We start from the raw sequence: 57,671 nt of genomic DNA, 5'->3' as shown, positions 1-57,671 counted from the left end.
TGACAGCAGGCCGTGTAGAGCACCTGCATGTCGATCAGGTGGATTTGCCCGGTGTCCTCGGCGATGGGGATGAAGTCGTCCGGCGCGACCAGCGCGCCGTTGCGCTGCCAGCGCACCAGGCCCTCGAAGCCGGTGATGCAGTCCTCGCCGAGTGACACGATGGGCTGGAAGTGGACGATGAAGTCGCCGCGCTCCACCGCATGGCGCAGGTCGGTCTCGAGGGCCAGACTTTGCAGCGCCTGGGTCTGCATGCCGGGGTCGCAGAACTCGCAGCGGGCCTTGCCCAGTGACTTCGCGCGGTACATCGCCATGTCTGCCTCGCGCATCAGGTCGTCCGGCGTGGCCGGGCGCGCGGGGTCGTCCGCCGTGTTGGTCTCGCGGGCGGGGCAGCTCTGGCCGTAGGGGCGGGTGGCAATGCCGATGCTGACGGTGACGTAGATATCCTGCCCGGCGATGGTGAACGGCTCGTGCAGCACGGCCTGCAGGCGTTCGGCCACGCGCAGGGCGTCCACCGGCTCGTGCAGGCCTTCCAGCAGGATGGTGAATTCGTCGCCGCCCAGGCGCGCGAGGGTGTCGTCCGGGCGGTTGGCCTCGCCCCCCTTGGGCCGCGAGACGGTGTCGTTCTGGCGCAGGGCGTTCAGCAGGCGCCGCTCGACCCGCACCAGCAGTTCGTCGCCGGCCGGGTGCCCGAGGCTGTCGTTGACGACCTTGAAGCGGTCGATATCCACGAACAGCACGGCGAACAGGTTGAAGGGTTCGCGGGTGGCCCGGGCAATGGCATGGGCCAGGCGGTCGTGGAACAGGCGGCGGTTGGGGAGCCCGGTCAGCTGGTCATGGGAGGCGTTGTGGAGCAGGTGTTCTTCGTGGCGGTTGCGTTCGATCACGCGGCCCAGTTGCACGCCGATCTGCCACATCAGCCACAGCAAGTCGGGGTCGGTGGCGGTGGGTTTGGCGGCGAAGAACTCGAGGACGCAGGCGACCTCCTGGCCGACCATGACCGGGAACGCGAATCCGGACCGCAGGCCGCTGGCGGCGGCCTGCGGTGCCCGCGGGAAATTGTCGTCCGCGGCCAGGTCTTCGATCCATGCCGGTTCGCCGTGCGCCAGTACCCGGCCGGGTAGCCCGTGGCCACTGGCAAAGGGCATGTTGTCGGTGTTCTCGCGGAACTCGGTGAATGGCTCGGAGGCGGCGAGGTGCCAGATGCCGGTGGGGTTCAGCTCTCTGTAGTCGCTGTTTTCGTCGTGTCGGGTCAGATAGGCATGCCCCACCGGCCAGTCGAGGTACTGCCCGATGGCCGCGAGGGCCGAGCGCAGAACATGCGCGATGGAGTCCGACTGGTTGGCCGTCGAGGCAATGGTGTTGAGCAGCTCGATCTGTTTCTGCTTGGCGTAGACGTCCTGCAGCCGGGTCTCGGCCAGGGTCTCGGCGCGACGCCTTGCCTGGCGTTCCTGCTCGACCAGGCCTTGCAGACGGGCTTGTTCGCTAACCGCCGCGAAGTCGTTGGCGCGTCGATTCACGCGCACCCCCGGTGCTCGCTGTGACACGCGCGCTGTTTGGCGTCATGCATGGGCCCCTCCCGGCCGTCCTTGTTTTACTGCATTCCCTGCCATGCGGTGACCGCGCAGCGTCTCATTCGAATGACGCCGGTACAGGCCGACTCATTCCGTGTGCATTGTATCGGGGCTGCGCGGCGGTGTGCGTATGGCTCGGCGTCGGGTTAGCCGTCGGGGTGGGTCACCCAGGGTTCGCCCATGGCCTCTTCCCAGTCGGCCTGGGTGGGGTGGTTGCGGTCGTAGCGTGTCCAGGCCTCGAAGATCTCGTCCGGCCAGTGCGACTGCAGCCAGGCGATGATCGCCTCGGCATCCGCCTCCGAGAGTGTGTCCTCGAAGCTGGGCATGGCGCCGCCACGCGCCTCGGCGCCAAAACGGATCATGTCCTTCAGTTGCCAGTACGGGTGGTGCCAGGTATGGGCGCTGCCATCCAGCGGCGGCGGGGGCAGGGTGCCGTCGGGGTTGCGCTGGCGCCAGTCCTCGGCGCCCTCGCGCTGCGCCCCGTGGCAGGCGATGCAGTGCTGCTGGTAGAGGCGCTCACCGCGCTGGAGGACCTCCGGGTCGGTGGTGCGCTCCAGGTGGTCGGGGGTCCCGGACGCGCCGCCGAACCCGTCGCAACCGGTCAGGCTGGCGGATGCGAGGATCAGCGCCGCGCTGCCGATCCAGGGGGTGAGCGATGGGTGTCGCCGCATCAGTCCTGAACGTCCGGCTCGCCCGCATTCCCGGCCGGTTCGTCGTCGCCGCGGAAGGCGTCACGCACCGAGCCCCAGGCCTTGCGCGAGCCGTCGCGCACGCCGCCCCAGGCGTCCTTTGCCCCGTCGCGAATACCGCCCCAGGCGCCGGAGGAGCGCTCGCGCATCTCGCTCGACCATTCGGCCAGGTGGTCACGTTCCTCGACCAGTCCGTCGTAGGCGCGTTCGCGGCGCTCGCGAGTCGCGTCGCTCAGGTCATCCCAGCCCTCGCGGAGGTTGTCGCCCAGGCGGCCGAGTTCGCGGTCCATCGCGTCCAGGGTCTCGCGGGTGCGCGAGCGGGTGGCCTCACCGGCCTCGGTGCTTTCTTCCTGGATCTCCTCGCGGGTCTCGGCCCAGGATTCGCGCAGTTCTTCCATCTCGCTGGCGGTGGTGTCGTCCTCTGCGGCCGACGCATGCTCGTCGGAGTGGAGCGGGCTTGCGGCCAGCAACAGGGCGCAAAGGCTCGTCATCAGGATGTGGCGCAGCTTGAACAGTTTCATGGTGTCTTCCTCCCGGTCCGCGCAGGGCGGCGGACTGATCTGGTCTTTCTGCCATGGTAGGACGTTTGGTGGTCCGGTATGTTCGAGCGCAAGGAAATTTTTGCGAGAGGAACCACGGGATGCGATGGGGATGGCGGGTTGCATGGGGGTGTCTGACGGTACTGCTGGCGGGCTGTGCCACGTCCGCTTCGGCCCCGAAAGCGGGCACTGCGCCGGACGGCTGGGAGCCGGCGCCTACCGCCTTCGAGGCGCAGGTGGTGCCTTCGCAGGCGCCCACGGTGATGCCCGGTGCCGCGGTGATGGCGTGGCTGGCGGCCAGCCCCTGGCATTCTGGACTGGCGGTTGACTACGCCGGGCTGGAGATCGACCAGCCGCGTCCGGAGCGCGCCGAGGTCCGCCTGACCGGGTTGCGCGACGATGCCGTCAGTGCCTACGAATTCCGCCTGGAGCTGGACGAGGTCGAGGCGGGCTGGGTGGTGCAGTCGGTGGAGCGCCGTGCCATATGCCGCCGTGGCCTTGGCGACAGCGGCCTTTGCCTGTAAAGGCTTCGTGGAGGATTCGCCCTTGACCTGGTCCTTCTCGATGCGCTCCGGAGGCTTTGTGGTGAATCCAGAGCAGCCTCTGCTTCAGCGGCGGCGGGCCAGGGTCAGGCCGTCGCCGATGGGGGCCAGCGAGAGGTCGATGCGTTCGTCGGGATGCAGGGCGTCGTTGAAGGCGCGGATCGCGCGGGTGTCGTCGCGCTGGTCGTCCGGGTCGGCGACGGTACCGTGCCACAGGGTGTTGTCGATCAGGATCAGGCCGCCGGGGCGTACCAGGCGCAGGCAGTGTTCGAAATAGTCGGGGTAGCCGGTCTTGTCGGCATCGATGAAGGCCAGATCGAAGCGACCGGTCTCGCCGGCGGCCTCCAGCGCCTGCAGCGTGTTGCGCGCCTCGCCCAGCTCGAGCCGGATGCGTCCGGCGACCCCGGCGCGCTCCCAGTAGCGCCGGGCCGTGGCGGTCCAGTCCGCGCTGTTGTCCAGGGTGACGACCTCGCCGTCCTCTGGCAGGACGAGGGCGATGGCCAGCGCGCTGTAGCCGGTGAAGGTGCCGATCTCCAGATAGCGCTGTGCGCCCATGAGCTTCGCCAGCAGCGCCATGAACTGTCCCTGCTCCGGGGCGATCTGCATGTTCGCCTCCGGCAGGCCGGCCGTTTCGGCGCGCAGCTGCGCCAGTACGTCGGGCTCGCGTAGCGAGTGCTCCAGGAGGTAGCGGTACAGCGGTTCATCGAGTCCGATGGAACGATTGGACATTTACGCGCTCCGCGGCTGTGGGTGAGGGATCAGGCGGTCCAGCCACCGGCGCAGGACCGGTGTGGCCAGGACGATCAGGATGACCAGGGTGCTCCACTCGAGCCAGGCGGGCAGCAACTCGCCGGCGGCGCCCATCTGGGTTGTGATGTCGACCCCGGTACGGGCCAGTCCGGCGTCCAGGGCGAGTCCCAGCGCGATGGTGGTGGCTGCGATTCCGGCCAGGTAGAGCACTAGCGCCGGGGTGCCGAGTTCGCGGCGGAACACGCCCAGCGTCGCCAGGCTGGTGATCGGCGCGGCCAGCAGGAACACCAGCACGGTGCCGGGCGAAACGCCGGCCGCGATCAGGCCCACGGCGATGGGGGTGGCGGCGGTCGCGCACAGGTACATCGGGATGCCGATGACGGCCATCACCAGCATCGCCGGCAGGCCCGAGCCCCAGGCGGCCAGAGTGGCCGGCGGGACCAGGGCGAGCAGGGCGCCGGCGACGAGCAGGCCGATCACCAGCCACAGGCGGATATCGTCGAGGACGTCGTGGAAGGCGTAGTGCAGTTCGCTGCGGAGCCGTGCGGAGAGGCGTTTTGGGGCTTCGGGCGTGGCGCAGTCCGTGTCGTTCGCGCAACATCCGCCGCAGGTGTCGGGTTCGGCCCCGGTCGCCTCCGGGTGGTCCGTCGCGGCGCGCGTGCGCCCCACCAGTAAACCTGTCGTGATGGCCGTGACGATGGCGCCAAGGGCGCGGGCCACGGCCATTACCGGGCCCAGCAGGGCGTAGCTGATGGCAAGCGAGTCCACGCCGACACCCGGCGTTCCGATCAGGAAGGCGGTGGTGGGCCCGCGTCCGGCACCGCCGCGATGCAGGGCCAGGGCGGTGGGGATGGCCCCGCAGGAACAAAGCGGCAACGGGGCCCCGACGACGGCGGCACGCGCCGTGGCCGCCAGGCCGGCGCCGCCGAGCCAGCGCTGCAGGGCGGCCTCCGGGATCAGGGCCTTGACCGCGCCGGCGGCCAGCAGACCCAGCAACAACCAGGGCGCCGCGGTGAGCGCGACGCTTAGTGTTTCGTTGAGGATGTCGGCGATCATGCCTCGATCTTCCGTTGCGCACGGGGCGCCTGCAAGAAGCCCGCCCGCCGGGTGGCGGATCAGCGGGGGCGTTGCGTGTCAGCCGCGCTGGCGCGAGATGCGCAGGACGTCGGACAGCCGCCGCAGGCCGCGCATGATCTGGGCCAGGTGCTGGCGGTCACGTACGGTCAGCAGGAAGGTCATCGCGGTGGAGTGGCCGTCCTGCTCGTTGAACGAGATGTGCTCGATGTTGGAGCCGTGATCCGCGATGACCGCGGCCATGTCGGCCAGCGCCCCGCGGCGGTTGGCGGTGCGGGTGCGTACGGCGGCGGTGAATTGCAGCTGGGGCTCATGCGACCACTCCAGCGCGATGGTGCGGTCGGACCGGTCGCGGCTCTCGTGCAGGACGTTGCGGCAGTTCTCGCGGTGGACCACCAGGCCGCGCCCGGCGCTCAACTGGCCAATGATCGGGTCGCCCGGGATCGGGTGGCAGCAACGGGCGTAATTCAGCACCAGCCCTTCGGTGCCGTTGACCGCGAGCGTGGTCGTAGTGGCGGGCTCTGTGGCGGTCGGGTCGGGGCTTTCCTTGCCGACCATCTGGCGGGCCACCAGCGAGGCCATGCGATTGCCCAGGCCGATATCGATCAACAGCGCGTCCAGGTCTTCCAGCTGCATCGCGTCCAGCATCTGGTCCAGGCGGGCCGGCGAGATGCGGGGCAGGCTGGTATCCATGGATTCCAGCGCCTTTTCCAGCATGCGCTCGCCGAGGGTGCGGGCCTCCTCGGACTGCATGGACTTGAGGCAGTGGCGGATGCCGGTGCGCGCCTTGCCGGTGACCACGAAGGACAGCCAGGCCGGGTTGGGGCGGGCGCCGGGCGAGGTGACGATCTCCACCGTCTGGCCGCTTTGCAGGCGTACCGACAGCGGGGCGAGCTGGCGATCGATCTTGGCGGCCACGCAGCGGTTGCCGACGTCCGAGTGTACGGCGTAGGCGAAGTCGATCGGTGTGGCGTCGCGCGGGAGCACAAGGATGTCGCCCTCGGGGGTGAAGGTGTAGACCTCGTCGGGGAACAGGTCGACCTTGACGTTCTCCAGGAACTCGATGGAGTTGCCAACGCTGTTCTGGATCTCGAGGACATCCTTCAGCCATTCGCGTGCCCGGCTCTGGGCCGTGCGACTGGATTCGCTGCCGGCCTTGTACTGCCAGTGTGCGGCGATCCCGCTCTCGGCCACGCGATCCATCTCGGTGGAGCGGACTTGCACCTCGATCGGGGCGCCCTGCGGGCCGAACAGGATGGTGTGCAGCGACTGGTAGCCGTTGGACTTGGGGATCGCGATGTAGTCCTTGAAGCGTCCCGGCACCGGCTTGTAGAGGTTGTGCACCACGCCGAGGGAGCGGTAGCAGGTGTCCACGTCGTCGACGATGATACGGATGGCAAAGACGTCGAACACGTCTTCGAACGAGTGGTGCTTGTCGCGCATCTTGCGGTAGATGCTGTACAGGCTCTTCTCGCGCCCGGAGATGCGCCCGATGATCCCGGAAGCCTCCATGCGCGAGCAGATCGCCTGTTCGATGTTCTTCATCGGCTCGCGGCGGTTGCCGCCGGCCCGGTGTACTGCGCGTTCCAGTACCGCGGCGCGCCAGGGGTGCTTGGCCGAGAAACCGAGTTCCTCCAGCTCGCGGCGCATGGCATTCATGCCCAGGCGCTGCGCGATCGGGGCATAGATCTCGAGGGTTTCCTTGGCGATGCGGCGGCGCTTGTCCGGGCGCATCACACCGAGGGTGCGCATGTTGTGCAGGCGGTCGGCCAGCTTGATCAGAATCACCCGGATGTCGCGGGTGATCGCCAGCATCATCTTGCGGAAGTTTTCCGCCTGCGCCTCGGCCTTGGACTGGAACTGCAGGTGGGTCAGCTTGGACACGCCGTCCACCAGCTCTGCGACCTCCTCGCCGAACTCGGCGCGGATACGGTCCTTGCTGGTGGCGGTGTCCTCCATCACGTCATGCAGGATGGCGGCGCTGATCGCCTGGTGGTCCATCCGCATCTCGGCCATGGTGCGAGCCACGGCGAGCGGGTGATAGATGTAGGGCTCCCCGGTCTTGCGGGTCTGGCCCTCGTGCGATTCCGCGCCCAGGAGATAGGCGCGATAGACCTCCTCGACCTCTTCCGGCTCGAGGTAGGACTCGAGCTCGGAACATAAATCGCTGATCAGGAATCGGGTCGAGTCGCCCGGTACCGAGGAGGGGGCCCCGGGCGAAGCTGGCTGCCCAGCGGCCATTCAGAAAATCTCCTAGCGCTCGTCGGCTTCCAGCTGTTCCAGATGACGGATGGTGCTGAAGTCCAGCATCTGGTTCTGGGGCCGTTCGTCGTGTTCGTCGAACACCTCGATACCCACCACGCCGGCGGCGATTTCGCGCAGGGCGATCACCGTGGGCTTGTCGTTGTCCTCGGGTACGCGGGCTTCCTTCCCGTGGGCAATGTGGCGGGCCCGGCGGGCAGCCATCAGCACCAGCTGGAAACGGTTTTCGACATTTTCGAGGCAGTCCTCGACGGTGACGCGTGCCATCGGATACTCCGGTCAGTAAATTCTTGAAACTTGCATGTTACGCCGACCCATGCGCGCCCGCCAACAGATTCCCGATCGTGGATGCGGATCGGATCTCCTGTTCCACGGTGCGCAGGCGGTTGGCACGGAAGATACAGGCCAGATCGCGCACGGCCTGGTCGAAGTCGGCATTGACCACGGTGTAGTCGTACTCGCGGAAATGCGTGCAGTCGGATTCGGCATCCCGCAGACGGCGCTGGATCACGTCTTCCTCGTCCTGCCCGCGGCCGCGCAGGCGGCGTTCCAGCTCGTCGCGCGAGGGCGGCAGGATGAAGATGGAATGCGCATCCGGCACGGCGGCGCGCACCTGACGCGCGCCCTGCCAGTCGATCTCCAGGATCACGTCCACGCCGGCGTCCAGGCGTTCGTCGACACTGGCGAGCGCGGTGCCGTAGAAGTTGTCGAACACCTTGGCGTGTTCCAGCAGCTGGCCGTCCTCGATCATCCCGAGGAAGGTCTCGGCGCTGACGAAGTGGTAGTGCTGTCCGTCGACCTCGCTGGCGCGCGGCGTCCGTGTGGTATGCGAAACCGAGACCTCCACCGCCGTCACCGATTCAAGCAGGGCGGCGACCAGGCTGGTCTTGCCGGCACCCGAGGGCGCGGAAACGATATAGAGGGTGCCGCGAACGGCCGGGGTATTGGCGGTCATGGACGTGTCCGCAGGGCCTGAACGTGATCGGGATCTGGCCGCTTCCGGATGGGCCGCTTGAATCGGGCCACAGGCCGGAAGACCAGGGTCAAGAAGAAGGTTGGTCGGAGTGAAAGGATTCGAACCTTCGACCCCTGCCTCCCGAAGGCAGTGCTCTACCAAGCTGAGCTACACTCCGAACCGAGCCCGCTATTATGCCGAGCCTCCCGGGGCGTGTCCATGCCCCGGGCGCTGAAAATCCTATCGGTAACGGTCGACCCGCCATGCGGCGTGGGTCGCGCCGCGTCAGTGGTTGCGCCCGACGGCGAAACGGGCGAGATCGATCAGGGCCTGACGCTGGGGCGAATCGGGCAACGTGGAGATTGCCTCGATCGCGGCGTCGGTTTCGGCCTCGGCGCGAGAGCGGGTGTAGGCCAGGCCGTCGGTTCCGTGTACGGCCTGCAGCACGGCGTCGACCTGATCGCGGCCGCCTTCTTCGATCGCCCGGCGCACGACGGCCTGCTGATCGGGGGAGCCCACGCGCAGCGCATGGATTAGCGGCAGCGTGGGCTTGCCCTCGGCGAGGTCGTCGCCCATGCGCTTGCCGGTCACCTCGTCATCGGAGGAGTAGTCCAGGACGTCGTCGATCAGCTGGAAGGCGGTGCCCAGGTGCATGCCGTAGCGGGCCAGCGCCTGCTCGTCGTGTTCCGGGCGTTCGCCCAGGATGGCGCCCAGCTGGCAGGCGGCCTCGAACAGCTTGGCGGTCTTCGACTGGATCACGTGCATGTAACGCTGCTCGTCGACGTCGGCGTCGTGGCAGTTCATCAGCTGCATTACCTCGCCCTCGGCGATCACGTTGGTCGCGTGGGAGAGGATCTCCATGACCCGCATGGAGCCGACTTCGACCATCATCTCGAACGCGCGCGAGTAGAGGAAGTCACCGACCAGGACGGCGGCCTCGTTGCCGAAGATGTGGTTGGCGGTCTCGTTGCCGCGGCGCAGTTCGGAGGCATCCACCACATCGTCGTGCAGCAGGGTCGCGGTATGGATGAACTCCACCACCGCCGCCAGGGTCACCGGATCCTGGCCCTGCACATGGCAGGCCCGCGCTGACAGGGTGGCCAGCAGCGGTCGCAGGCGCTTGCCGCCCGAATGGATGATGTAGTGTCCGAGCTGGTTGATCAGCACCACCGGCGAGCTAAGGCGCTCGCGGATGCACTGGTCGACGGCCTGCATGTCGTCGGCCGCCAGTTCTCGGATTGCTTCAATGGGCATGGGGGTAGGCAAGCAGGCTCATGTGAGGTGGTCGTGAGGGGCGAAGGCATGCTAGGGAAACGCTGCCTAATGTACAAGTTCGGGCGCGCGTCGGAGCGGTTTGCGGGCAGGGTGGGTCAAGGGCCGTTGTCGCGCGCCCCGGATCGAAAAACGGGGTGTTCGCGTGTGCCCGTCCATGAGCGTTCCCGCGGCCTGGCCGCTTCCCGGCATTGACCCGGGCGAGAAGCGCTGCTAGCATTTCCGCCCTTTCGCGAGACCAGCTCCCAGTCAGCTGGTCCACACAAGGTATCGCAACGGAGTCCCAGGGAAATGTACGCGATCATCGCAACAGGTGGTAAACAGTACCGCGTCGCCGAAGGCGACGTGATTCGCATCGAGAAGCTCGAGGCCGAGGCCGGTTCCGAGGTCGAGTTCGACCAGGTGCTGATGGTCGGTGCGGGTGACGATGTCCGCGTCGGGGCCCCGCTGGTGGACGGTGGCAAGGTCACCGCCAAGGTCGAAGACCATGGCCGCGCCAAGAAGATCCACATCATGAAATTCCGGCGGCGCAAGCACTCCCAGAAGCAGATGGGACACCGCCAGCATTACACCACCGTGCGCATCACCGGCATCGCCGGCTGATCGCCGCAGGCATTCAGGAGAGCTGAACCATGGCACATAAAAAGGCAGGCGGCAGTACCCGCAACGGGCGCGATTCCGAGAGCAAACGCCTGGGCGTGAAGCGCTTTGGCGGTCAGGTCGTGCGCGCCGGCAACATCCTCGTTCGTCAGCGCGGGACGCAGTATCATCCCGGCGAGGGCGTGGGTTGTGGCAAGGATCATACGCTGTTCGCCAAGGTTGACGGCCAGGTCGTCTTCAAGGTGGGCGGTCCGCACAACCGTCGTTTCGTGAGCATCCAGCCGCAGCAGTAAGCCGGCCGGACAGCGAAGCGTTCGCGAAAAGCCCCGTTCGACGGGGCTTTTTTTGTTCTGTACTTCGGGAAGCAAGCAATGAAGTTCATCGACGAGGCCACCATTACCGTAAAGGCCGGCGACGGCGGGAATGGCTGTGTCAGCTTCCGCCGCGAGAAATACATCCCCTTTGGCGGGCCCGACGGGGGTGACGGCGGAGATGGCGGCTCCGTATGGCTGGTGGGCGACGAAGGCCTTAACACCCTGGCTGATTTTCGCTACCAGCGCCGGTTTGATGCCGAGCGTGGCGAGAACGGCAAGGGGCGCAATCGTACGGGATCTTCCGGCGAGGATCTGGAGATCGCAGTGCCGATCGGCACTCAGGTGCGCGATGCCGAGACCGACGAGATCCTGGGTGATGTGACCCACGAGGGTCAGCGTCTGCTGGTCGCTCAGGGTGGTTTCCACGGCCTCGGCAATACCCGGTACAAGTCCTCCACCAACCAGGCGCCCCGTCAGAGCAAGCCGGGCACCCCGGGCGACCTGCGCAAGTTGTCGCTGGAGCTGATGGTGCTGGCCGACGTCGGTTTGCTGGGCCTGCCGAATGCCGGCAAGTCCACGCTGCTGGCGCGGGCCTCGGCCGCGCGCCCGAAGATCGCCGACTACCCGTTCACCACCCTGATCCCGCAACTGGGCGTGGTGCGCATCGGGGTCAACCAGAGCTTCGTGATCGCCGACATCCCCGGGCTGATCGAGGGCGCGGCCGAGGGCGCGGGTCTGGGTACGCGTTTCCTCAAGCATCTGGCCCGCACCCGCTTGCTGCTGCACGTGGTGGACGTGTCCCCGCCGGACCCGGAGGCCGATCCGCTGGTGGACCTGCGCACCGCGATCACCGAACTGGAGCACCACAGCGACAAGCTGGCGGCCCTTCCGCGCTGGATCGTGCTGAACAAGAAGGAGCTGCTGGATTCCGACGAACTCGCGGCGCTGGTCGAGCGCGTGCGTGCGGACCAGGGCGAGGCGCATCCGGTGTTTACCATCTCCGCGGTGACCGGCGAGGGCGTGGACGCCCTGCTGCAGGCGGTGATGCGCCATGTCGAGGAGGCCGCGCAGGCGGCGGCCGAGGCCGATCGGCGGGGTGCGATGGGGACGCCGGAGGACAAGCCGGAGGACCCCGCGTGACAGCGTCTGCCACACGGGCGCTCCCCGCCATTCGCCGGGTCGTCGTCAAGATTGGCAGCGCGCTGATCACCGCCGATGGTGCCGGGCTCGACCGCCCGGCGCTGGAGTCCTGGGCGCACCAGATCGCGGCGCTGCGCCGGCGCGGGCTGGAGGTGATCCTGGTCTCCAGTGGCGCAGTGGCCGAAGGCATGCGCCGACTGGGCATGACCGAGCGCCCGCACCAGTTGCATCACGTGCAGGCCGCCGCCGCGGTCGGGCAGATGGGCCTGGTTCAGGCCTACGAGCGCGAGTTCGCCAGCCACGATCTGCATGCGGCGCAGGTCCTGCTGACCCACGACGACCTCGCCGACCGCTCGCGCTACCTGAATGCCCGCAGCACCATGCTGGCCCTGCTCGAGATGGGCACGATCCCGGTGGTCAACGAGAACGACACCGTGGCCTACGAAGAGATCCGGCTCGGCGACAACGACACCCTGGCCGCGCTGGTGGCCAACCTGGTGGTGGCCGACCTGCTGCTGATCCTGACCGACCAGGATGGCCTGTTCGATCGCGATCCGCGCAAGCATGCGGATGCCCGCTTGATCCAGGAGGGCCGGGCCTCGGATGCCGGGCTTCACCGCTATGTGGCAGCCGATTTCGGTCGCCTGGGCCGGGGTGGCATGGCAACCAAGCTGCTGGCTGCCGAACGCGCGGCACGTTCCGGCACGCATACCGTGATTGCCTCCGGACGCGAGGCGCAGGTGATGGGGCGGGTGCTGAAGGGCGAAGCACTGGGCACCTGGCTAAAGCCGGACCGCGAACCGCTGGCGGCGCGCAAGCGCTGGCTGGCGGACCAGCTGCACTCGCGCGGGCAGTTGCAGCTGGACGCCGGGGCCGCACGCGTGCTGCGCGAATCGGGGAGCAGCCTGCTACCGGTAGGTGTGGTCAGCGTCGAGGGGGATTTTCGCCGCGGCGAGGTCGTGACCTGCGTGGATCCGGACGGGACCGCCGTGGCACGGGGGCTCACGAACTACGCGGCCAGCGAGATTCAGCGTATCCGCGGCCAGCGTGCCGATCGCATCGAGGCCGAGCTCGGCTACCTGCTCGAGCCGGAGCTGATCCATCGGGACAATCTCGTCCTGCTCTCCTGACCGACGCCGGGTGCTGCTGTCCTGCGTGGGTCTGTGGAACCACAGCTGTGGGAGCGTGCTTGCACGCGAAGCCCCTGCCAGAGTCTGACGCGGGCAGGGGCTTCGCGTGCAAGCACGCTCCTACGGGATTTGGGGTGTGCTGACCAGGTATCCGGGTTCCCGGCGGTGGGGGCGGGCACGTTGGTGGGGGTGTGCGTGACGGAGGCCATCCCGGCTCTCCGCCGCGCTGCGGCCGGGATGGCCTTGCAGGTGCTGACCCCAGGCTACCCACTTCCTTCTTACCCCTTCGCGCGCTTCCCGTCTTCCTGTTACACGCGATTGTCTGTGTGCCGTCGGTGGTTAAAGGCCGGGAGACCGCGGCTCAGTTGTCGCCGTGTGTGGCGGTGACTTCCAGGTCCAGGCGCCCGCGTGCCAGACGTGCATGCACGCGTTCGCCGCTGGCGGTCTGATCCGCGGCGCGCAGGACTTCGCCCTCTGTGGTCTGCAGGATCGCGTAGCCGCGTTCCAGTACTGCCTCCGGGCCCAGTGAACGCAGCTGGCGCGCGGTGGCGTCCAGCTGCCGCTGGCGGGCGACGAGGGCCTGGTGGGTGGCCGTTTGCAGTTGGCGTTGCAGGCGGGCGAGGGCCTCGCGCCGCTGCAGGATGTCGTGGTCCGGGCGTACCCGCACCAGGCGCTGGCGCAGGTGATCCAGGCGCATGCGGGCGGATGCCAGGCGGGTGCCGGGCGAGGCGCCGGTCAGACGCAACCGGGCGTGTTGCAACCGCACCCGGGCGCGTTCCTCGAGGCGCGACCACGCGCGCTGCAGGCGTTCGCGCTGGTCGTCCAGGCGTTGGGCATCGCGTTCCAGCATTTGCCGCGGGTGGCGGCGTTCCAGGCGCGTATGCAGGGCGGTCAGGGTCTGCTGGTGGCGCGCCACGCGCTGGCCCAGCAGCCCGCTCAGGCGTTCGCGGGCCCGCGCTAGCTGGTGGCGCAGGGTCGCGGCATCCGGGCTGACAGCCTCCGCCGCGGCGGTGGGCGTGGAGGCGCGCAGATCGGCGACGAAATCGGCGATGGTGGTGTCGGTCTCGTGCCCCACGCCGCTGACCACGGGGATCGGGCAGGCGGCGATGGCGCGCGCGACGCTCTCCTCGTTAAAGGCCTGCAGATCTTCCAGGGAGCCGCCGCCGCGGGCGAGGATGAGCACGTCGACCCGGCCCTCGGCCGCAGCCTGTTCCAGGGCCGCGACAATCTGGCCGGCGGCCTGGGCACCCTGCACCGCGGTGGGGTAAAGCGTGACCGGTAGCAACAGCGGGAAGCGCCGCGCCAGGGTGCGCTCGATGTCGTGGCGCACATCGCCCTGGGTGGAGGTGATCACGCCCAGGCGGTGGGTCCAGGCGGGCAGTGGCTGCTTGCGCTCGGCGTCGAACAGCCCCTCGGCGGCGAGCTTTTCCTTCAGGCGCTGGAAGGCGGCCAGCAGGCGGCCCTCGCCGGCCGGTTGCAGGGCCTCGACGATCAGCTGGAACTGCCCGCGGGCGCCGTAGATCCCGGCACGCCCCTGGATCTGTACGGCGTCGCCGTCGGCAAAGCGGGCGGCCTGGCGGGAGCGCCCGCGGAACAGCACGCAGCTCACCGAGGCGTTCTCGTCCTTCAGCGAAAAGTACTGGTGCCCGGATGCGTATTGACGCAGGTTCGATACCTCGCCCTCCACGCGCACGAGGCCAAGCCCGTCACGCAGCAGGCCGTCGGCACACTGGTTGAGCTCGGTTACGGAAAAGACGGGGGCGTCGCTCATGAGGGGCTCGATGGTTACAGACGGGTGAAGACGCGCTGGAAGACATCGGTGCCGCGCCCGACGGGGTCGACCCGCAGGCGGGCCTCTTCTTCCGCGAGGGCGTGGAACAGGCCGTCCATGGTGTGGTCCAGCACATGCTCGGCCAGGTCCAGGCGGACGTTTGCCAGAAACGGGATGTCGCGCATCCGCGACTCCAGCTCGCGGTGGGTCGTCATGGCCTCCACGGCGTCCAGGCTGTGCTCGATCGCGGGACGCATGGCCTCAGTCAGGCGCGGTCGCATCTGTGTTTCCAGATGGCGGGTGGCGGCGTCCTCGGGCCCCAGCAGGATGCCGCGGGCATCGTCGAGATCGAGCGCGAAGATCGCCCGGATGAAGGGTTCCCGGGCCTGCCATACCGCATCCTCGGCCGCGCGGTTCATGCGCTCCTCCAGGGTGTCCAGCGGCGCGGCCATGCCGAGCCGGCCCAGCGATCGCCGTGTGGTGGCGAGCACCTCGGGCAGGGGGATGCGCACGTCCGGGTTGCCGTAGAAGCCGTTGCGCCGGCTGAGGGTCTCGGAGGCGGCGTGGGTCGCGATGACCAGGGCCTCGTGCACCGCCTCGATCAGCTCGGCGGTCGACAACCCGGCGAATTCCGGTGGCCGGGTGATCAGCGAGCGGAACATGTCCTGACCGAAGCGCCACCAGTCGGCGCGAGCGCTGGACGCAGTGGCCAGGCCGAGGCCGGGGGCCAGCAACAGGGCCAGCGCGGTGCGTCGGGTGATGCGGGCCGTAGGCGCGCGCTCGGGCATGGGTCTCGCCTGGCAGGGGGCTCGGGATGGATTCGCATCCTATCAGGGTGCTGTCCGGGCGTCTGCGCACGGCCCTTGCATGTGTGTCTGTGCTTGTCCCGGAAGGGCCCGAATTCTATACTGAACGGCTATTTATCCGCCCCCGGGATTTTCCCCCTTGCGTCCCGGCGGGCCTGGCCTGGAGTGGTGCATGCGGATACTCGGTGAAGCCCTTACCTTTGATGATGTACTGCTGATCCCGGGGCATTCGAATGTCGTTCCGCGTGATGTCGACCTGAGTACCCGGATTACCCGCGAGATCACGCTGTCCGCCCCGGTGGTGTCGGCCGCGATGGACACGGTCACCGAGGCCAATCTGGCGATCGCGATGGCCCAGGAGGGCGGGCTCGGGATCGTGCACAAGAACATGTCGGCGGAGGCCCAGGCCGCCGAGGTCCGGCAGGTCAAGAAATACGAAAGCGGTGTGATCAGCGAGCCGATCACCATCGGCCCGGATGCAAGCATCGGCGACGTGGTTGCGCTGACCGACGCCAATCACATCTCCGGCGTGCCGATCGTTTCCGGCAACGACCTGATGGGCATCGTGACCTCCCGCGATCTGCGCTTCGAGACCCGCATGAACGCCCCGGTCTCGGAGATCATGACCCCGCGCGAGCGCCTGGTTACCGTGCCCGAGGGGGCTGACCGCGAGCTGGTGCTGGAGCTGCTGCACAAGCACCGGATCGAAAAGGTGCTGGTCGTCAACGACGACTTCCAGCTGCGCGGGATGATCACGGTCAAGGACATCCAGAAGTCCACCGAGCACCCGCATGCCTCCAAGGACGAGCGGGGCCGTCTGCGCGTGGGTGCCGCGGTGGGTGTGGGTGAGGGCACCGATGAGCGCGTGGCCGCGCTGGTCGAGGCCGGGGTGGACGTGCTGGTGGTGGATACCGCGCACGGGCATTCCCAGGGCGTGCTGGATCGCGTCGCCTGGGTAAAGAAGCACTACCCGGACGTGCAGGTGATCGGTGGCAACATCGCCACCGCCGATGCTGCCAAGGCGCTGGTCGCGGCCGGGGCCGACGGCGTGAAGGTCGGAATCGGGCCGGGCTCGATCTGCACCACCCGCATCGTGGCCGGCGTGGGCGTGCCGCAGATCACGGCGATCTCCGATGTGTCCGAGGCGCTGAAGGGCACGGGTGTGCCGATGATCGCCGACGGGGGCGTGCGCTTTTCCGGGGACCTGGCCAAGGCGATCGCCGCGGGCGCCGATTGCGTGATGCTGGGCTCGATGTTCGCAGGGACCGAAGAGGCCCCGGGCGAGGTCGAGTTGTACCAGGGCCGCTCCTACAAGATCTATCGCGGCATGGGCTCTTTGGGCGCGATGCAGCAGGGCTCCTCGGATCGCTACTTCCAGGATCCGAACAGCTCGGCCGACAAGTTCGTGCCCGAGGGGATCGAGGGCCGGGTGCCGTACAAGGGCTCGATCGTCGCCATCATCTACCAGCTGATGGGCGGGCTGCGCTCGTCCATGGGCTATGTCGGCGCACACAACATCGAAGAGATGCGGACCAAGCCGCATTTCGTCCGCGTGACCGCCGCCGGCATGCGCGAGAGCCATGTGCACGACGTGGCGATCACTAAGGAAGCCCCGAACTACCGCATGGACTGACCCGGCCACGATGGCCGGGTATCCCTACCTGACATACTCCCGGCCCGCAGGCCGGGATACCGGATGACCTCATGACCCAGGATCTTCACGCCCACCGCATTCTGGTGCTGGACTTCGGTTCCCAGTACACCCAGCTGATCGCCCGCCGCGTGCGCGAGGCCAGGGTCTACTCCGAGGTGCATGCCTGGGACATGCCGGCGGCCGACATCCGTGCGTTCAATCCCACTGCGATCATCCTCTCCGGCGGCCCCGAGTCGGTGAATGTCGACCAGCCCCCGCGCGCCGAGGACGCGGTGTTCGAGCTGGGGGTTCCGGTACTGGGCATCTGCTACGGCATGCAGACCATGGCCGCGCAGTTGGGTGGTCGGGTCGAGCCGTCGGAGCGTCGCGAGTTTGGCTATGCCCAGGTGCGCGCCCGTGGCCATACGCCGCTGCTGCGTGACATCGAGGATCACACTACGCCGGAGGGCTATGGCCTGCTGGACGTGTGGATGTCGCACGGCGACCACGTGACCGAGCTGCCGCAGGGCTTCCGCTTGATGGCCTCCACCGATTCCGCACCGATCGCCGGCATGGCCGATCCGGATCGCGGCTTCTACGGCGTGCAGTTCCACCCCGAGGTGACCCACACCACCCAGGGCCAGCGCATCATTGAGCGCTTTCTGCACGATATCTGCGGCTGCGCGGCGTTGTGGACGGCCGACAACATCATCGACGACATGGCCGCGCGGGTGCGCGAGCAGGTCGGCGCCGATCACGTGGTGCTGGGCCTGTCCGGCGGGGTGGACTCCTCGGTGGTGGGCGCGCTGCTGCACAAGGCGATCGGCGACCAGCTGACCTGCGTGTTCGTGGATACCGGGCTGCTGCGCGAGGGCGAGGGTGACCAGGTCATGGCGACCTTCGCTCGCCACATGGGTGTGCAGGTGATCCGTGTGGATGCCGAGGAGCGCTTCATGAGCGCCCTGGCGGGCATCCAGGACCCGGAGGCCAAGCGCAAGATCATCGGCGGGTTGTTCATCGACGTGTTCGACGAACAGGCTGCAAAGCTCGACAACGTGCAGTGGCTGGCCCAGGGCACGATCTACCCGGACGTGATCGAGTCGGCCGACTCCAAGACCGGCAAGGCCCATGTGATCAAGTCGCACCACAACGTGGGCGGCCTGCCGGAGAACATGAAGCTGGGGCTGGTCGAGCCGCTGCGCGAGCTGTTCAAGGACGAGGTGCGCAAGATCGGTGTCGAGCTGGGCCTGCCCACCGAGATGGTCTATCGCCATCCGTTCCCCGGGCCGGGCCTGGGCGTGCGCATCCTCGGCGAGGTGAAGAAGGAATACGCCGACCTGCTGCGCCGCGCCGACGCGATCTTCATCGAGGAGCTGCGCAAGGCCGATCTCTATGACAAGACCTCGCAGGCGTTCGCGGTCTTCCTGCCGGTGAAGTCGGTGGGGGTGATGGGCGACGGCCGGCGCTACGACTACGTGGTGGCCCTGCGCGCGGTGGAGACCATCGACTTCATGACCGCGCGCTGGGCGCACCTGCCGTACGAGTTCCTCGACCACGTCTCGCGGCGGATCATCAACGAGATCCCCGGCATCTCCCGCGTCACCTACGACATCTCCGGCAAGCCCCCCGCCACCATCGAGTGGGAGTGACTGGAAAGACCCGCAATGGCGGGTGCTGACCGGCGTCATAGCGGAGGCTTCAGGATCCTGCGTAGCCCCACGGCCGGTAGCACGACTACCGGCCGTGGGGCTACGCCTTGCCTCGGAAGACACGGTGCACTAACGCGAGCGTGTACATTGATCGGCGGTTACCTAGACTGTGCCGAGGTGGACTTCCTGGAATAAACGGATCCCATGTTCAGACGCATCAGAGCGGGTGACTGGATTGTCGTGGTGTTGCTGCTGCTGCCGGTGCTGGTGGCGTGGCCGCGTTGGTGGCCGCGGCCGGGCGCCGGCGCGGCCGAGGTGCTCTCGGCGCTTGGTCACCTGGCCGGCGTGCTGGGTCTGAGCGCGCTGCTGGTCGGTGCAATGCTGAGTGTGCGCCTGCCGGGCCTGGATCGCTGGTTCGGCGGTTTGCCGCGCATCTGGACCCTGCACCGGATGCTGGGTTTCTCGGCCTTCATCCTGATCATGCTGCACGTGGTACTGCTGGCCTTCGGGGCGCTGCCAGTCTCTCCGGAAATGGCGGTACAGGTGCTCTTTCCGCCCCTTGAATACGGGGCGGTGTGGATGGGCTGGGGCGCACTGGTGCTGATGGTGATTTTTCTCGCGCCCACCTTTCAGTTTTTCGGCAGGCCGCATTACCAGCGCTGGAAGCGCCTGCACCTGTTGTCGGTACCCGCGTTCCTGCTCGCGTTCACGCACGCCGTCATGCTCGTGGAGCATGCGCTGCTCTGGTGGGGGCTCGCGGCCCTGGCGGTCGCCGCGGTGTTCTGGCGCAAGGTGCTTTCCCCCCGGCTGGGGCGCCATGACTATACCGTCGAGGCCGTGACCGCCCTTGCGTCCAACGTGGTGGAGATCACCCTCGCTCCGAGGGGCCGGGCCATGTCGTACACCGCGGGACAGTTCATGTACCTCACCCCCTACGACCCGGAACTGGAAGCCGGCCGGGGGGAAGAGCACCCCTACACCATCTCATCGGCGCCGAGCGAGGAGGTTGTCCGGGTGGGCATCAAGGCCCTGGGCGATGCCAGCCGGGCATTGCAGACGGTGAAACCGGGTACCGCCGTGCAGATCGAGGGCCCCTACGGCCAGTTTTTCGAGCGATGCGACCCGCAACGCAAGCAACTCTGGTTCGGCGGTGGCATCGGCATTACGCCCTTCGTGTCCGGTGCCCGGACGCTCCAGCGGCAGCCGGGGTCCGGGCTGGATGTCACCCTGATCTACCTGGCCAACCGGCTGGAGCGCGCCTACTACATGGACGAGCTTCGGGAGATCGCGGAGGGGCATCCGCATTTCGATGCTCGGATCCATTATTTCCAGGATCGCGGCCCCGTGGACGAAGCGTTCATCCGCTCGCATTGCCCGGACCTGGAGGAACGGGAGATCTACATCTGCGGACCGCCCGGCATGGTGCAACACCTGATGGGTCTGCTGAGCCGCGCCGGTGTACCCAAGGGCCGCATTCATACGGAGGCGTTTGATTTCCTATGACCGTGAACAAGATTGCCTACACCGCGTTCGTGGCCTTCTGCACCGTGATCGTCACCCTTTGGGCCGTCAGCGCGCTGGTCGCGGAGACTCGTGAGGCCGACGACGATCAGGGCCTTGTTACGGAGGAGGAACTCGCTGCCCACGACAGTGGCGAGAGCTGCTGGAAGGCCATCGATAGCCAGGTGTACGACGTGACGGAATACATTCCGCGTCATCCCACTTCCGCGGACGTCATGCTGGAGTGGTGCGGCCGTGATGCCACGGAGGCCTGGTACAACAAGACGCCCGGGCGTCCGCACAGCTCCAGGGCCGCCGCCATGCTGGAGCAGTACCGGGTAGGGGAACTTGCCGATGCGCCGGCGCCCCCGGCACGGCCCGAGCCACCGGCGCCCGCACAGGAACCCGCCGCCCATCCGCCGGGCAGGGTGCTACTCGGCCTGTCACCCGGGAGCTACCTGGATGGCCGCTACCGCGGCGTCTTCTCGGACCGAGGCGCCATGCAGGTCAATATCCAGTTCGATCTGCGGGATCATCATTTCCACAACGTCCGGTTCCGGTACCTGAGCTACCGGGGGGTGGATTATCTGGCGCTTGAGGAGGAAGAGGAACTGCATGCCGTGATGCGCCAGCACCGACAGGCCATCGATTACCTCGAGGGCCGGCCCCTGTCGGCCATGTTCGATCTCTACGCGCCGGAGGACGTGGTGGACGACATCGACGCCTTTACCGGCGCGACCCTGCGCGGAAACAAGCTGATCTCGGCCATTCGTGATGCGCTCAACCGGGGCGTCTATCAGTGGCCGTGACATGGCCGCGCGGGTGCGCGAGCAGGGCGGCGATGGCCCTGTGGTGCTGGGCCTGCCCACCGGGAGGGTCCATCGCCACCCGTTCCCCGGGCCGGGCCTGGGCGTGCGCATCCGCGGCGAGGTCAAGAAGGCATACCCCGACCTGCTGCGCTGGGCGGGTGTGGTCTTCATCGAGGAGCTGCGCAAGGCGGATCTCTACGACAAGACCTCGCAGGCCTTCGCGGTCTTCCTGCCGGTGAAGGCGGTGGGCGTGATGGGCGATAGCCGGCGCTACGACTACGTGGTCGCACTGCGTGCGTCGAGACCATCGACTTCATGACCGCGCGCTGGGCCCACCTGCCGTACGACTTCCTCGACCACGTTTCGCGCCGCATCATCAACAAGATCCCCGGCATCTCGCGCGTCACCTACGACACCTCCGGCAAGCCCCCGCCACCATCGAGCGGGCGTAATCGCCCGCTTCCCGGCGCGCGAAGGGGACATTGGTCCGTGTTTCTCCGGGGCGGATTGATGTCGGCTTGTGAGCTGACATCAGGCTGGTACAGCAAACCTACGACAATACCCTCCTGCTCGTGCTGTTTTTGATGCCTCATGCACTGCCCGCAACGTTTTCTGCTACGTTTAAGCTTGAATTTGGGGGGGGTATCGAAAGTTGTTTGCAGGCCCCAGTAATACGGTGACGCTCAAGGGGCTTGCTGGATATGTCCGTAATGACCGACGCCTTAGGCGAACTGCAGCGCCAATTTGTAGAGGCCCTTCCCGCTAGACTGAAGAGCCTTCACAGCCAGTACCAGAAGCTCGACCCGGCTGGCTGGCAGCCTTTCGAGGCGCAGGCTCTGCACCACCAGATCCACAGCCTGACCGGTAGCGCCGGCACTTTTGGCCTGCAATCGGTATCAGCTGCGGCGCGGCAATTGGAGATCCGCCTTAAGGCCATCGTCGAGGCAGGCGCAGCCCCGGACGCCGACGTCTGGGCCACGATCGGCGCTGAGCTCGTGCGCATTGAGGCCCTGGCGCTCAGCCGGCTTCAGGCCGACGCCCCCAGCCTGACACCGCCCGAGACCCCGCCGCGCCCCGATCGTGCACCGTGGGTGTATCTGGTCGAGGACGATGCCGAACAGGCCGCGTATCTGGCCCAGACATTGGGCGAAGACGGCTACCGGATACGGCTGTTCACCTCCCTGGATGACTTCCACGCTACCTTCGTCGAGGACGAGGCCCCCGACGCCATCGTCCTGGACATGAGCTTTCCCGAGGGCGACGACGCCGGGGCCGCGCTGCTGGCCGAACTCCAGGCCGGAGGGGAGGGTTGCCCACCGGTGGTGTTTGTCTCCGTGCGCGACGATCTCAAGGCGCGCCTGGCCGCCTTCCGGGCCGGTGCCAGCCGATACCTACTCAAGCCGGTAGACCCGCGGGCGCTCATCGACCTGCTCGATGCCCTCACGGGGCGCATGCCGTTGCAGCCCTACCGGGTGCTGCTGGTGGACGACGACCCGGTTTTGCTGGAGGCCCAGTCCAGCGTGCTGCGCGCCGCGGGCATGACCGTGCAGGCCCTGGATCAGCCGCTCGACACTCTGGAAATCCTGGACGCCTTCCGCCCCGATGTTGTGGTGCTGGACGTCTATATGCCCGACATTCGTGGTCCCGAGCTGGCTCACCTGGTGCGCGAGCGCGATGACTACCTGACCCTGCCCATCCTGTTCCTGTCCGCCGAGACCGACATGAGCCTGCAACTGGAGGCTCTCCAGCTTGGCGGTGACGACTTCCTGGTCAAGCCGGTGCAGGCCGAACACCTGATTGCCGCGGTCACCGCCAGGGCGAGGCGGTCGCGCCAGAATGTTGCCGTACAGCGCCGGCTGGCGAACACGCTGTACGAGCGGGAGCGCGAACACCTCGCGTTGGATCATCACGCCATCGTCAGCATGGCCGACAGCGCCGGCAACATCACCTATGTCAACGACAAGTTCTGCGAGATCAGTGGCTATAGGCGTGGCGAACTGATCGGCCACAACCACCGCATCCTCAAGTCGGAGGAGCACCCCCCGGTGTTCTTCGAAGCCATGTGGGAGACCATTTCGGCGGGTCACGTCTGGCAGGGCGAGATCTGCAACCGGGCGAAGGATGGCTCGCTGTACTGGGTGGAATCCACCATCACCCCGTTCATGGACAGCGAGGGCCTTCCGTATCAGTACGTCTCGATGCGCACCGAGATCACCCACGTGAAGGCGGCCGAGGCGGAGCAGCGGGCGCAGAATGCCCTACGTGCGGTGATCGGCGAGGCCACCTCCAGTTTGCTGGCGGCCGACGCCGACTCGCTCGATACCGCCCTCGAGCACGTCCTGTCCCTGACCGCCCAGCACTTGGGCGCCGACCGAGCCTACCTGTTACTGCTTTCCGAAGATGGCACCCGCATTGGCAACGGCAGTCAGGAATGGTGCGCTGCGGGTGTCGTCTCGCACCACGCTGTCCTTCTGGGCACCCCCCTGACAGCCCTCTCCTGGTGGTCAACGCATCTCCAGAGAGACCAGCCGGTCATCGTCCCCGATGTGGCCGCGCTGCCGCCCGAGGCGGCGGCAGAGAAGGCGATTCTCCAGTCCCTGGATGTCCGCGCATTTGTGGGTTTCCCCATCCGCCACAGGGGGCAGGCCCTGGGTTCCTTATGCTTCGACCATCAGGTCGGCGTCGATCCGGACTCGACGACGCTGGAGCTGCTGGGCTTGCTGGCCGGCCAAGTGGGCAGCGCGCTGCTCCGGCGCGCGAGTATTACCGAGCGCAAGCTCGCCGAGCAGGCGGCGGAGACCGCCAAGGCACGCCTGAACCGGGGGCAGCAGTTCGCCAACGTCGGCACCTGGGAGTGGAATATCGTCACGGGCGATTTGATCTGGACCGATCGCATCGCCCCCCTGTTTGGCTACCCCGAAGGCGACCTGGAAACTTCTTACGACAATTTCCTCGGCGCTATCCATCCGGAGGATCGCCAGGCGGTGATTGACGCGGTTGACGCCTGCGTGGCCCACGATGCGCCCTACGACATCGAGCATCGTGTGGTATGGCCCGACGGCACCGTGCGCTGGCTACTGGAGCGAGGCGCAGTGGTACGCGACACCGAGGGCCGGGCGTTGCGCATGCTGGGCGTGGTACAGGACATTGATGACCGCAAGTGTGCCGAAACGGCATTGGCCGAGCGGGAGCAGCAACTGCTGGAGGCACAAGGCCTGGCGTCGCTCGGAAACTGGCAGCTCAACCTTATTAGCGGCGAGTTGAGCTGGTCCGATGAGGTCTATCGCATCTTCGGCTATGAGCCCGGCAGCATGGCTCCCAGCCTCGAGGCCTTCCAGGCGGCCGTTCATCCGGATGACCGCCAGTTGGTTCGGGACAGCGAACTGGAAGCCGAAAAAACCGGCCGCCACGATGTCATCCATCGCATCATCAGGCCCGACGGCAGCATCCGCCACGTGCACGAGCTGGCGCAGGCGGAAACCGATGCCGAGGGCAGCCTGGTCCGCCTGTCCGGAACGGTGCAGGATGTGACCGATCGGGTCGAAACTGAACAGCGTTTCTCCTTCGCCGTTGAGGGGGCCGGCGATGGCGTCTGGGACTGGGATGTCAAAACTGGCCGTATGACGTTGTCGGGTCATTACGAACTCATGCTCGGTTACCAGCCTGGCGAACTGGAGCCGAGTATCGAGGTGTGGAAGACCTCGATCCATCCCGACGACCGGGAACGGGCGCAGCAATGGCTCCTCGAGTACCTCGAGGGCCGCCGCGACGCGTTCCATGTGGAAATGCGGTTGCGCTGCAAGGACGGCACCTACAAATGGGTATTGTGCCGGGGCACGGTGGTGCAGCGTGATGCCGGGGATGAACCGGTACGCCTGGTCGGCATCCACAGCGACATCGACGTGCGCAAGGCCGCCGAGGAGACCCTGCAGATATTCAAGCATGTGGTCAATTCCGTGCTGGACGGCGTGCTGGTGATCGACCCGGAGGGTGTGATTCAGCTGGCCAGTCCGGCGGCCGCGGCCATCTTTGGCCACGACCAGCAGGCCATGGTGGGTAACAATGTGTCCATGCTCATGCCGGAACCGGTGCGTTCGAGTCACGATGCCTATCTGCAGCGTTATCTGGCCACCCGTGAAGCTCATACCATCAATCGGCAAGTCGAAGTGACCGGACAAAGGGCCGATGGCGCCGAATTTCCGATGGAGGTGTCGGTCAGCGAACTCGATATCGGGGAGGGCACATACTTCGTCGGCCTGCTTCGCGACATCAGCGCTCGCAAGCAGGCCGAGGAAGAACTGGTCACCGCGCGCGTGGAAGCCGACCGCGCCAATCAGGCCAAGTCCGAGTTCCTTTCGAGCATGAGCCATGAACTCCGGACGCCGATGAACGCGATCCTAGGTTTTGGCCAGTTGCTGGAATACGACGACAGCCTGGGGCAGGAGCCGCGGGAGAATGTCCATGAGATTCTCCGGGCCGGCAAGCATCTGCTGGAACTGATCAACGAGGTGCTGGACCTGGCCAAGGTCGAATCCGGCAAGATCGAGCTTTCGATGGAGCCGGTGGAACTCTGCCCGGTCATTCAGGAATGCCTTTCGTTGGTTGGCACCACGGCTGACAAGCGCGACATCCATCTTCGCCACCGGGGGATCGAGGGTGCGCGGGTGCGGGCCGATCACACCCGGTTGAAGCAAGTGCTGCTCAACCTGCTCTCCAACGCCATCAAGTACAACAGCGAGGGCGGTACCGTTACGCTCGAGGTGCAGCGCGAGGGCGATGCCCGGCTGCACATCCGGGTCACCGACACCGGCAAGGGCATTCCGGAGGACAAGCTGACGGAGCTGTTTCAGCCCTTCAGTCGCCTGGATGCCGAGAACAGCGAGATCGAGGGCACCGGCATCGGCCTGACGATCACCCGCCGCATCGTGGAGGCGATGGGCGGTTCGATGGGGGTGCAGAGCGAGGTGGGGGTAGGCAGCACCTTCTGGCTCGAGCTGTCGCTGGATGAGCCGGTGAGCCAGACCAGTGCCGAGCGCGTCGCATCGGCCCCGGTGGTTGAGGCGGCGGGCCGCGAGCGCCCCGAGGACCAGTGCCGAACGGTGCTGTATATCGAGGACAATCCGGCCAACATCAGGCTGATGGAGCAGATCGTCGGACAACTGCCTCAGGTCCACCTGCTTACTGCCCACACGGCGGCACTGGGCATCGAACTGGCGCTGACGCGCCGACCGGACCTGATCCTGCTGGATATCAATCTGCCGGGCATGGATGGCTATCGGGTGCTGGAGGCGTTCAAGGCCGAGGCCGGCCTGGAACTAACGCCGGTAATCGCCATCACCGCGAACGCCATGCCGCGTGACATCGAGCGCGGCATGGCGGCGGGTTTTGTGGACTACCTGACCAAGCCGCTTGATGTCGACCGGTTTCTGGACACCTTGCAGCGCCACCTTGCGGAACCCATGGCATGACCCCCGGGTGGATCGAGACGTATCTCGGGTTGATCTTCCAGGTCTACGGTCTGGCGTTTTTCGTCCTGGGCGTTGCCGCACTGCTGAGCATGCGCCGGGAGCGTGGCGCCGGGCTGGCGGCACACCTGGGCTGGCTGGCCGCCTTCGGCATGTTGCACGGGCTGCAGGAGTTCATCGACGGAGAACGTCTGCACAACCCCGCCCCCTGGCTGGCGGTGCTGAGTGCCATCCTGATGGTCAGCTCGTTTGCCGCCCTGCTGGAATTCGGTCGGCGCCTGTGGAACGAGCGGCCCGGGGGGCGCCGGCTGGCCGTGCTGCCCCTGTATGCCGTCACAGGCCTGGGTATCGTGGCCGTCATGTGGGCGGCCCCCGCTGCCACTGCCGGGCTGGAACTGGGCGCACGCTACCTGTTCGCGGCGCCGGCGGCCGCACTGACCGGCGTCGGGCTACTCTCCCTGGCGGGTGCCACTGCCCGTGCGCCCGATACCGTTGTGCGCATCCGCTGGCTGCGTATTGCGGCCCTCGCCATGCTCGGCTACGCCGCCCTGAGCCTGTTTCTGTCCCCAGCTTCCGGGCGCCTGCTGGCAGACTGGCTGCCCACCACGGCGGATTTCCTCGCCGCCACCGGATTGCCGGTGCAACTGGCCCGTGCCGCATGTGCGGTGTTGTTGGCGGTGGGTTTCGTGATTCTCAACCGGCAAGGCGGCGCGCTCGCCGCCACGACCCTGCGGCGGGTGACGGACAATCTCGACGGGTTCGTCTACCGCTGCCGCAATGACCGCGACTGGACCGTGACCTTTATGTCCGAGGGAGGGGAGAACCTGACCGGGTATCCGGCGGCCGACTTCCAGCGCGGCGAACGCCACTTCGCCGACCAGATTCATTCCGATGACCAGCAGCGCGTGTGGGACGAGGTCCAGGCCGCGCTGGCAGCGCATGCTGGTTTCCGGTTGCATTACCGCATGCTCGATCGCGCCGGGTGCGTTCGCTGGTGTTACGAAGAGGGTCGCGGCTGTTTCGATACTCAGGGCGAACTGCTGTATCTGGAAGGCCTGGTCCGTAATGACGACGAACGTCACCAGGCCGAGGGCGCTCGGCGCCGCATGCAGGCGCTGGTGGAAGCCTCCCCGCAGGCCGTGGGCTGGGCCGACCCCGAGGGCACGGTGCAGTATTTCAATAGGGCCTTCCGGAAGCTGCTGGCGATGCCGGAGGATGCGGACCCCTCCAGTGGCTACCGGGCTCAGGAGTTTTACGACGACGAGGTTTTGGCGTTTCTCGAGTCCACGGTGCTGCCGGTTGTCGCGACCAGGGGCGAGTGGACCGGCGAACTCCCGTTACGGGCCCTGGACGGGCGCAGCGTGCCGACCCTCAACAGTGTGTTCGCTCTCCCCGGCGAGGCGGGAGAGGCGGAAGTCATTGCGAACGTGATCACCGATCTTACCGAGCTCAAGCGTGCCCAGGCGGCCTTGGCCGAGAGTGAGTCTCGTTACCGTCAACTGTTCGAGCTTTCTACCGACGGCATCGTCTACGCTGATGCTGAGTCTGCGAGCCTCGTCAGTGCGAATTCGAGCTTTGCCGACATGCTGGGGTATTCGCAGACGGATATCGCGCAGCTGGCTGTCGGGGACCTTCATCCGCAGGACGCCCTGCCCTGGGTGCTGGAGCAGTTCAACGAGCTGGCCAGTGGGCGCCAGAAGGTGGTCCGGGACATCCCCGTGCTGCGCCGCGACGGCTCGATGTTTCATGCCGATATTTCGGCCAGTTGGGTCACCTTGTCGGGCAGCTCCCTGCTGGCGGGGATTTTCCGGGATGTGAGCCAGCGCCGGAACGAAGCGCAGCGTATTCAGGATTTGAACGAGGAGTTGGAGGCCCGGGTGCGCGCGCGCACGGCGGAACTCGAGCGCGCCAACGCGGCGAAGAACGAATTCCTCTCGCGCATGAGTCATGAGCTGCGAACTCCCCTCAACGCTATTCTGGGCTTCACGCAGGTGCTGCAGCTTCCGGGTGAATCGCCGCTGAATGCGCAGCAGGCCGATAATGTCCGTGAGATTCATCATGCCGGCGAGCACCTGCTGGGCTTGGTCAACGAGGTGCTGGATCTAGCCCGTATCGAGGCCGGTCAGCTGGAGATCAACTCCGAAGCGGTGGCGCTGATTCCGGTCATCGAGCAAGGCGCGGCCCAGATCGAGATCCGTGCAAGGGAGCGCGGCATTCGGTTGACGCTGCATGCGCATGAGCCTTGCACGGTGTTGGCCGATCCGTTGCGCCTGCGTCAGGTGCTTCTCAATTTGCTCTCCAATGCCGTCAAGTACAATCGCGAAGGGGGCCACATCGAGGTCGAGTGTGCGCCGGCGGCGGATGGGCGGGTACGGGTGAATGTACGCGACACCGGCCACGGTCTGAGCACCGAACAGCAGGTACGGCTGTTCCGGCCCTTCGAGCGGCTGGAGTCGGCCTATGAAGGGATCGAGGGCGCCGGTATTGGCCTGGCGCTGGCGAAACAACTGGTTGAGGGTATGCAGGGGACGATCGGCGTGGACAGCGTGTCCGGCGAAGGCAGTACCTTCTGGTTTGAGTTGCCGCTGTCCAACGAGAACGCGGCGGCAGCCGGCGGCGCACCGGAACCAACGGCCACTGCCATCGCAACCACCCGGGACGAGAAGTGCTCGGTGTTGTATGTCGAGGACAATCCGGCCAACCTGCGCCTGGTGCAGAAGATCCTGGGCAAGCGCACCGATATTGAATTGTTCAGTGCCACCAGCGCCGAGGAGGGGTTGGAGACGGTCGGGCGTATGCATGTGGACCTGATCCTGCTTGACATCAACCTGCCGGGCATGGATGGCTTCGAGGTGCTTCAGCGCCTGCTGGCCGACCCGTCCACCCGGGCCATCCCGGTAATTGCTGTCACCGCCAACGCCATGGCGCCCGACATCGAACGCGGCAAGGCGGCGGGATTCAAGGATTACGTCGTCAAGCCGATCGACGTGTCGGTGCTTTTGGTTGCAATTGATAGGCAGCTTTATTCGCCAAACGGGGCGCCATGAACAACGAACTGCACAAACTCGCCCGTATCGTTATTGTCGACGACGAACCCGCTAACCTGAAATTGCTGGATCGGATGTTGCGTGGCCAGGGTTACGAGGGTCTGGTATTGATCGACGATCCGCGCGAGGTCCTCGCCCATTACCGGGCGGTGCGCCCGGACCTGATCCTGCTGGACATCAACATGCCGCACCTGGACGGCTATCAGGTCATGGAGCAGATTCAGGCGCTGGATGATCCGCTGTTGCCGCCCATTGTCATGCTCACTGCGCAACATGGTCAGGACTTCGTGCTGCGCGCCCTGACCAGTGGGGCACGCGATTACCTCACCAAGCCGTTCGACCGCAACGAACTCCTGATGCGGGTGCGCAACCTGCTGGATGCGCAGCTGGCACATCGACTGGTCCACGACCAGAAGGCCGCACTGGACCGGATGGTGGACCAGCGTACCCGCGAGCTTCGCGACACCCGACTGCAGGTGGTGCAGCGGCTGGGCCGGGCGGCGGAATATCGCGACGAGGAGACCGGTTACCACATCCTGCGCATGAGCCACACCTGCGCCCTGCTGGCCCGGGAGATCGGTTGGGATGATGCGCAGTGCGACCTCATCCTGAACGCGAGCCCGATGCACGACATCGGCAAGATCGGCATCCCCGACGCCGTCCTGCTCAAACCGGGGCGGTTCGAACCCCACGAGTGGGAGATCATGAAGACCCACGCCGCCATCGGCGCCAGTCTGCTGGAGGGCGATGACAGCGATCTCATGCGCATGGCCCGGGAGATTGCCCTGTCCCACCATGAGAAATGGGATGGGAGCGGCTATCCCCATGGGCTTGCCGGCGAGGCCATCCCTCAGACCGGTCGCATTGCCGCGCTGGCCGACGTCTTCGATGCCCTGACCTCGGAGCGCCCGTACAAGGAGGCCTGGACGGTGGAGGCGGCGGCGGAGATGATCCGCGAGAACCGCGGGCGGCACTTTGATCCCGTGCTGGCGGACGCGTTCCTCGATGTCCTGCCGGGGGTCGAGGAAATCCGGCAGCGTTTTGCCGAACCGGAAGACACCCAATGACGCTAGGGGCGATGTCTGTGACCCGATCCGTCGGCGCTGGAGCGCGTCCTACGTCAGGTCGTCAGCGAGATCCCCGGCAACTCGCACATCATCGGCGGTATGCCCAGCAAGTCGCCCGTGACCACCGAGTAGGAATGAGCGTTAGCGAGGCCGTGCCCACTCTCTCAGGGACCGCCCGGGTATCCGCGGCAGTATCGTCGCCGCTCTACCTGTAACCAAGGAGAACCTCGGGTGAAAACGCCTCCCTGTCCCGCCAATGAACCGGAACGGCTTCGCGCCCTGTGGGCAAGAGGGCTGCTGGATACCCCGGACGAGGAGCGGTTCGACCGACTGACCCGTCTGGCAAGGCGGATGTTTGGCGTGTCGGTCGCCCTGGTTTCGCTGGTGGACGAGGACCGGCAATGGTTCAAGTCACGGCAGGGGCTTGAAGCCCCGGAGACGGGGCGCGATATCTCCTTTTGCGGTCACGCGATCCTCGGCGATGACATTTTTGAGATCAGCGATGCGCGCGCGGATCCGCGATTTTCCGATAATCCCCTGGTAACGGATGAGCCGCATATCCGGTTTTATGCCGGTGCGCCGCTGGCCACGGCCGATGGATATCGTATTGGAACGCTTTGCCTGATTGACGGCCAACCGCGGCAGCTGAGCGACGACGAACGGCGAGCCCTGCGGGATCTGGCCGATGTCGCCGAAGCGGAGATCAACTCCAGTGAGCTGCAGTCGCTAAGCAGCGCCCTGAACGATATGCGGCGGCTCGGCGAGGTCATCACCCGCGCCCAGTCGGAGTTCATTCGCGATGCGGACCACGACCGGCGCCGTGCCTTCGACAAACTGCTCACGGATATCCTCGACCTGACCGACAGTGAATACGGGTTCATTGGCGAGGTGCTGAACACCCCGGAAGGGCTGCCCTACGTCAAGACCTACGCCATTACCGATATCGCCTGGAGCGCCGAGACCCGTGCCTTCTACGCGGCCAATGCGCCCCAGGGGATGGAGTTCCATAACCTGGAGACCCTGTTCGGCGCGGCCCTTACCAGCGGCGAGCCAGTGATCGCGAATGACCCTGTCCACGATCCGCGCAGCGGCGGCTTGCCCGAGGGCCACCCGGCGCTCAATGCCTTTCTCGGCATCCCGATCCAATATGGTGGCGAGTGGATCGCCATGCTGGGGATTGCCAACCGCCCGGGCGGCTACGACCAGAAGCTGGTGGATTTCCTGCAGCCGCTGCTGGTGACGCTGGGGCAGTTGACCGATGCGGCGCGCACCCAGCGCCGGTACCGCGCCGATCAGTCGGAGCTGGCGCGCCTGTCGCGCGTGGCGAGCGAGACCACCAACGGCGTGATCATTACCGATGCCGAGGGCCGGGTCGAGTGGATCAACGACGGCTTTACCCGGCTGAGCGGGTACACCCTGGACGAACTGCGCGGACGCAAACCCGGCAAGCTGCTGCAGGGCGAGGGGACGGATCCGCAGGCGGCGGCGAGGATCGGGGCGGCGGTGGCACGGGGCGAGCCGTTTCAGGTCGACATGCTGAACTACAGTCGGGACGGTCGGGCGTACTGGGTCCGCATCCAGGGCAATCCGCTGCGCGATGATCGTGGGGCATTGCAGGGTTTCATGGCCATCGAGTCCGACGTCACGCGTGAAAAGCAGGATGCCGAGCGCATCCGGGAAAGCGAGCAACAGTTTCGCTCGCTGGTCGACAACATTCCCGGCATCACCTATCGCTGCCTGCCAGACGAACACTGGACCATGGTCTACATGAGCGACCAGGTGGACCCGTTGTCGGGCTATCCCGCGAGCGAGTTCATCGATAACGCGGTGCGCAGCTACGCCAGCGTGATCCATCGCGAGGATGCGGCGGCCGCCGAGGAAGCAGTCGACCAGGCGCTGCGCGCCGGGACCGACTGGCTCGTCGAGTATCGCATCCGGCATCGCGATGGCGGCATCCGCTGGGCGCAGGAGCGGGGTTCGGCGGTTCGCGACGGGGATGGTCGGGTGAGCTACCTTGATGGTTTTATTCTGGATGTGACCCGGGACCGGGAGAACCGCGAACAGCGCCAACACCAGTTGGAGGCCTTTGCGGCACTCAACGAAATTGCGTCGATGACGTCGCTGGGGCTCAATGAACAGCTCGAACGGGCATTGCAGCTCGGGACTGACTTCCTGGGGCTGGAACTGGGCATCGTCAGCCGCATTCGCGGCGACGATTACGAGGTGCGCGCCTTTGTCGCACCATCCGCTTCGCTCCTGGAGCGTGGTCAGTGCTTTCCCCTGGGCCGCACTTACTGTGACCTGACCCTGGCGGCCGGCGACCTGGTGGCCATCGATCATATGGCAGCCTCCGAGAACCGTGGGCATCCGTGTTACGGGGCCTTCGGACTGGAGGCCTACATCGGCGTGATGCTGGAAGTGCAGGGCGAACGTTATGGCACCCTGAGTTTTTCCTCGGTGCAGCCGCGTCCGGTTCCGTTAGGCGAAGGCGAACGCATGTTCGTGCGGCTGCTCGCGCGCTGGATCGGTTCGGCCATCGAGCGCGATGAGGCCGCGCGAGCCGTGAAGCTCAGCGAGGCCCGTCTGCGCGGGCTGTTCGAGCTATCGCCGGTCGGCATTGCCCTGAACGATTATGAGACCGGGGCGTTTGTGGACCTCAACGAGGCCCTGTTGCGACCGACCGGTTATACCCGCGAGGAATTCACCGCCCTGAGCTACTGGGATGTCACCCCGAGGGACTATGAACCGGCGGAGCGGCAGCAACTGGAGAGCATGGAGGCGACCGGTCGTTACGGTCCGTTCGAAAAGGAATACATCCGCAAGGATGGCAGCCGCTATTCGGTGGTCCTCAACGGGATGGTGGTCCACGACAACACCGGGCGCAAACTGATCTGGTCGATCATCGAGGATATCTCGGAGCGCAAGCGCATCGAGCGCATGAAAAACGAGTTCATCTCCACGGTCAGCCATGAGTTGCGCACGCCGCTCACCTCGATCTCCGGTTCCCTGGGGCTGGTGGCCGGTGGCGCGACGGGGGCGTTGCCGGAGCGGATGCGGGAGATGCTGGAGATCGCCCACAAGAACAGCCAGCGCCTGGAGTTGCTGATCAACGATCTGCTGGACATGGAAAAGCTGGTGGCTGGCAAGATGCGCTTCGAGATGCGGGAACAGGCGCTACATCCGTTGCTGGAGCAGGGCGTGCGCGACAACCAGGGATATGCCGAGCGTTACCAGGTGCGCCTGGTGCTGGACGCGGAGGACGATGGGGCCCGGGTGGTGGTGGACGCCGACCGTCTGCAGCAGGTACTGGCCAATCTCCTCTCCAATGCGGCCAAGTTCTCGCCGGAGGGCAGCGAGGTGAGGCTGGCGGTGGAGCGGGACGGGGAGCGGGTGCGTGTCTCGGTGAGCGATCACGGCCCGGGGATTCCGGAGGCGTTCCGCGAACGCATCTTCCAGAAGTTTTCCCAGGCCGATGCCTCCGACAGCCGCCAGAAGGGCGGCAGTGGTCTGGGGCTCGCGATTACCCGGGAACTGGTGGAGCGCATGGACGGCGAGGTCGGGTTCGACTCCGTCCCTGACGAGGGGGCGACCTTCTGGTTCGAGCTGGGATGCCACCTTGATGAGGCCCGCGGATGAGGCCTTTGTGGTCAGAGCCGGTGGGCCGTGGGCTTGCGACGTTGGCGCTGGCCCTGCTGGCGGTGGCCGGCAATTACTTCCATCTGCCGCTGCTGTTCGGTCTGGACTTCATCTTCGGTTCGATCGCTGTGATGCTCGCGGTGCTGCTGCTGGGGACGCTGCCCGCGGTGATTGTCGCGATCGCCGGGGGGCTCTACACCCTTGTCCTGTGGGGCGTTCCGTATCCGATGGTGGTGTTTGTGATCGAGGCATTGGTGGTGGGCCTCGTTTACCGGCGCTGGCTGCACAATGTGGTTGTGGCGGACCTGCTGTACTGGCTGGTGATCGGCGTTCCACTGGTATTGCTGTCCTATCGCGGCCTGATCGGGATGGACTGGGAACCCACCACCATGATCGCCCTGAAGCAGGCGGTGAATGCGCTGTTCAACACACTGATCGCCAGCTTGCTGGTGATGCTGTGGCGGTTGTCGGGTCGCGGCGCGCAGGCCTCCCGGCTGGGCAGGCCGTCGCTCGCGAGTCTGTTGTTCCACGCGATGCTGCCGGTCACCCTGCTGGCGGGCCTGGTCCCTATCCTGCACGAGGGCTATCAGCAGCGCGACGGGCACGAGGCCTTCATGGTCGAGCGCCTGCAGGAACGCGCCGAGAATCTGTCCGAGCGGCTCGCAACCGATTACCGCGAGGGACGGGTCCGCTATGACTACCATCTGGGGCGGGTGCAGACGCGCGAGGACCTGGGGCTTGCGATTGTGTCCCCGGAAGGTCGGGTGCTGGCCAGTCGGGGCGACGTCCGCAGCGTGCTGGAGGCGTCGGACGGCCAGGTGGAGCCCCGGGATCGGGAGCTTTCGATCTGGTTGCCGGGCGGTTCGATGTCGGCCGTGGGTCGCTGGGGACAGGGTTCCTACTTCGTTGACGCGCCGGTGGGCCCAGTGCCGGATGTCGCGCAGGTGTATGCGGAGATGCCGGCGGCGCCGGTGGTCCGGGCGCTGGAGCAGCAGCGCGTCGAGCTGTTTGCTCTGCTGACGATAATCGTGGCCCTGGCCATCCTGTTCTCGGCCGCCTTGAGTTATGCCATCAGCCGTCCATTGCACAAGCTGGATGCGGTCAGTGCAGGACTGAGTTCGGACATTGCCGCGGGGCGTTCGCCGGTACTGCCGGAAAGTCGGATTCTCGAATACGACGGCCTGGCCGAAACCCTGCGGGAGATGTCGCGGCAGTTGGTGGCCAGTTTCCGCCAGCAGGCGCAGGCGCGAAGCGAACTCGAGTCCGAGGTGCAAGCGCGTACCGCACAGCTTGCGCAGACCGCCGATCAGTTGCAGGCGGTTCTGGCGGCCGCGTCGGAATTCGCCATTGTGGTGACCGACCGCGATGGTCTGATCACCCTGTTCAACCCGGGTGCAGAGAAGATGACGGGATATGCCGCCGACGACCTGGTCGGCAAGCAATCACCCGCCCTGTTCCATCTCTCCGAGGAGATTGCAACACGCTCGGCCGAACTGAGCGCCGCCTATGGACGGCCTGTCGAGGGCTTCCGGGCCTTTACCGAGGTAGCGGATCGCGACGGTGCGGAAACGAGGGAATGGACTTTTGTGTGCAAGGACGGTGTGCGCATCCCCGTCTCCCTGACGGTGACACCCAAGACCGACCAAAAGGGAAATATCACCGGCTACCTGGGTATCGCCGAGGATATCACCGAGCGCAAGGCCGCTGAACAAGCCCTGCGCGAGAGCGAACAGCGCTTCCGGGATACCGCCCAGCAGCTGACACTGGCTGCCGAGGCGGCACAACTGGGCGTATGGGATCTGGATCTGGCCAATGGTCGGCTTGACTGGGATGCAGGGATGTTCCGGATCTACGGTTTGGGAGAACAGGATTTCGGACATGCGGTGGAAGAATGGACCTGCAACCTGTTGCCGGAATCCCAGGAGCAGGCTACGGCGGACTTCGAGCATGGACTGGCCCACCCTGAAACCCCCTATGAGTCCGAATTCCGCATTCGTCGGGGTGATGGCGAGATCCGCCATATACGCGCCATAGCCCAGGCCATATCCGGCCCGGGAGGGCGCGCAGAACGGGTGATCGGCATCAATGAAGACATCACCGAGCGCAAGGCGGCCGAAACGGCGGTAGTGGAACACGCCCAGCACACACAGGCCATTCTCGACAACATGGTGGACGGCATCATCACCATTGATGTGCACGGGATCATGCAGTCATTCAACCCCGCCGCGAAGCGCATCTTCGGTTATGCGGCCGACGAAGTGCTGGGCCGCAACGTCCGCATGCTCATGCCCAGTCCTCACCGCGAGGCCCATGACAGTTACCTGCGCAACTACCAGAGAACCGGAGTGGCACGCATCATCGGCATTGGTCGCGAGGTGGAGGGCCAGCGCAAGGATGGCAGTCTGTTCCCCATGGAACTGGCGGTGTCGGAGATTACCCAGCATGGTCACCCCCTTTACGTGGGGCTGGTGCGCGACATCACCGAGCGCAAGCGGGTGGAACGCATGAAGAACGAATTTGTCTCCACCGTCAGCCACGAACTCCGGACGCCCCTCACGTCGATCTCGGGGGCCCTTGGCATGGTGGCCAGTGGGACCCTCGGCGAATTGCCGGGAAAGGCGGGGGAAATGGTTGCGATTGCCCAGCGCAACAGTGAGCGTCTGACGCTGTTGATCAACGATCTGCTGGATATGGAGAAGATCGCGGCGGGCAAGCTGCACTTCGAGATGCGGCCGCAACCGCTGAAGCCCCTGCTCGAGCAGGCACTGGAGAGCCATCAGAGCTATGGCGAGCAACACCGGGTGGAACTGGTGCTCGAAGCCGCCGCGCCCGGAATCGTGGTGCGGGCCGACGGCCGGCGCCTGATGCAGGTGATGGGCAATCTGCTGTCGAACGCCGTGAAGTTCTCGGTCCCCGGCGGCTCGGTTCGGGTCTCAGCGCAGGCCCTGTCCGCGCCGGACGCCTGCGTCCGGGTGAGCGTCGCGGATGATGGTCCAGGGGTTCCCGAAGACTTTCGCGAGCGCATCTTCGAGAAATTCGCACAGGCCGATGCCTCTGACACGCGGCAGAAGGGTGGCACGGGTCTGGGCCTGGCGATCACCCGGGAACTGGTGGAACATATGGGTGGGCGCATAGGGTTCGACTCGGTAGAAGGCGCGGGGGCCACCTTCTGGTTCGAATTGCCCCTTGCCCTGGACTCGGGGTCCTTTGCATTAACCGCAGGACGGTAGCTGCGCGCGGGCCGAGACGCGCACAGCACTGGAGCCATCCAACCCGAAGGAGCCGAACGTGGCCGAGCTGCAACGCATTCTCTATGTCGAAGACGAACCGGATATTCAGGCGGTCGCCGAACTGGCCCTGGAGACGGTCGGCGGCTTTACCGTCAAGATCTGCGCCTCGGGCGAGGAGGCGGTGCGCGATGCGGAGGCCTTCGCGCCCGACCTGATCCTGCTGGATGTGATGATGCCGGGTATGGACGGACCGTCGACCCTGGAGGCGCTGCGCGGGATTCCGGCGCTGGCCGAAGTGCCGGTGGCCTTCATGACGGCCAAGGTTCAGCCCTCCGAGATCGAGCACTACAAGTCGCTGGGGGCCCGTGACGTGATTGCCAAGCCTTTCGATCCCATGGCGCTCTCGGATCAGGTACGGCGTATCTGGCAGGGGGCCGCATGACGCCGACCGATGCCGAGCAGGCCCTGACCACACGGCTGGAAGAACTGCGATCCCGGTATCTGGAGCGGCTCCCGGACGAGTTCGCCGAATTGAGCGCGCTCCAGGGCAGACTGTCCGGACAGGAACAGGATCGCGACGTGCTCGATGAGCTGCAGCAGCGTCTGCACAAGCTGGCCGGATCCGGCGGCAGTTTTGGGTGCGCGTCGCTGGGTATCGCGGCGCGCTCTCTGGAGCAGCGGATCGGAGCCTGGCTGGAGGCGAAGGAGTTGTCGCTGGATGCGCCGGCGCGCCGGTCTCTGATGGACGAGATCGAGGCTCTCTCTCGTATTGTGCCCGAACGCCCGGAGCGCCCGGCTTTCCGGGTGGCTCCGGAAGCCCGGACAACCTCGGACAATACGCTCGAAGTCTGGTTGGTAGAGGACAACGCGGAGCTGTGCCGGCAACTGCAGCAACAGCTCGAGTCCTTCAACTACGAGGTTCGCGTGTTCCGGAGCATCGATGAGCTCAAGGGGGCGCTGGAATCCCGGCAGCCGGACTTGTTGCTCGTTGACGTAATGCTGGAACAGGGGCGCGAAAACGCGACCGAGCGACTGATGGACTCCCCGCAGGTCCAGGCGCTGGAGTGCCCGCTGATCTTCCTCTCCGCGAATGACGACTTCCCGTCGCGCGTGCGGGCGGTTCAATTGGGGGCGGAAGGCTATTTCCTGAAGCCGCTGGATGTGCCCCGCTTGGTGAACCGGATCACGCAGATCTTCGAGGAGCGCCGTGCACCGCCGCAGCGTGTGCTGATCGTGGACGACGATGCCGATCTTGCCGAGCACATGCGGCTGGTACTGACCGCGGCCGGGATGGAGGCCAGAGTACTGGCGTCGCCGAATGACGTCATGGACACGATCGCTACGTTCCGGCCGGAACTGGTCCTGATGGATCTGTACATGCCCGAATACGCGGGCACCGACCTGGCGGGGGTGATCCGCCAGCACGAGGCCTACACGCATCTGCCGATTGTCTATTTGTCCGCGGAAACCGATAGCGAGCGCCAGATCGACGCCATGGGTCGAGGTGCGGACGACTTTCTGACCAAGCCGATCTCCGACCTGCAACTGGTGGCGGCCGCGCGCTCGCGGATCGTGCGGGCCCGCCAGCTGGAGGACCGAATCAACAAGGACAGCCTGACCGGGTTGCTCAAGCACGCCAGTATCAAGGAGGCCGCCAACCGGGAGGCGCTGCGCGCCCGCCGGATCGGTCGGCCGGTCACGCTGGCGATGCTCGATATCGACCACTTCAAGGTGGTTAACGACACATACGGGCACGCCGTGGGGGACGTGGTGATCAGCTCGATCGCAACCTTGCTGCGTCAGCGCCTGCGTCAGTCCGATATCATCGGCCGCTACGGTGGGGAGGAGTTCGTCGCGGTGCTGCCGGAATGCGAAGCGGAACATGCCCAGCGCGTGCTGGAGGATATCCGCCGGAACTTTGCGTCACTGAATTTCGGCCGCAAGGGCGAGCGCTTCGGTTGCACCATCTCCATCGGCATGGTGTGTTCGGCCGACTACCCCGACCAGGCCGGCCCCGAACTGCTGGTCGCCGCCGACGAGGCGCTCTACAAGGCCAAGCGCGGTGGTCGCAATCAGGTCCAGCAGGCGTTCCCGGGGTCCGCACCCGACGTCACGGATTGTTGAAGGCGGCGGGCCGGGCTGCCGGTATGTCCCGAGGTCTCTACGACGTGACGAGCAGGTAGGTCGCGGCTCCGGTCACGCCGAGCACGATCGCCACCGTGACCAGGCCGACCCCGAGCAGGGCACGGCTTGCGCCAGGGGTGGCATCTCCCGGGTTGGAAGCGGTGGAGCTCGCAGCTACGCCGTGGGCGGTATCGCGGCCCTGGCGCAGCAGGTCCAGCATCGCGTCGATGCGGTCGTTGTCGAAGGCGAAGGGGTCGAACTGGCGCTGGCCGAAACGTTGCAGCAGCTGCCGGACGTCCACGGCCGCTGGAACGTATTTCATCGACCATTCCCCGAAGCCGGGGTCGTCCAGTGACTGTTCGCGCAGCACACGGACCTCCTCGTGGCGTTCGTCGCGGCGGATGCGGTCGAGGGTTTCCCGTACCGCATCCGGCTCGCCCTCCAGGCACTGGAAGAAGTGGCCATCCCCGTAATACAGCGCGCCGACGATGCCTTTGCGCGGGTTGTTCTGGCGCGACTGCATCAGGATGCGACCGACCTCGGGTTCGATGCCCTGATTGGACGTGTTTTCGCGAAACGTGGCGCGCGAGGCGTAGACGAGCTGGAGAATGGCGGGCATCGGGCGTCCTTCCTCGGGAGGTAAGGAGAAGACCGCCCTCACCGCGCGGGGTTCATTCAATCATCTGGTTGACGTGTTCCAGACCGATCGCGTCGTCTTCCCAGTTCAGGCGGGTGGTGCCGGGCTTGGCGGCCAGGCGGCGGATGGCCGCGACCGAACTGCGGTCGATATGGGCCAGTCGATGTCGGGTGGCGCTGTGGCTCTCGATGTTGGCGGCCTGCAGGATGTCGCTGTAGTTGACCGGTTCGCCTTCCTCGGGCTCGCGCTTGAGGTTCTCGTGGTCGGCCACCGCACGGATGATCTCCGGCTCGAAGTTCCAGTTCTTCAGCATGGCGCGGCCAATGGCCACGTGCGCGGCGTCGGCCGCGGCCTGCAGGGCGCGCGGGTCCTCGTAGATCTCCGGGGTCTTTTCCGCGCGGCGCAGGATCGGGATCATGCCGATGTCGTGGACGAGGCCGGCGAGCAGGGCGGTGTCGGGGTCCAGGTGCGGGTGGCGGCGGGCCAGCAGGTAGCTGATGATCGCCACCTCCAGGCTGTGGTTCCACAGCTCCTCCATACGCACGCGGATCATCTCGTTCCCGCTCTGGAAGACCTCCTTCATGGACAGCGCAATGATCGTCTGGCGGGCGCGTTCCATACCCAGGCGCGTGACCGCGGAGCGGATGGTCGCGCAACGGGTCAAACCACGGTAGGCCGGGCTGTTGGCATGGCGCACCAGGCGCGAGGCCAGGGCCGTGTCGCGCGAGATCAGGTTGACCAGATCCGCGATGGAGCTGGATTCGTCCTGGGTGATGAACAGGGCCTGCACCGAGACATCGGGCAGGGTCGGGATCTCGATCTGGTGACGTTCGAGATCCTCGCGCAGGCGTTCCAGAAACTTTTCGACTTCCGCTCGGGTGGCCAAGGGCAATCCATGTCCGGCTGGGAAATGACGCGCCGATTATGCCATACCGCGCCCTCGCGGACGGGGGATCCGCGCCGGTTGACGGGCCGCTGGCCCCTGCCGATGATGAAGGGAGCCGACAGGAGGTCGTGATGCGCCGATTCGTGCTGGATACCAGTGTCTTCACCAACCCGCATGTGGCCGGGCAGTTCGGCGAGGATGCCGAAGACATCCTGCGGACCTTCCTCACCCTGGCGCGCCATTGCCCCGCCGAGTTCTACATGCCGTTGTCGGTGTACGAGGAGTTTCGTGGCATGCGCGACCTCGAGGCCATGGCGGCCGATTTCGAGACCGTGGTCTGGGTGCGTTCGCCGCGGCGCTTCGCGCTGATGCTGCCGAGCGACATCCTCTACGAATTCATCGACGAGGTGCGTACGCGGATTGATCGCGGCCTGCGCATTGCCGAGGAGCATACCCGCCAGGCGGGGGCGGCCGAATCGCTCAAGCCGGAGCTGATCACCCAGCTGCGCGAGCGTTTCCGCGAGGCGATGCGCAAGGGGCTGGTGGATTCGCGCGAAGACGTCGATGCCGTGCTGCTGGCGATGGAGCTGGACGCCGAGCTGGCCAGTGCCGACGAGGGCATGCGCAAGCTGGGCAACCGTATGGGCATCAAGCTGGTCACCGCCGACTACCTGCGTCGGGTGATGGAGAACCTGGCCGAGTCCGGCGGCCACTCGCGCGAGCTCTGAGCGCTTCCCGGGTTCAGTCGTACTGCCGGTCACCGGCCAGGGCCGAGGCCAGGGTGCCGGTGATCCGGTCGAACAGGCGCTCGAACTCCAGCAGCCAGTAGCCGTTCGCCTCCTGGCGCGGCGTGTCCGGCAGGAAGCGCACATGGCGCCCGCCGGTGGCCTGCATGTGATCGATGAAGCGCTGGGCCCCGGCACGCTCGCGGAACCGACAGCGGTAGGTGTGGCCGACGCGTCCCTCGCGGCGGCTCTTGTCCACCGCGGACGCGAGCCCGGACAGCAGGGCCGCGCCCAACTCTCGTTCCACGGCGACGCGATCCTTGGGCGGATGTTCGGCGAGGAAGATGGCCAGGCGGGTCAGACGGTTGGTGAAGTACTCCGGCGGCAGGTCCAGTAGCTGCTCGGAACACACGCGGATGTCGTTGATGCAGGAACCCCCGGCCACGTACTTGGCGCGGTGCTCGCCATCCGCGGTCTTCAGTACCAGGCCCTCGGCACCCTCGGCATCCAGCTGCCGGATCAGGCGGCCCAGGGCCTCGGTGTCTGCGGGGGTGAACCGCCCGTGCAGCGGGGCCGGTGGCAGGTCATGCCGCTCCATCAGTGCAAACTTTTCGTCCTGCGGCACAAAGCCCGGCTGGCCGAGCCGCATCAGGTCGAACACGAACAAGCCGACGTCGTCCGCAACACGCGGGGTGGAGCCCTCCAGATAGGGCGTGTCCGGTCCGGCGATCTCGGCACACAGCACCAGATCGCGTTCCGCCTCGAACACCGCGAGGTCCACGAAATCCGGCGCCCGGTCGGTACTGAATGCACAGACAAACCCGCCCCGGCTGAAGGTGACGACCCGGTCTTCCCAGCGCAGGATGCGCACGTTGAAGCCGTCGATCTTCTCCTCCGCCCAGAACGGCTGATCGAACTGGCGCGGCAGCCCGGCCTCCAGCGACTGGATGCGCCCGATGGCCGGGTAGCCGGGGACCACCGAGCCATCCGGAAGCACCACGGAACCGCGCGGGTAGTGATTCACCGGCTCCAGCAGCCGGGCGTATTCCAGCCCGTCGAACGTCAGGGCCTCGGCCCGGTGGTTCGCGATGGCGTCCTGCAGGGTTTCGCCGTCGATCATGCGTTCTCCGGTTCCAGCGTCTTGCGCAGCCCCTGGATCTGGTCCTCCAGGGCCTCGGTGTGGCGGCGGGCCTTGTCGGCCTGGGTGACCAGGCGTCGCGCCATACTGATGATGCGGAGTTGGCGTTCCATCTCGGTCATGCTCAGCGAGCCGAAGGTGCCTTCGCGCAGCAGGGCTGCCTTCAGTTCCGCATAGGCCGTCTCCACCGTGCTTACGGCCTCGGTGGCCGCCAGGTCTCTGCCGTTCTCGCTTTCCAGGTTGGCGAGATCCAGGGCGCGGATCGCTTGCTCCTGCCAGGCGCGGCGCTGTTCGCTGACGATCGGGCGTTCCTCGCCGGTCGAGTGGCGGCGAAGCTCGGCGATCTGGTCGGCCAGCACCGCAGTCTCGCGATGATAGCGGGCGATACGTACCGCCTCGGCGATGCCGTGCCCGACCGCCTCGGGCATCGGGTGGTTGGCCGTGCGGGCGGCGAAATCGCTGATGGCAGTGGTCAGCTGTTCCACGGCGGCGCGCCGTGCGTCCAGGGTGCCCGCGGCCGGCGGGTCCGGGCGTAGGGCCTCGCGCGCCATGGAGTGGCTGATGTCGGCCAGGCGCTCGGTTTCCTGTAACAACGACTGCAGCGCCAGATCGGGGACGCCCCCGCTGTGCTTGTCGAGAAAGCGCGGCTGGGCGATGTCTTCCTCCCGGGTGCGGAAGCGCGTCTGTAGAAAGCGGATCATCGGTGGGGCGACCGGGATCATCAGCGCCACGCCCAGCAGGTTAAAGGCGGTGTGGAACAGGGCCAGCAGTACCGCGGGGGCGGGGGCCTCGCCGGTGCTGCCCCAGATCCAGGCGATCGCGGCCAGGAACCACGGCAGGATCAGCAGCGCGACAATCGCGGTCAGGCCGTTGAAGATCACGTGCGCGGCGGCCACGCGTTTGGCGTTCGGGGTGGCACCGATGACGACCAGCAGGGCCTTGACCGTGGTGCCGAGGTTGGCGCCGATCACTGCGGCGGCCGCGGCCTCCAGCGGTACCGCGCCGCTCATCGCGGCGGTCAGGGCCATCGCCATCGATGCCGACGAGCTCTGCATCAGCACGGTCAGCAGCGCACCGATGCCGACCATGATCAGGAGCCCGACAAAGCCCGGTCGCGCCAGGGCGCCGAGGTCGAAGGTCGCGCTCAGGCCCTCGAAGGCCTCGCGCAGCACGTCGATCCCGAAGAACAGCAGGCCGAAACCGGCCAGGGCCAGACCCAGGTAGCGCGGGCGTGCGGCCTTCATGAACAGGTAGAGCAGGGCGCCGATGCCGATGGCCGGCAGGGCGAAGGCCTCGATCCGGATATTGAAGCCAATCAGGGCGACCAGCCAGCCGGTCATGGTGGTGCCGACGTTGGAGCCGAAGATCACCCAGACCGACTGGCCGAGGGTCAAAAGCCCCGCGTTGGCGAAGCCGATGGTGGCGACGGTGACCGCGCTGGAGGACTGGACCAGCGCGGTCACGCCCATGCCGGAGGCGAGCGCGCGCGGGCGAGTCCGCGTCCAGACGCCAAGAATATGCTGCAGGGCCTTGCCGCCGGCGGTCTTCAGGCCGTCGGTCAGCAGCGTCATGCCGAGCAGGAACAGCCCGAGACCGCCGAGGAAGCCGGCGATCAGGGCGTAGGTGCTGACGGCTTCGGCCTCCGGCATGCGAGCGGATTACAGCGTGATGGTCTCGCCAAAGGCCGGCACATGGGCCTCGGCGCCCAGCTCGTCGCGCAGGCCGGCGGCCAGCGCCTCGCGTGCCTCCGGCTCACCGTGAACCAGGTGGAACACCGGCTGATCGCGAAAGCCACGTGCCCAGTCCAGTAGCTGAGTGCGCCCGGCATGGGCGGAGAAGCCGCCCAGAGTGTGGACCTTCGCGTTGACCGCGACCTCGTCGCCCAGCAGCTTGACCCGCTCGGCGCCATCGACCAGCCGCCGTCCCAGCGTCCCCGAGGCCTGGAAGCCGACGATGACCAGGTGCGCATCGCGCCGCCACAGGTTGTACTTCATGTGGTGGCGGATGCGCCCGCCGTTGCACATGCCGGCCCCGGCGATGATGATCGCGCCGCCAGTGATGCGGTTGATCGCCATGGATTCCTCGACCGTGCGACAGACCTGCAGCCCGGGCAGGTAGCCACCCGGGTCGCCGTTCGCGGCCTTGTGCAGGCGCTCCATATCCTCGCTCTTCAGCGACTTGTGCAGCCGCGCGTAGAGTTCGGTCACCTTGATCGCCATCGGGCTGTCGAGGAATACCTTCTGCTGCGGCAGACGCCCGGCGTGGTGCAGCATGCCCAGGTGGTAGAGGATCTCCTGGGTGCGCCCGACCGCGAAGGCCGGGATCATCACGTTGCCACCGCTGGCGTCGGCCTGCTCGAGAATCTGCGCGAATTCCTCGATGGTCTCGTCCATCGGCCGGTGATCGCGATCGCCGTAGGTGCTTTCCAGCAGCACGTGATCTGCGTGTTCCATCCGCGCGGGTTCGTGCATCAGCACGGCGTCGGGGTTGCCGAGGTCGCCGGAGAAGACCAGGTGCCGGTCGCGCCCGCCGGACGGCACGATCAGGTCGACGATCGCGGAGCCGAGGATGTGCCCGGCATCCCGGAAGGTCAGCCGGATGTCGCCGGCAATGGTTTGCGTGTCACCGTAGGGCACGGCCTTGCAGAGTCCCAGAGTGGTCGCGACGTCGTCGATGTCGTAGACCGGCTCGACCAGGGGCTTGTCCGCGCGCCGGCGCCACTTGTTCTCCCACTCGATGTCCTTGCTCATCACGAAGGCGGCGTCCTCGAGCATGATCTCGAGCAGCTCCTCGGTCCCCGGTGTGCAGTAGATCGGGCCGCGGTAGCCGTCGCGAACCAGCTTGGGCAGGAGCCCCGAGTGATCCAGGTGGCCGTGGGACAGGACGACGGCGTCGAGTTGCCCGGCGAGTTCCGCGAGCGATTCGCGGTTGGCCTCGTCGGCGTCATTGCCGCCCTGATGCAGGCCGCATTCCAGCAGGATGCGGGCGTCGTCGGTCTCGAGGAGATAGCGCGATCCGGTGACCTCGCCGGTCGCGCCCTTGAATGTGAGCTGTGCCATGTCTCGAAGTGTACGCACGGAGCGGGCTCTGTGTGCAACCGTGCGGGGGTGGTTCGTTGACCGGGATCAATTCCGGTTGCGATCCGGTCTCGCGGCGGTTGACCCGCTGGCGGCGGCGGGGGAGGCTGAGGATCTGTGGATACAGGAGACGAGGGGATGCGGCTGATCAGTCCTGCCTTCCGTGACGGCGAAGTGATGCCGATCGAGGTGTCGGCCCGCGATGCCAACGAGCTGCCACCACTGGAGATTCATGAGGTTCCGGATGGCGCACAGAGCCTCGCGCTGATCCTTGAGGACCTGGATTCGCCGCTGGGCGAGGTGACGCACTGGCTGGTCTGGAACCTGCCGCCAGACACGCATCGGGTGGACTCGCTGCATCTGCCGAGTCAGGGGCGCGTGGGCCTGGATGCCTTCGGCAAGGCCGGGTATCTGGGCCCGATCCCGCCGGAGGGCTGCCACCACTATCGTTTCCGCCTGCTCGCCCTGGATGAGGCGCTGGATCTGGCGCCGGGTGCGACGCGCACGCAGTTCGACGTCGCGGCCGAGGGGCATGTGCTGGCCAAGGCCGATCTGACCGGCGGGCTTTGTGCGGGCACCCCGGACTCCGACGCGTCGAACTGATGCCCATCCCCGGACTGAAGCCAGGCCGTTCATCATGAGCCAGTATCGCCCGGAAGCCTTTTTCTCCACGGTCAATCCCACCGTGTTTACCGCCTCCGCGATCATGGTGGTGGTGTTTGTTGCCTTCGGGGTGGCCTTGCCGTCCACCGCCAGCATGGTGTTCGACGGCATCCACGGATTCATTACCGAATACCTCGGCTGGGGCTACCTGCTGGTGGTCACGTTCTTCCTCGGGTTCCTGGTCTGGCTGGGGTTCAGCCGCTACGGCGCGATCCGGCTGGGGCAGCCGGACGACCGGCCGGAATTCGGGTTTGCCGCCTGGTTCGCGATGCTGTTCTCGGCCGGCATGGGAATTGGCCTCGTGTTCTGGAGCGTGGCCGAGCCGGTCCTGCACTATCAAAACCCGCCGATCGGTGATGGCGAGACCGCTGAGGCCGCGCGCCAGGCGATGGTCTACACCTTCTTCCACTGGGGGCTGCATGCCTGGGCGGTGTACGTGGTACTGGGGCTGTCGGTGGCGTACTTCAGCTTTCGCCACCGCCTGCCGCTGACCATCCGCTCGATCTTCTACCCGCTACTGGGGGACCGCATCTACGGCCCGATCGGGCACGTGATCGACATCCTCGCGGTGTTCGGCACACTGTTCGGGCTGGCCACCTCGCTGGGTTTCGGGGCGATGCAGCTCAACACCGGGCTCAACGTGCTCGTCGACATGCCGGTCTCGCACTGGTACCAGGTCGGCATCATCACCGCGATCACGGCGGTGGCCGTGCTGTCGGTGCTCTCCGGACTGGATCGCGGGCTCAAGTGGGTCAGTGTGTTCAACCTGGTGCTGGCGATCAGCTTCATGCTGTTCGTGCTGTTCGCCGGCCCGACGCTGTTCATCCTGCGCTTCCTGCTCGACTCCACCGGCGGCTACTTCCAGCAGCTGATCGAGCTGAGCCTGCATACCGACGCGATCGGCGGCTCCGAGTGGCAGAAGGACTGGACCATGTTCTACTGGGCCTGGTGGATCGCCTGGTCGCCGTTCGTGGGCATCTTTATCGCGCGCATCTCGCGCGGGCGTACCATCCGCGAGTTCATCGTCGGCGTGCTCGCGCTGCCCACACTGTTCGTGTTCGCCTGGATGGCGATCTTCGGCGGCACCGCGCTGCACATGGAGCTATTCGACGAGGGCGCGGGCATCGCCGCTGCGGTCGCCGAGGACACCACCGTGGCCCTCTACGCGACCCTGGCCCAGCTGCCGTGGACGACCTTCGCCTCCGGGATCGCCACGCTGCTGATCGCGACCTACTTCATCACCTCCTCGGCTTCGGGCACCTACGTGGTGGATGCGCTGATCTCGCGCGGGTCGAAGCACTCGCCGAAGCGCCAGCGCGTGATCTGGGGCATCACCGAGGGGGCGGTGGCCGCCACGCTGCTGATCGTCGGCGGCGAACGCGCGCTGGACAGCCTGCAGACCGGCTCGCTGACCGCCGGGCTGCCGGTCGCGATCATCCTGGTCTTCTGCTGCTTCAGCCTGATGCGCGCCCTGCGCCGCGAATACCGCGTCGAGGGCGTGGAGCCGCCCTGGCGCTGAAGGCTACGCGTGGCCGTCCGGGAGCGTGCGCAGCAGGTGTTCGATCTGCTCCGGCTTGATCCCGGCGATGTCCTTGATGGGCAGAGTGACGGCAAAGCCGTTGCCCAACTGGCTCAAGTCCAGTTCCGTGTCCAGCTGCTCCAGCATGCGTCGGGCCAGTCCGGCCTCCAGGACCATCAGTAACACCTTGCGGCCGGACGAGTCTTTCAGGTCCATCACCGGGTTGCGCCGCAGCTGGGCGATGCCCTGACCGTCCAGCAGGGTCAGTCCGGCGGCTCCGACACGCTGAACAATCTCGATGGCGCGATCGGCCTGACTGCGAGGGACTACGGCGACGAGCAGAACGAATTGCATGGCGAAGTCTCCGGCGTTCGGAACGTGTCAGGGCGTATGCGTCAGGTGGCCGACGAATTCCATGCCCTGCAGCGCGGCGGTATCCAGGGTAAAGGCAAGTCCGTTGTAGGGCTGAAACAAGTCCATCTCCAGGTTCAGACGGCGGGCGATGCGTTCGGCCTGCTCGGTCTCCAGTTGCCATACACAGACCGATTCGTTGCCCTGGTAGGTCACACCGAGGAAGGTCATGTGCTCGGGGAAGCCGAGGCCCGAGCCGTGCAACACCGTGCCGTCCGCGCCGCCTTCTTCGTTGGCGATGGCCAGGGCCTGTTCTTCGCGGTCCTGGTCGATGATGGCCACCAGAAAGGTCTCCGCCATGAGGCGTCTCTCCCTGCTGCGGTTCGCGTCAATTACCGAGGTAGCGGCGCAGCACCCGCTGCCACTCGTCGGATTCCAGAATCTCGAGGATAGCCACGTTCATCGGGGCGCGCAGCGGCGAGCCCTGGGGCAGGGCCAGGGCATAGTCCTGGCGCAGGAACTCGACGGGTAGCACCTCCAGTTGACCGGCGAAGTGTTCGCGCACCTGGTAACGAAGCAGCGGGGCGTCATAGACCATCGCGTCGGCGTGCCCGTTGGCGACCGCGTCGAGGGCGGACCTCAGGTCCGCGTGGTCGCGGTAGGCGAAGCCCTGGTCGTCCAGCCAGGCGGCGGCACTGGAGCCGCCGATGGTGGCGATGCGCTGGCCCTCCAGGTCGGAGACATTCTGGATGCCGGTATCCAGTGAGCTGACGGTCAAGGTGGTGGCGATTGCGGCGGTGAAGGTGGACACCAGGATCAGGGCGGCGAACATCCAGACCAGCGCGATCGCGCGGCCGGGCAGGGTGCGCGGGGCCTTGTCGCCGTAGCCGACCGTGGTCATGGTGACGGCGGCCCACCAGAAGGCCGAGCCCAGCCCCTGTGCGGAGCTGCCGCCGAACTCGTCGGCGTTGCGGTGACGCTCGAACAGCCACAGCAGTGCGCCGACCAGCAGGAGCAGGCCGGCGAGCGCCAGTATGATCATCAGGAATGGCACCGAGATGAATGCCCGCAGGGCGCCGGCGACCGGGTTGCCCTGCTGGGGCACGGCAATGGACAGCCCGGTGCTGTAGTACGGATGGGTGAAGTCGACGCGCTCGGCGCGCTCGGCGGTCGCGGTGAGGGCCGCGACCGAGACATCGATGCGGTCGTCCCCCAGGCCTGTGATCAATTCCTCGAGGCTGACCTCCCGGTACCCGTAGTCCAGTTCCAGGCGTTCCGCTACCCGTTCCCAAAGCTCGATCGCGATGCCGGTCGGGGCCGCGTCACCCGCCTCCGGGGCGATCACGAACGGCGACACAAAGCGGGTGCCCACGCGCAGGCTGGAATCGAGGTCGGCGGCGCTGGCCCCCGTCTCCTGGGCCTGGGCGGCGGGGATCGCCAGCAAGGCGGCGAGCAACCAAAGGGACGTGGCGAGCAGTGCGGAGGGCGCGATCAGGGAGCGGGGCATGCGAGCTTCCGGTGGGGGCTTGGTCGTACCATAACCGGTACGCTGTCACCGTGGCAGTCCGCGTTGCCGCGTCAGGAGAGAGCTCATGCGGGACCCGTTTGCCAAACGGATCGAGGCGCCATCCCGGTCGAACCCGGGCGACGCAGCGGATATCGGGTTCATGCTGGACTGGGCGAGTGCCGAGGCCCGTCACCGCGAATGTCTGTTTCTGCCGAGGCTGTTGCCGGAACGGGACCACTGGCCGGGTGATCTGGGCACAGCCCTGCACGCGCTGGGAGTGGGGGCGGTACACGAGGCCTCGCGGGCGACAGCCGCGGCCCTGGTCCCGCCGTCCGAGGTGGATCGGGTGCGGGAGCTCCCGGCGTCGGCGTTCAATCGCGGGCTGCGCAGGCATCGCCGGGTGGAGCCCCGTGCGGGTCGTTTTTACCCGAGGGCGTTCATTGCCGGCCATGCGGGCGTCGAGGCCGGGGATCGCGAGCTGTTTCGGGTCGGGACGCTGGAGGAGGACCGCCTGGTGGCGGATCTGAACCATCCACTGGCGGACCATGAGCTGCGGTTGCAGGCGCGGGTCATGGCCCGCCACGCCCGCGGGCGTGATGACGACCACTCGGTGGATGTGGCCCGGCTGCTGACGGCCCGCGGGCCGGGCATGCAGGCGCGCTGGCGCGGACGGCCGACCGACTTCTGGACCGACGGCGCGCTGGAACGCGAGGATCCGGACCCCGATGCGGTGTTCTATGCCGAACCCCGGCGGGTGCATCACCTGGACGCCACCGCGCGCGCCGAGATTGCCGCGCTGTATGGCGCCTGCATCCCGGCCGGTGCGCGGGTGCTCGACCTGATGAGCAGCTGGGAGTCGCACCTGGACCGGGTGGAGACGCCGGAAGCGGTGATCGGGCTGGGCATGAACGCGCAGGAGCTGGCGGACAACCCCTGCCTGGCGTCCGCGCATGTGCAGGACCTCAATGTGCAGCCCGAGTTGCCGTATGCGGCGGGGAGCTTCGACGCCGTGGCCTGTACCGCGTCGGTCGAGTATCTGACGCAGCCGGAGGCGGTGTTCCAGGCAGTACGCGAGGTGCTGAGGCCGGGCGGGGTGTTCGTGGTGACGTTCTCCAACCGCTGCTTCCCGACCAAGGCGGTTGCGGTCTGGGAACGCCTGTACGACTTCGAGCGCATGGGGCTGGTGCTGGACCTGTTCCTGCGCGCCGGTTTCGCGGGTGTCGCGACCTTTTCCCTGCGCGGCCTGCCGCGGCCGGCGGATGATCCCTATGCCGGCCGGCTGAAGCATGCGGACCCAGTGTTTGCGGTATGGGGTTATCGATGGGACTGAGGGGTGGGCCTTTGCCGACACGGGCGGGGGCTTCGTGGGCAGGCCCGCTCCTGTAATGGCAGGGCTCGCCGAGCCCAGGCAGCCTGCCGGAAAGCGATCGGACCGGACTCGGTTCTCAGGCTGGGCAGGTCTGGCCCCCCGAAGAACGTTTTAACCGGTAAACTGCGCGATGATCCCGGGAAACGCCGATTCATCGGCGTTTCCCGGCGGCACAAGGAGGTGCCGCCGCAATCGACCACCGCAGGGGGTTGATTGTGAAGCAAGCTGCAAACCGCGTTTGCAGTGCAGCGTGCGCTGAGAAAGCCAGGATGGCTTTATTCAGCGCTTCCTTGAAAAGTTGCCCGCGCCGCGGGCCGGACCAGTGGGGAGCGCATGGCCGCAAGCAAGGCCAAATCCGGGGGCAAGGGTGCCAAGGGCAGCAAGACGGCAGAGCCGGCCGCACCGCCGAGCTTGAGTGGGCAACTCCTGCGTGGGCTGCGCGAGGGTGCGCTGCTGATCTTTGGCATGCTGGCGCTTTATCTGCTGGTGGCGCTGGCGAGCTATCACCCGGGCGATGCCGCCTGGTCGACCACCGGCGATGGCGAGGGTCTGCGCAATCTGGGCGGCACCACAGGCGCCTGGTTCGCTGATATCGCTTTTCATCTGCTCGGCTATCTGGCCTACCTGATCCCGCTGGCCGTGGGCGGTATTGGCTGGTGGCTGTTCCGGCATCGCCGCGAGGCGCAGATCGCCAGCCCCATGGAGCTCACCGTGCGCGGGCTGGCGTTGATCGTGGCGCTGATCGCCGGCTCGGCCCTGGCCGCGCTGCACCTGTTGCCGGGCGGGATGCCGGTCCATGCCGGCGGCATCCTCGGCGACCTGTTCGGCGGCTGGGCGGTCGCCGGGCTGAGCCTGGTGGGCGGGACACTGGTCCTGCTGGCGCTGTTCCTGGCCGGGGTGACCCTGTTTACCGGGCTGTCCTGGTTTCTGCTGATGGATCGTCTCGGACAGCTGGCCGTGCGTGGCTGGGAGCGTGCCCGCGTGGCGATCGACTCGGCCCGTGACCGCCGTATCGGCGCCCGCGAACGGGCCGAACGCGAGACCCGGGTGGAGAAGGAGCGCAAGCGCACCGAGAAACGCATGCCCTCGCGGGTGGAACCACGCATCGAGACACCCCCGCCCAGCCCGCGGGTGCAGAAGGAGAAGCAGGTCCCGCTGTTCACCGAGGGTACAGGCGCCGATCCACACCCGCCGCTGGCCCTGCTGGACGAGCCGCCGCCGCCGCCCGACGGATTCTCCGAGGAGTCGTTGCAGGCGCTCTCCCGCCTGGTGGAACTGAAGCTGAAGGACTTCGGTGTGGAGGTCGAGGTGGTCGCGGTGCAGCCGGGGCCGGTGATCACCCGCTTCGAATTGCAGCCGGCGGCCGGGGTGAAGGCCTCGCGCATCTCCGGGCTGTCCACCGATCTCGCGCGTTCGCTGTCGGTGATGGCCGTACGCATCGTCGAGGTGATCCCGGGCAAGTCCACGGTGGGGCTGGAGATCCCGAACGAGAACCGCGAGATCGTGGCCCTCTCGGAGATCCTGCGTTCGGATCTGTTCGACTCGAACAAGTCGCCGCTGACCATGGCGCTGGGCAAGGACATCGGCGGCGGCCCGGTGATCGCGGATCTGGCAAAGATGCCGCATCTGCTGGTCGCCGGGACGACCGGTTCCGGGAAATCGGTGGGCGTCAACGCCATGCTGCTGTCGCTACTGTACAAGTCCACGCCGGAAGACGTCCGCCTGATCCTGATCGATCCGAAGATGCTGGAGCTGTCGGTCTACGAGGGGATCCCGCATCTGCTGTGTTCGGTTGTCACCGACATGAAGGATGCCTCCAACGCCCTGCGCTGGGCGGTGGCGGAGATGGAGCGGCGCTACAAGCTGATGTCGGCGATGGGCGTGCGCAACATCGGCGGCTTCAACAAGAAGGTGCGTGATGCCCAGGCCGGCGGCGAGCCGCTGAAGGATCCGTTGTTCAAGCCGGAGGAGGCGATCACCGAGACCGAGGCGCCGGAACTGGAGCCGTTGCCGTTCGTTGTGGTTGTGGTCGACGAATTCGCCGACATGATCATGGTCGTGGGCAAGAAGGTCGAGGAGCTGATCGCCCGCCTGGCGCAGAAGGCCCGCGCCGCCGGCATCCACCTGATCCTGGCCACCCAGCGTCCGTCGGTGGACGTGATTACCGGGTTGATCAAGGCGAACATCCCCACCCGTATCGCCTTCCAGGTCTCCTCGCGCGTGGACTCGCGCACCATCCTCGATCAGATGGGTGCCGAGCACCTGCTGGGTCACGGCGACATGCTCTACCTGCCGCCGGGCAAGGCGATGCCCGAGCGCGTGCACGGTGCGTTCGTCAGCGACAACGAGGTGCATCAGGTGGTCGAGTACCTCAAGTCCACCGGCGAGCCGGACTACAACGACGCAATCCTCGACGAGCCCGAGGCCGGTGCGGCCAGCATCCCAGGGCTGGAGTCGCCCGAGGGGAACGGCAACGAATCGGACCCGCTCTACGATCAGGCCGTGCAGGTGGTCATCGAGTCACGCAAGGCCTCGATCTCGTTCGTCCAGCGCCGGCTCAAGATCGGCTACAACCGCGCCGCGCGCATGGTCGAAGACATGGAGGCCGCCGGCCTGGTCAGCCAGGTACAGTCGAACGGCAATCGCGAGGTCCTGGTTCCCGGCCCGAACGACTGAGCGCCCCGAACCCGAGGGCCTGGTTGGTGTCCATGTCCCTGATCGCGTGACGCGGTTCGTCATCCCTGTGCAGCACATTCACGCCGGGTTAAGCCTCGCGGCGCATCATGAATCGCATACTCATCCATCCTGGAGACTGCATGAACGCTCGTCCCCTTACGTGTCCGGGCGCCCTCTGGCGGGCCCTGTCCCTTGGCCTGGTACTGGCCTTGACCGCCGTTCCGGCCCTGGCCGCCGACCGCGGTATGGAGGATGCCCGCGCGGCGCTGGATCGCTTTGTCGATGGCCTTGAAAGCTTCTCCGCCGAATTTACCCAGACCGTGCGCGACGACACCGGCTACGTGCTGCAGGAGTCCGATGGCCGCATGCAGCTGGGGCTGCCCAATCGCCTGCACTGGGAGGTGACCGAGCCGTTCCCGCAGACCATCGTCTCCGATGGCGAGGACCTGTGGATGTACGACCCGGACCTGTCGCAGGCCACGGTGCGCCCGCTGGGGGATGCCTTCGACGCCACGCCGATCGCCGCGATCACCCAGCCGGAGCGCCTGGACGAGCACTTCCGCATGTCACTGCGCCCGGTGCCGGGCGGCGATGCCCTGCGCCTGGTGCTGGTGCCGCGCAACGAACAGGCCGACTTCACCAGTCTGGACCTGGACCTGACCGCGGATGGCGACCTGACCCGCATGGCCTTCCGCGACATCTTCGGCCAGGAGACCGTGATCCTCTTCCACGAAACCGAACGCAATGGCGAACTCGACCCGGGCGTGTTCACCTTCGACCCGCCGGCCGGGACCGACATCTATCGGCCTTGAGCGAGGTCCGCTCGCGGGTTATCTGCCACAAAGCGCACAGAGGCCACGGAGAAAACAAAGGCTTTCAGGGAGTGTAGGATGCGTTGAGCAAAGCGAAACGCATCGGTCGGAAGGCGGCGATATTCCGGGTGATCGATGTTGATGCCTTTCGCTTTGCTCAACGCATCCTACACATGGGCTGCGACACCCTCCCTTGGGTTTTCTCCGTGTCCTCTGTGTCCTCTGTGGTGCCATTCGCCCTTCTTCGTACCTTCGTGCACTTCGTGGTGAACAAGGCTCTTCGGCTCGAGGGGTTACAATCCCTCCATGAGTGATTCCCCCGAAGGCGATCTGTTCGGCCCCGATCCGGACGTGGCCTCGCCCGAACCCGAACCGGCCCCGGTCGCCCCGGATCCCTCGGCGCCGCTGGCCGAGCGCATGCGTCCGGCGCGGCTCGACGAGATGGTCGGCCAGGACCACCTGGTCGGCGCCGATGCCGCGCTGCGCCAGGCGATCGAGCAGGGCCAGACCCCGTCGATGATCCTCTGGGGCCCGCCCGGCTGCGGCAAGACGACGCTCGCGCGGCTGGTGGCGGCGGCCGGAGCCCAGCGCCTGGTCACGCTGTCCGCCGTGCTGGCGGGGGTCAAGGACGTCCGTGCGGTCGTCGAAGCCGCGAAAACCCGCCGCCGCAAAGGTGTCGGGACGCTGCTGTTCATTGACGAGATCCACCGCTTCAACAAGGGCCAGCAGGACGCCCTGCTGCCGCACATTGAGGACGGTACGCTGACCTTCGTCGGCGCGACCACCGAGAATCCTTCGTTCGCACTCAACAGCGCGCTGCTGTCGCGCGCGCGGGTCTATCGCATGGAGGCGGTCGTGGCGGAGGCCATCGAGGCCCTGATCGACCGGGCCCTCAATGACCCCGAGCGCGGTCTGGGCGGGCGCGGCCTGACGCTGGACCCGGAGGAGCGTCAGCGTCTTGCGCGCGCCGCGGACGGCGATGCCCGGCGTGCCCTGAACTGGCTGGAGACCGCCTCGGACCTGGCGCGCGATGGCGCCATCACCGGCGACGCGCTGCGCGCGGTGATGGGGGCGCAGTCACTGGCCTTCGACCGTCAGGGCGATGCCTTCTACGACCAGATCTCCGCCCTGCACAAGTCCGTGCGTGGGTCCGATCCGAACGCCGCGGTGTACTGGCTCACCCGCATGCTGGATGCCGGCTGTGACCCGGACTACCTCGGTCGTCGCCTGCTGCGCATGGCCTACGAGGACATTGGCCTGGCCGCGGTTGGCCTCGGTGCGCGGGTGCTGGCGGCCTGGCAGACCATGGAACGTCTGGGCCGGCCGGAAGGCGATCTGGCGCTGGTACAGGCAGTGATCGAACTGGCCTCCGCACCCAAGAGCAACAGCGCCTATGCCGCGCTGAACGGCGCGCGGGCCGCGATCCGCGACAGCGGCAGCGCGGGCGTGCCCCTGCACCTGCGCAATGCCCCGACCGAGCTGATGCGTGCCGAGGGCTTCGGTGCCGGGTATCGCTACGACCACGACGAACCGGACGGGTTTGCGCGCGGACAGGTCTATCTGCCCGAAGGGCTGGAAGAAGCGCGCTTCTATAGTCCGCGCCGGGATGGTACCGAGCGCGCGCTGGCGGAGCGTCTGCAGCGTCTGCGCGGCAGCGGCGGTGAAGACCCCGGGGACGGGGGCTGACGGGGTGACATGAGGATTCGACATCACAAGAGCTGGCTGACGGTCGCGGCGATCCTGTTCGGGGTCTCGCTGGCGTGGATCCTGTTGACCACCGAGTGGCCCAGCCTCGGCGTTCCGCTGGGCGAGCTGGAGGTCTGGCTGCTCAGCTGGGGCCCTGGGGCCTACCTGGTATTCGTGCTGGCGTTTGTCGTGCTGGCCCTGTTCCCGCTGCCGAGCACCTTCTGGATCCTGCTGGGCGGGGCCTTGTTCGGTCCCTTCACCGGTGGCGCCCTGAGTCTGCTGGCGGCCACCGTGGCGGCGGTCATCGCCTTCATGCTGGCCCGTACCTGGCTGCAGCCCTGGCTGGTTCCGCGCATGGGGCCGCGCAGTACCCGGCTGCGCGAGGATGTGGAGGCCGAGGGTTGGCGCGTGGTGGCCCTGACCCGGCTGGTACCGGTGTTTCCGTTTGCGCCCACCAACTATGCCCTGGGGCTGGTGCGCCTGCCGCTGCCCGTGTTTGCACTGACGACGGTGGTGGCGCTGATCCCGGGCCTGTTCGCCTATGCCTGGCTGGGGCATGCCACCCGCGAGGTGGCCAGTGGTGCCGACAGCGGGGTGCAACTGGGTCTGGCGCTGCTCGCGGTGCTGGCATTGCTGCTGTTGCTGCCGCGCCTGGTGCGGCGCATCTGGCTGGGACAGAAGATGCTGCACTCGGACTCAGACCCAGGCCAGCAGTACCCCGAGGCCCAGGGCGAAGAACAGCAGCGCCGCGAGCGCGCGTAGCAGCCGCAGCGGCAGGTGACAGGCGAAACGCTGGCCCAGCCATACGACCGGGGCATTGGCCAGGACCATACCGATGGTCGAGCCGATCACGACCAGGATCAGGTTGTCGAAGGTCGCGGCCAGCGCGGCGGTAGCCACCTGCGTCTTGTCGCCCATCTCGACCAGGAAGAACAGCACCGTGGTGGTCCAGAACACGCCGTGTTTCGAGGGGGCGGGCAGCTCGTCCTCGCTATCCGGCACCAGCACCCAGGCGGCCATGACGATGAACCCGAGCCCCAGCCCCCAGCG

44 protein-coding genes, 1 tRNA gene and 1 pseudogene (2 of these 46 only partly in view) are annotated in these 57,671 nt (G+C 66.7%); 25 read left to right on the top strand and 21 right to left on the bottom strand.

What is annotated here, in order from left to right:
• From D573_RS0106520 to D573_RS0106510, 3 genes are all read right to left on the bottom strand, one after another.
• Positions 1-1,523: the 5' portion of a bifunctional diguanylate cyclase/phosphodiesterase gene (locus tag D573_RS0106520; protein WP_018937997.1), read on the bottom strand. Its footprint begins 553 nt before the window's first position; 1,523 of the gene's 2,076 nt are visible here — the first part of the coding sequence; it begins with the start codon at positions 1,521-1,523; its stop codon lies beyond the left edge, outside the window.
• A 194-nt stretch (positions 1,524-1,717) separates the two neighbouring features.
• Positions 1,718-2,242: a cytochrome c gene (locus D573_RS0106515; protein ID WP_018937996.1), complete on the bottom strand. Its 525-nt coding sequence runs from the start codon at positions 2,240-2,242 to the stop codon at positions 1,718-1,720.
• On the bottom strand, positions 2,242-2,781 hold the full coding sequence (locus tag D573_RS0106510; RefSeq protein ID WP_018937995.1) for a hypothetical protein: 540 nt from the start codon (positions 2,779-2,781) through the stop codon (positions 2,242-2,244). Before D573_RS0106510 ends, D573_RS0106515 begins: the two co-directional genes overlap by 1 nt.
• 119 nt (positions 2,782-2,900) lie before the next feature.
• Here D573_RS0106510 and D573_RS14960 point away from each other — a divergent pair, with 119 nt between their 5' ends.
• A complete protein-coding gene (locus tag D573_RS14960) occupies positions 2,901-3,323 on the top strand; it encodes a hypothetical protein (protein WP_369772870.1) in 423 nt (140 codons plus the stop codon).
• An 84-nt stretch (positions 3,324-3,407) separates the two neighbouring features.
• Here D573_RS14960 and D573_RS0106500 read toward each other — a convergent pair whose 3' ends face one another.
• From D573_RS0106500 to ispB, 7 genes are all read right to left on the bottom strand, one after another.
• Positions 3,408-4,070: a class I SAM-dependent methyltransferase gene (locus D573_RS0106500; protein WP_018937994.1), complete on the bottom strand. Its 663-nt coding sequence runs from the start codon at positions 4,068-4,070 to the stop codon at positions 3,408-3,410.
• Positions 4,071-5,147 carry an SO_0444 family Cu/Zn efflux transporter gene (locus D573_RS0106495; RefSeq protein ID WP_018937993.1) on the bottom strand — a complete coding sequence of 359 codons (1,077 nt, stop codon included), beginning with the start codon at positions 5,145-5,147 and terminating at the stop codon, positions 4,071-4,073.
• A gap of 78 nt (positions 5,148-5,225) precedes the next feature.
• The gene (spoT, locus tag D573_RS0106490) at positions 5,226-7,406 is read right to left on the bottom strand and encodes a bifunctional GTP diphosphokinase/guanosine-3',5'-bis pyrophosphate 3'-pyrophosphohydrolase (RefSeq protein WP_018146306.1); all 2,181 of its coding nucleotides are present in this window, start codon (positions 7,404-7,406) and stop codon (positions 5,226-5,228) included.
• 12 nt (positions 7,407-7,418) lie between these two features.
• Positions 7,419-7,694, bottom strand: coding sequence for a DNA-directed RNA polymerase subunit omega (gene rpoZ / locus D573_RS0106485; RefSeq protein ID WP_018146305.1), 276 nt, complete (start codon positions 7,692-7,694; stop codon positions 7,419-7,421).
• Between the two features lie 37 nt (positions 7,695-7,731).
• Complete coding sequence (gene gmk / locus D573_RS0106480; protein ID WP_018146304.1) at positions 7,732-8,382, bottom strand: guanylate kinase; 651 nt, start codon at positions 8,380-8,382, stop codon at positions 7,732-7,734.
• 101 nt (positions 8,383-8,483) lie between these two features.
• Positions 8,484-8,560, bottom strand: a tRNA-Pro gene (locus D573_RS0106475).
• A gap of 107 nt (positions 8,561-8,667) precedes the next feature.
• The gene (gene ispB / locus D573_RS0106470; protein WP_018176512.1) at positions 8,668-9,636 is read right to left on the bottom strand and encodes an octaprenyl diphosphate synthase; all 969 of its coding nucleotides are present in this window, start codon (positions 9,634-9,636) and stop codon (positions 8,668-8,670) included.
• 309 nt (positions 9,637-9,945) lie between these two features.
• Here ispB and rplU point away from each other — a divergent pair, with 309 nt between their 5' ends.
• The 4 genes from rplU (at position 9,946) to proB (ending at position 12,838) form a co-directional block, all read left to right on the top strand.
• A complete protein-coding gene (rplU, locus tag D573_RS0106465) occupies positions 9,946-10,257 on the top strand; it encodes a 50S ribosomal protein L21 (protein WP_018146302.1) in 312 nt (103 codons plus the stop codon).
• 29 nt (positions 10,258-10,286) lie between these two features.
• Positions 10,287-10,547 (top strand): 50S ribosomal protein L27, encoded by a 261-nt coding sequence (gene rpmA / locus D573_RS0106460; protein WP_017941884.1) that lies wholly within the window; start codon positions 10,287-10,289, stop codon positions 10,545-10,547.
• Positions 10,548-10,625: 78 nt separating this feature from the next.
• Positions 10,626-11,708 (top strand): Obg family GTPase CgtA, encoded by a 1,083-nt coding sequence (gene cgtA / locus D573_RS0106455; protein WP_018937992.1) that lies wholly within the window; start codon positions 10,626-10,628, stop codon positions 11,706-11,708.
• Entirely contained in the window at positions 11,705-12,838 is a 1,134-nt protein-coding gene (gene proB / locus D573_RS0106450) for a glutamate 5-kinase (protein ID WP_018176510.1), read from the top strand. The genes cgtA and proB overlap by 4 nt, the downstream gene beginning before the upstream one ends.
• Positions 12,839-13,199: 361 nt before the next feature.
• Here proB and xseA read toward each other — a convergent pair whose 3' ends face one another.
• Together xseA and D573_RS0106440 are read right to left on the bottom strand one after the other, a co-directional pair.
• Positions 13,200-14,609, bottom strand: coding sequence for an exodeoxyribonuclease VII large subunit (gene xseA, locus D573_RS0106445; RefSeq protein WP_018937991.1), 1,410 nt, complete (start codon positions 14,607-14,609; stop codon positions 13,200-13,202).
• A gap of 14 nt (positions 14,610-14,623) precedes the next feature.
• Positions 14,624-15,397 (bottom strand): DUF4197 domain-containing protein, encoded by a 774-nt coding sequence (locus D573_RS0106440; protein WP_018167972.1) that lies wholly within the window; start codon positions 15,395-15,397, stop codon positions 14,624-14,626.
• 190 nt (positions 15,398-15,587) lie between these two features.
• Between D573_RS0106440 and guaB the strand changes: the two genes are divergently transcribed.
• The 12 genes and pseudogenes from guaB to D573_RS0106380 all read left to right on the top strand — a co-directional run bounded on the left by guaB (position 15,588) and on the right by D573_RS0106380 (position 39,575).
• Positions 15,588-17,048, top strand: a complete 1,461-nt coding sequence (gene guaB / locus D573_RS0106435; RefSeq protein ID WP_018650432.1) for an IMP dehydrogenase — start codon at positions 15,588-15,590, stop codon at positions 17,046-17,048.
• A 71-nt stretch (positions 17,049-17,119) separates the two neighbouring features.
• Positions 17,120-18,697 (top strand): glutamine-hydrolyzing GMP synthase, encoded by a 1,578-nt coding sequence (gene guaA, locus D573_RS0106430; protein ID WP_018937990.1) that lies wholly within the window; start codon positions 17,120-17,122, stop codon positions 18,695-18,697.
• A 204-nt stretch (positions 18,698-18,901) separates the two neighbouring features.
• Positions 18,902-20,200, top strand: coding sequence for a ferric reductase-like transmembrane domain-containing protein (locus D573_RS0106425; protein ID WP_018937989.1), 1,299 nt, complete (start codon positions 18,902-18,904; stop codon positions 20,198-20,200).
• Complete coding sequence (locus tag D573_RS0106420) at positions 20,197-21,006, top strand: cytochrome b5-like heme/steroid binding domain-containing protein (RefSeq protein ID WP_018937988.1); 810 nt, start codon at positions 20,197-20,199, stop codon at positions 21,004-21,006. The genes D573_RS0106425 and D573_RS0106420 overlap by 4 nt, the downstream gene beginning before the upstream one ends.
• 46 nt (positions 21,007-21,052) lie before the next feature.
• A pseudogene (locus D573_RS14155) lies at positions 21,053-21,438 on the top strand (GMP synthase (glutamine-hydrolyzing)); the annotation flags it as partial.
• Positions 21,439-21,716: 278 nt separating this feature from the next.
• Positions 21,717-26,474 (top strand): PAS domain-containing protein, encoded by a 4,758-nt coding sequence (locus tag D573_RS0106410; RefSeq protein WP_018937987.1) that lies wholly within the window; start codon positions 21,717-21,719, stop codon positions 26,472-26,474.
• Positions 26,471-29,518, top strand: a complete 3,048-nt coding sequence (locus D573_RS0106405; protein ID WP_018937986.1) for a PAS domain S-box protein — start codon at positions 26,471-26,473, stop codon at positions 29,516-29,518. Before D573_RS0106410 ends, D573_RS0106405 begins: the two co-directional genes overlap by 4 nt.
• Positions 29,515-30,585 carry an HD-GYP domain-containing protein gene (locus D573_RS0106400; RefSeq protein WP_018937985.1) on the top strand — a complete coding sequence of 357 codons (1,071 nt, stop codon included), beginning with the start codon at positions 29,515-29,517 and terminating at the stop codon, positions 30,583-30,585. Before D573_RS0106405 ends, D573_RS0106400 begins: the two co-directional genes overlap by 4 nt.
• A gap of 297 nt (positions 30,586-30,882) precedes the next feature.
• Positions 30,883-34,221, top strand: coding sequence for a PAS domain S-box protein (locus D573_RS0106395; protein WP_081618741.1), 3,339 nt, complete (start codon positions 30,883-30,885; stop codon positions 34,219-34,221).
• A 20-nt stretch (positions 34,222-34,241) separates the two neighbouring features.
• Positions 34,242-37,451 carry a PAS domain S-box protein gene (locus D573_RS0106390; protein WP_018939181.1) on the top strand — a complete coding sequence of 1,070 codons (3,210 nt, stop codon included), beginning with the start codon at positions 34,242-34,244 and terminating at the stop codon, positions 37,449-37,451.
• A 58-nt stretch (positions 37,452-37,509) separates the two neighbouring features.
• Positions 37,510-37,893 carry a response regulator gene (locus D573_RS0106385; RefSeq protein ID WP_018650426.1) on the top strand — a complete coding sequence of 128 codons (384 nt, stop codon included), beginning with the start codon at positions 37,510-37,512 and terminating at the stop codon, positions 37,891-37,893.
• On the top strand, positions 37,890-39,575 hold the full coding sequence (locus D573_RS0106380) for a diguanylate cyclase (RefSeq protein WP_018937982.1): 1,686 nt from the start codon (positions 37,890-37,892) through the stop codon (positions 39,573-39,575). Before D573_RS0106385 ends, D573_RS0106380 begins: the two co-directional genes overlap by 4 nt.
• Before the next feature lie 37 nt (positions 39,576-39,612).
• On the opposite strand, the gene D573_RS0106375 is transcribed toward D573_RS0106380, so the two are convergent.
• Positions 39,613-40,194, bottom strand: coding sequence for a BLUF domain-containing protein (locus tag D573_RS0106375; RefSeq protein ID WP_018937981.1), 582 nt, complete (start codon positions 40,192-40,194; stop codon positions 39,613-39,615).
• Between the two features lie 52 nt (positions 40,195-40,246).
• Entirely contained in the window at positions 40,247-41,098 is an 852-nt protein-coding gene (locus D573_RS0106370; RefSeq protein WP_018937980.1) for an HDOD domain-containing protein, read from the bottom strand.
• A gap of 131 nt (positions 41,099-41,229) precedes the next feature.
• On the opposite strand from D573_RS0106370, the gene D573_RS0106365 reads away from it, so the two are divergent.
• A complete protein-coding gene (locus D573_RS0106365) occupies positions 41,230-41,826 on the top strand; it encodes an RNA ligase partner protein (protein ID WP_018937979.1) in 597 nt (198 codons plus the stop codon).
• Positions 41,827-41,839: 13 nt separating this feature from the next.
• Here the strand turns inward: D573_RS0106365 and D573_RS0106360 are convergent, their stop codons facing one another.
• The 3 genes from D573_RS0106360 to D573_RS0106350 are packed head-to-tail and all read right to left on the bottom strand — an operon-like array spanning position 41,840 to position 46,020.
• Entirely contained in the window at positions 41,840-42,943 is a 1,104-nt protein-coding gene (locus tag D573_RS0106360; protein WP_018937978.1) for an RNA ligase, read from the bottom strand.
• The gene (locus D573_RS0106355; RefSeq protein ID WP_018937977.1) at positions 42,940-44,610 is read right to left on the bottom strand and encodes a Na/Pi cotransporter family protein; all 1,671 of its coding nucleotides are present in this window, start codon (positions 44,608-44,610) and stop codon (positions 42,940-42,942) included. The genes D573_RS0106360 and D573_RS0106355 overlap by 4 nt, the downstream gene beginning before the upstream one ends.
• 9 nt (positions 44,611-44,619) lie before the next feature.
• The gene (locus tag D573_RS0106350; RefSeq protein WP_018937976.1) at positions 44,620-46,020 is read right to left on the bottom strand and encodes an MBL fold metallo-hydrolase RNA specificity domain-containing protein; all 1,401 of its coding nucleotides are present in this window, start codon (positions 46,018-46,020) and stop codon (positions 44,620-44,622) included.
• A 156-nt stretch (positions 46,021-46,176) separates the two neighbouring features.
• Here D573_RS0106350 and D573_RS0106345 point away from each other — a divergent pair, with 156 nt between their 5' ends.
• Complete coding sequence (locus tag D573_RS0106345; protein WP_018176489.1) at positions 46,177-46,641, top strand: YbhB/YbcL family Raf kinase inhibitor-like protein; 465 nt, start codon at positions 46,177-46,179, stop codon at positions 46,639-46,641.
• A 34-nt stretch (positions 46,642-46,675) separates the two neighbouring features.
• Complete coding sequence (locus D573_RS0106340; protein WP_018937975.1) at positions 46,676-48,220, top strand: BCCT family transporter; 1,545 nt, start codon at positions 46,676-46,678, stop codon at positions 48,218-48,220.
• A 3-nt stretch (positions 48,221-48,223) separates the two neighbouring features.
• Here the strand turns inward: D573_RS0106340 and D573_RS0106335 are convergent, their stop codons facing one another.
• The 3 genes from D573_RS0106335 to D573_RS0106325 are packed head-to-tail and all read right to left on the bottom strand — an operon-like array spanning position 48,224 to position 50,078.
• Positions 48,224-48,574 carry a hypothetical protein gene (locus tag D573_RS0106335; RefSeq protein ID WP_018937974.1) on the bottom strand — a complete coding sequence of 117 codons (351 nt, stop codon included), beginning with the start codon at positions 48,572-48,574 and terminating at the stop codon, positions 48,224-48,226.
• Positions 48,575-48,601: 27 nt separating this feature from the next.
• Positions 48,602-48,931 (bottom strand): hypothetical protein, encoded by a 330-nt coding sequence (locus D573_RS0106330; protein WP_018650411.1) that lies wholly within the window; start codon positions 48,929-48,931, stop codon positions 48,602-48,604.
• 28 nt (positions 48,932-48,959) lie between these two features.
• Entirely contained in the window at positions 48,960-50,078 is a 1,119-nt protein-coding gene (locus D573_RS0106325; protein ID WP_018937973.1) for a transporter substrate-binding domain-containing protein, read from the bottom strand.
• Positions 50,079-50,163: 85 nt separating this feature from the next.
• On the opposite strand from D573_RS0106325, the gene D573_RS0106320 reads away from it, so the two are divergent.
• From D573_RS0106320 to D573_RS0106295, 5 genes are all read left to right on the top strand, one after another.
• Positions 50,164-51,408, top strand: a complete 1,245-nt coding sequence (locus tag D573_RS0106320; RefSeq protein ID WP_018937972.1) for a methyltransferase domain-containing protein — start codon at positions 50,164-50,166, stop codon at positions 51,406-51,408.
• Positions 51,409-51,780: 372 nt separating this feature from the next.
• Complete coding sequence (locus tag D573_RS0106315) at positions 51,781-54,123, top strand: DNA translocase FtsK (protein WP_018937971.1); 2,343 nt, start codon at positions 51,781-51,783, stop codon at positions 54,121-54,123.
• A gap of 140 nt (positions 54,124-54,263) precedes the next feature.
• Positions 54,264-54,935 (top strand): outer membrane lipoprotein chaperone LolA, encoded by a 672-nt coding sequence (gene lolA / locus D573_RS0106310; protein ID WP_018167937.1) that lies wholly within the window; start codon positions 54,264-54,266, stop codon positions 54,933-54,935.
• 306 nt (positions 54,936-55,241) lie between these two features.
• Positions 55,242-56,621 carry a replication-associated recombination protein A gene (locus D573_RS0106300; RefSeq protein ID WP_018937969.1) on the top strand — a complete coding sequence of 460 codons (1,380 nt, stop codon included), beginning with the start codon at positions 55,242-55,244 and terminating at the stop codon, positions 56,619-56,621.
• A gap of 9 nt (positions 56,622-56,630) precedes the next feature.
• Positions 56,631-57,383, top strand: coding sequence for a TVP38/TMEM64 family protein (locus D573_RS0106295; protein WP_018650407.1), 753 nt, complete (start codon positions 56,631-56,633; stop codon positions 57,381-57,383).
• Here the strand turns inward: D573_RS0106295 and D573_RS0106290 are convergent.
• Positions 57,318-57,671, bottom strand: the 3' portion of a protein-coding gene (locus D573_RS0106290) for a TMEM165/GDT1 family protein (protein WP_018937968.1). It continues 204 nt past the right edge of the window; the window shows 354 of its 558 coding nt (coding positions 205-558); its start codon lies off the right edge, out of view — the gene reads right to left on this strand; the stop codon is at positions 57,318-57,320. The genes D573_RS0106295 and D573_RS0106290 overlap by 66 nt on opposite strands.

Origin of the sequence: Thioalkalivibrio sp. AKL9 (assembly GCF_000377825.1) — a bacterium.
Taxonomy (GTDB): Bacteria; Pseudomonadota; Gammaproteobacteria; order Ectothiorhodospirales; family Ectothiorhodospiraceae; genus Thioalkalivibrio; species Thioalkalivibrio versutus.
The sequence above is the reverse complement of the archived record's forward strand: the minus strand, read 5'-3'. Positions and strand labels throughout refer to the sequence as shown.

Coding starts and splice junctions, on each gene's coding strand:
- D573_RS0106515 (WP_018937996.1), bottom strand. CDS start 2,242: ATGCGGCGACACCCATCGCTCACCCCCTGGATCGGCAGCGCGGCGCTG.
- D573_RS0106510 (WP_018937995.1), bottom strand. CDS start 2,781: ATGAAACTGTTCAAGCTGCGCCACATCCTGATGACGAGCCTTTGCGCC.
- D573_RS14960 (WP_369772870.1), top strand. CDS start 2,901: ATGCGATGGGGATGGCGGGTTGCATGGGGGTGTCTGACGGTACTGCTG.
- D573_RS0106500 (WP_018937994.1), bottom strand. CDS start 4,070: ATGTCCAATCGTTCCATCGGACTCGATGAACCGCTGTACCGCTACCTC.
- D573_RS0106495 (WP_018937993.1), bottom strand. CDS start 5,147: ATGATCGCCGACATCCTCAACGAAACACTAAGCGTCGCGCTCACCGCG.
- spoT (WP_018146306.1), bottom strand. CDS start 7,406: ATGGCCGCTGGGCAGCCAGCTTCGCCCGGGGCCCCCTCCTCGGTACCG.
- rpoZ (WP_018146305.1), bottom strand. CDS start 7,694: ATGGCACGCGTCACCGTCGAGGACTGCCTCGAAAATGTCGAAAACCGT.
- gmk (WP_018146304.1), bottom strand. CDS start 8,382: ATGACCGCCAATACCCCGGCCGTTCGCGGCACCCTCTATATCGTTTCC.
- ispB (WP_018176512.1), bottom strand. CDS start 9,636: ATGCCCATTGAAGCAATCCGAGAACTGGCGGCCGACGACATGCAGGCC.
- rplU (WP_018146302.1), top strand. CDS start 9,946: ATGTACGCGATCATCGCAACAGGTGGTAAACAGTACCGCGTCGCCGAA.
- rpmA (WP_017941884.1), top strand. CDS start 10,287: ATGGCACATAAAAAGGCAGGCGGCAGTACCCGCAACGGGCGCGATTCC.
- cgtA (WP_018937992.1), top strand. CDS start 10,626: ATGAAGTTCATCGACGAGGCCACCATTACCGTAAAGGCCGGCGACGGC.
- xseA (WP_018937991.1), bottom strand. CDS start 14,609: ATGAGCGACGCCCCCGTCTTTTCCGTAACCGAGCTCAACCAGTGTGCC.
- D573_RS0106440 (WP_018167972.1), bottom strand. CDS start 15,397: ATGCCCGAGCGCGCGCCTACGGCCCGCATCACCCGACGCACCGCGCTG.
- guaB (WP_018650432.1), top strand. CDS start 15,588: ATGCGGATACTCGGTGAAGCCCTTACCTTTGATGATGTACTGCTGATC.
- guaA (WP_018937990.1), top strand. CDS start 17,120: ATGACCCAGGATCTTCACGCCCACCGCATTCTGGTGCTGGACTTCGGT.
- D573_RS0106425 (WP_018937989.1), top strand. CDS start 18,902: ATGTTCAGACGCATCAGAGCGGGTGACTGGATTGTCGTGGTGTTGCTG.
- D573_RS0106420 (WP_018937988.1), top strand. CDS start 20,197: ATGACCGTGAACAAGATTGCCTACACCGCGTTCGTGGCCTTCTGCACC.
- D573_RS0106410 (WP_018937987.1), top strand. CDS start 21,717: ATGACCGACGCCTTAGGCGAACTGCAGCGCCAATTTGTAGAGGCCCTT.
- D573_RS0106405 (WP_018937986.1), top strand. CDS start 26,471: ATGACCCCCGGGTGGATCGAGACGTATCTCGGGTTGATCTTCCAGGTC.
- D573_RS0106400 (WP_018937985.1), top strand. CDS start 29,515: ATGAACAACGAACTGCACAAACTCGCCCGTATCGTTATTGTCGACGAC.
- D573_RS0106380 (WP_018937982.1), top strand. CDS start 37,890: ATGACGCCGACCGATGCCGAGCAGGCCCTGACCACACGGCTGGAAGAA.
- D573_RS0106375 (WP_018937981.1), bottom strand. CDS start 40,194: ATGCCCGCCATTCTCCAGCTCGTCTACGCCTCGCGCGCCACGTTTCGC.
- D573_RS0106365 (WP_018937979.1), top strand. CDS start 41,230: ATGCGCCGATTCGTGCTGGATACCAGTGTCTTCACCAACCCGCATGTG.
- D573_RS0106360 (WP_018937978.1), bottom strand. CDS start 42,943: ATGATCGACGGCGAAACCCTGCAGGACGCCATCGCGAACCACCGGGCC.
- D573_RS0106355 (WP_018937977.1), bottom strand. CDS start 44,610: ATGCCGGAGGCCGAAGCCGTCAGCACCTACGCCCTGATCGCCGGCTTC.
- D573_RS0106350 (WP_018937976.1), bottom strand. CDS start 46,020: ATGGCACAGCTCACATTCAAGGGCGCGACCGGCGAGGTCACCGGATCG.
- D573_RS0106345 (WP_018176489.1), top strand. CDS start 46,177: ATGCGGCTGATCAGTCCTGCCTTCCGTGACGGCGAAGTGATGCCGATC.
- D573_RS0106340 (WP_018937975.1), top strand. CDS start 46,676: ATGAGCCAGTATCGCCCGGAAGCCTTTTTCTCCACGGTCAATCCCACC.
- D573_RS0106335 (WP_018937974.1), bottom strand. CDS start 48,574: ATGCAATTCGTTCTGCTCGTCGCCGTAGTCCCTCGCAGTCAGGCCGAT.
- D573_RS0106330 (WP_018650411.1), bottom strand. CDS start 48,931: ATGGCGGAGACCTTTCTGGTGGCCATCATCGACCAGGACCGCGAAGAA.
- D573_RS0106325 (WP_018937973.1), bottom strand. CDS start 50,078: ATGCCCCGCTCCCTGATCGCGCCCTCCGCACTGCTCGCCACGTCCCTT.
- D573_RS0106320 (WP_018937972.1), top strand. CDS start 50,164: ATGCGGGACCCGTTTGCCAAACGGATCGAGGCGCCATCCCGGTCGAAC.
- D573_RS0106315 (WP_018937971.1), top strand. CDS start 51,781: ATGGCCGCAAGCAAGGCCAAATCCGGGGGCAAGGGTGCCAAGGGCAGC.
- lolA (WP_018167937.1), top strand. CDS start 54,264: ATGAACGCTCGTCCCCTTACGTGTCCGGGCGCCCTCTGGCGGGCCCTG.
- D573_RS0106300 (WP_018937969.1), top strand. CDS start 55,242: ATGAGTGATTCCCCCGAAGGCGATCTGTTCGGCCCCGATCCGGACGTG.
- D573_RS0106295 (WP_018650407.1), top strand. CDS start 56,631: ATGAGGATTCGACATCACAAGAGCTGGCTGACGGTCGCGGCGATCCTG.